The sequence below is a fragment of the Halobellus captivus genome (assembly GCF_007655485.1).
GTDB classification, from domain to species: domain Archaea; phylum Halobacteriota; class Halobacteria; order Halobacteriales; family Haloferacaceae; genus Haloquadratum; species Haloquadratum captivum.
Map to the genome: position 1 here is coordinate 79,217 of NZ_VJXQ01000003.1, position 57,671 is coordinate 136,887.

The following is a 57,671-nucleotide window of genomic DNA, read 5'->3' on the forward strand; positions in this document are numbered from 1 at the left end:
TCGCCCCGACAAGCTCTCGGACGTCAAACAGGGCCTCGCTGAGATCGGTGCGCCGTCGCTGACGGTGACGAACGTCTCGGGACGGGGCTCCCAGCCCGCGAAGAAGGGACAGTGGCGCGGCGAGGAGTACACGGTTGACCTGCACCAGAAGGTCAAAATCGAGTGCGTCGTCGCCGACATTCCGGCCCAGGACGTCGTCGACGCCATCGCCGGGGCGGCCCAGACCGGCGAGAAGGGCGACGGAAAGGTGTTCGTCCTCCCTGTCGACTCCGCGCGCCAGATCCGAACCGGGAAGACCGGCCCGGACGCGGTATAGGCCTTCGATACCTCGTTCTCTGCGCTGTTGAGCGCACCCGTCACCGTGACAGCGATCCAGATCGTCATTCGGAGAGAAAAACCAAAGGCAGCGGCCGGTTCTCTTCCGGTGTGCAACTGACGCCGGTCACCGCTGTCGGGCTGTTCGTCGCGCTCGCGGGGTTCACCCTGCTCGATCGAACGCGACGGGCCCTCGGTTCGGGGGACCGCGATCCGATCGGCCCACGTTCGACGGATCTCCGCGAACACGCCTGGAAATGGGCTGTTCCGACGATCCTGCTCGTTTTCGTCGCCGCGGAAGGCAACTCCCTCGCGTCGATCGGCTGGCGGATCGAATCGGTCGATCGATTCCTCCAGCAGATCGGCCTCGGCTTCCTCGCTCTCACGGGACTGAACGTCCTCACCGCGCCGCTGTGGGCACGCGTCGGCGACGGCGGCGAGAGCCTCGCGGCCGGAATCGGCTCGTTCGCGTCGCTCTCGATACCCGAGCGACTCTTCGTCGCCTTCACCGCGGGTGCGACCGAGGAGACCGCCTTTCACGGCTACGCGCTCGAACGACTGCTCGCCCTCACCGGGAGCGTTCCGTTCGCCGGTGGGGCCACCTTTCTCGCGTTCACGCTGGGTCACGTCGGCGACACGTGGGACCGGCACGCTGCCCTCCGGATCGCACAGCCCGCGCTGGTGACGACGCTTCTGTACCTCTGGTTCCGCTCGCTCCCCGCGCTCATCGCGATTCACGCGCTGAACGACGCGGTGGGGCTGCTCCTCGCGGAGCGGTTCGACGACGGGGCTCGCGCAACTGACGGCGACGTGTCCGAGTCCGACACCGACCGTTCGGAATCCGCCACTGACTCTGCTGAATCCATCACTGACCCTGCTGAGTCCGTGACTGATTCCGCTGAATCCGACTCGGCGGCCCTTTCGTGGCTCCGCTGAGAGTGACCACGCTTCCGACGACACGTCTCGCGGTCCTCGGAAGCGACAAGGATTTTGCACGCCCCCAACGAAGCGGCGCGTATGAGACACGACGAGTCGCGGGCGCTGTACGACAGAGCGCTCTCGGTGATCCCCGGCGGCGTCAACTCCTCGGTGCGGGCGACGCGTCCGTACCCGTTCTTCATCGAGCGGGGCGACGGCGCGCACGTCGTCGACGCCGACGGCAACCGCTACCTCGACTACGTGATGGGCTACGGGCCGCTGCTGTACGGACACGATATGCCCGACCCGGTCCGCGCGGCGGTCCAGTCGTACGCGTCGGAGGGGCCGATGTACGGCGCGCCCACGGAGGTAGAAGTCGACCTCGCGGAGTTCGTCGCGCGGCACGTTCCGAGCGTCGAGATGATCCGGTTCGTGAACTCCGGGACCGAGGCGACCGTCTCGGCGGTTCGACTCGCCCGCGGCTACACCGACCGCGACAAGATCGTCGTGATGCAGGGCGGCTACCACGGCGCGCAGGAGTCGACGCTCGTCGAGGGGAGTTTCGACCACGCCGAGCCGAGTTCGCCCGGTATCCCGTCGTCGTTCGCCGAGCACACGATCCCCGTGCCGTTCAACGACGTCGCGGCCGCAGAACGCGTCTTCGAGGAGCACGGCGACGAGATCGCAGCGGTGCTAACCGAGCCGATCCTCGGCAACACGGGCATCGTGCACCCGGACGACGGCTACCACGAGCGCCTCCGCGAGCTCACCGAGGCTCACGGCTCGCTGCTGATCTTCGACGAGGTCATCACGGGGTTCCGCGTCGGCGGCCTCCAGTGTGCGCAGGGGAAATTCGGCGTGACGCCCGACGTCACGACGTTCGGCAAGATCGTCGGCGGCGGGTTCCCGGTCGGCGCGATCGGCGGGAAGGCGGAGATCCTCGAACAGTTCACGCCCGCGGGCGACGTCTTTCAGTCGGGCACCTTCTCCGGCCATCCGGTGACGATGGCGGCGGGCTACGAATCGCTCACCTACGCCGCCGAGAACGACGTCTACGATCACGTGAACCACCTCGCCGAGCGCCTCCGCGAGGGGATCTCAGACATCGTCGCCGATCAAGCACCCTCCTACACCGTCGTCGGCACCGACTCGATGTTCAAGACGATCTTCACGCGCGAGGGACACGTCGCACCGAGGAACGCTGCCGACGTCGCCGACGCCGAGACCGAGCGCTGGGAGCGGATCTTCTGGCAGGAGATGACAGAGCGGGGGATCTTCCTCACCGCGAACCAGTTCGAATCGCAGTTCGTCTCCTACGCACATACCGACGAGGACATCGAGGAGACGCTCGAAGCGTACAAGGAAGCGCTCTGACAGCGTTCGTTCCGATTTCAACCGCGCCCCTCGATTTTTTGTACGAGAGCGGTAAACGAGAGGGTATGGACAGCCCTCCCCGCGACGATTCGATTGACGACGGCGACGCATCCGGAGACAGCGTCGACCGTGACGAGCCGACTGTCGACAGCGACGATTCAGTCTCCGAGACCGGCAATTCGGTCGACGACAGCAATGATCCAGTCGACAACAGCGACGAGTCGGCCGGGACGCACGACCCCGGAATCGGTCGCCGCGACGCGTCTCGCTCCGAACGCGTCGACCCTCCGAAGAAGGACTTCGACGACCCGATCGGCGATTTACTCCCCCGCGCGAGCGTCGACTCGCGGTGGTGGTACTGGATCGCGGCGATCCCGCTGTACGTCGTCCTCGTCGGCTTCCTCGCCGTGTTGTTCCTCGGCGCGTTCATTTTCGATCTGTTCCTGACCGGCGGTATCGCCACTGTCTTCGGCGCGTTCGTGGTGGTTCCGGTCTTGGGACTGCTCGGACTCGCCCTCTCGGTGATGTATCCGATCGCGACGTACGTCGACGCGCGAGCCATCGCCGAGTCGGACGCGTCGTGGACGCCCGATCCGCTCGTCTGGGGACTCGCCGCGCTCGCGACGGAGGTCCTGAGCGCCTTCACCCTCAGCGTCGTGCTCGCGCTGTACTACCTGTATAAGCGCCACGTCGCCGTCGGGACGCCCTGACTCACTTCCGTCCGTCCCCGGCTACTCAGTCGACGGCGAAATACGCCCGGAACCGCCGCCACGTCCGCGGATGCGCGAGCGCGACGCCGACACCGAGAGCAGCGATCCAGAGCGCGAGAACCGTCAGGAACGCGTGCCACGAACCTCCGGCGTCGGCGACGCGCTGGACTCCGGAAGCGAGGTACAGCGACAGGAACGTCGCCGTCGTCGCCACGCCGACGATGAACCCGCGAACGACGTTCCACGTGGGGTCGTAGTACCGAATAACGCCGACGCCGACCGCCGCGAGGACGGCCGCATACCAGAACCGGGGTTCCAGTGGAAACGGAAGGGTCGAGACGACAGTATCAACGGGATCGAACGCGGGCTTGAGGACGAACCACAACAGCGCGACATGGAGGAACTCGCCGACTTCGTCAACGATGCGGCTAGCGAGGGACACGTCGACGGCGACGCAACCGTTCGGTGAGTGCCTTTCGGAAGCGGCCGCGCGGGTCGCGTCGTTCGCGACGGAAGTGGTGGCCTTTTCACCCGTGGCCGCCGAGGATTTGCTAATGACTACTCGCGGGACACTCCGACTGGCGACGCGGGGTTCGGATCTGGCGCTCCGACAGGCGGCGAGCGTTCGGAAGACACTCGAAGACCGCCGTTTCGATGTGGAACTCGTCGAAGTCGAGACGCGCGGCGATCAGATCAGAGACGAACTCATCCACCGACTCGGTAAGACCGGCGCGTTCGTCCGCGCCCTCGACGAGAAGGTGCTCGACGGCGACGTCGACGCCGCGGTGCACTCGATGAAAGATATGCCGACCGAGAAGATGGGCGACCTCGTCGTCGCCGGGGTCCCGATGCGCGAGTCGGCCGCGGACCTGCTTCTCACGCCCGACGGCACCGAACTGGAGAACCTCCCCGCCGGGTCCGTCGTGGGTACGTCCTCGCTCCGTCGGAAGGCGCAGATCCTCGCCACGCGGCCGGATCTGGAGGTCGAACCGCTGCGCGGGAACGTCGACACGCGGATCGAGAAGCTGCTCGCGCCCGAACTGCAGGCCGAACACGAGCGCCGCGTCGACGCCGATCGCGACGAGAGGGGCAACGCCGCCGACGCGTCCGCGGAGGGAGAGGAGTACGAGCGTGACTTCGAGGAATCGATCGACGAGTGGTTCGACGGCCTCGCGGAGATCGAACGCCGCGCGCTCGAACGCGAACTCGACACCGAGTACGACGCGATCGTCCTCGCCGAGGCGGGGCTCCGTCGCACCGGTCTGCTGCACCACGTCGAGTACGCGCGGTTCGACCCGGGGACGTTCGTCCCCGCGCCCGGGCAGGGCGCTATCGCGGTCACCGCGCGCGCCGACGGCGATGTCGCAGAGGAGATCCGATCGGCGGTCGATCACCCGCGGACCCGCGTCGACACGACCGTCGAGCGGACGGTGCTCGCGGAACTCGGCGGCGGCTGTATCGCCCCGATCGGCGTCCACGCGAAGCTGCAGGGCGAGTACGTTCACGTGACCGCGCGCGTGCTCTCGGCCGACGGCGAAGACGATATCGAGGCGAGCCGCGACCTCCCGGTCGACGACCACGCCAACGCGGCCGCGGACTTCGCCGCCGACCTGGCGGACCGCGGGGCCGACGACCTGATAGCCGAGGCGCGCGAAGCCGCGGAGGAATGACGATGCGCGACGATGAGGCGGACCACGTCGACGAGGTGCGCCCCGACGAGACGGCCCCCTCGAACGCCAGCGGTACCGTTTACCTGATCGGCAGCGGCCCCGGCGACCCGGAACTTCTGACCGTGAAGGCGCGTCGGCTCCTCGACGAGGCCGACGTCGTCCTCCACGACAAACTCCCGGGCCCGGAGATTCTCGGGACGATACCCGAGGCGAAACGAGAGGACGTCGGCAAGCGCGCTGGCGGCGAGTGGACGCCACAGGAGTACACGAACCGCCGACTCGTCGAACTCGCCCGCGAGGGGAGGGACGTGGCCCGCCTGAAGGGCGGCGACCCCTTCGTCTTCGGTCGCGGCGGCGAGGAGATGGAACACCTCGCGAGCGAGGGAATCCCCTTCGAGGTGGTTCCCGGAATCACCTCCGCGATCGCGGGGCCGGGGACGGCTGGCATCCCCGTTACCCACCGCGATCACGCCTCCTCGGTCTCGTTCGTCACGGGCCACGAGGACCCGACGAAGGACGAATCCGCGGTCGATTGGGACGCGCTCGCGGCGACCGGCGGAACGCTCGTCGTCCTGATGGGCGTCGGAAAACTCCCGGACTACGCCGCCGCGCTGCGGGAGGCCGGAATGGTACCCGACACGCCCGTCGCGCTCGTCGAGCGCGCGACGTGGCCGGAGATGCGCGTCGCGACCGGGACGCTCGGAACCATCGTCGACGTTCGCGATGCCGAGGGGATCGAACCGCCCGCGGTCACCGTGATCGGCGAGGTGGCGGCGACCAGAGCGCGCGTCGTCGAGCTCCTCCGCAACCGTACGGGAACCGAGGTGTCGACGGAGTGACCCGCGCGGTCCGCGTGGCGGTCTTCCGCCCGGACGACGAGCGGATGGAGCAGGCGGTCGAACTGTTCGACTCGCTCGGGGCGATTCCCGTCCCCGACCCGATGCTCGCGGTCGACCCGACGGGCGAGATTCCGGGCGAAAAGTCCACCTCGCACAGCGATCCCGACCTCGTCGTGCTGACGAGCAAGACCGGCGTCGAACTCCTCGAGGCGGCCGCTTGGACGCCGGGAGACGCGCAACTCGCCGCTATCGGTCCGCGAACTGCGGCCGCCGCCCGCGACGCCGGATGGGACGTCGATATCGTCCCCGAGGAGTACACCTCCACCGGACTCGTCGCAACTCTCGAAGCCGATGTCGACGGCCTGCGCGTGGAGGTCGCGCGCAGCGACCACGGCAGCGACGTCCTCGTCGACGGACTCCGCGCCGCGGGTGCGGACGTCCACGAGACGGTCCTGTATCGACTCGTGCGGCCCGAGGGCTCCGGACAGTCGACGGTGATGGCCGCGGGCAGTGAACTCGACGCCGTCTGTTTCACCTCCTCGCTCACGGTCGAGAACTTCCTGGCGGCCGCCGCCGAGCGCGACGTTCGCGCGGAGGCGATCGCGGGACTGAACCGCGCGGTCGTCGGCGTCATCGGCGCACCGACGCGGGAGACGGCCGAAAGCCACGGGATCGACGTCGACGTCGTCCCCGAGAACGCGACCTTCGACGAACTCGCGACCGCCGTCGTCGAGGAAGCCGCGCCGACGTACCACGAGTAAGGCCCTACTATCCTCCGTTTCGGTATGGGCGTGGGTTTAAATCCGAGAGCGACTCACGGCCGAGTATGAGCGCGGACACGACGCCGAGCGCCGACGGCCCGGTTCCCGAACTCCGCGAACGGGCCGTCGCCTGCGCGGACCGACTCCGAGCAGCCGATCGCGTCCTCCTGGCCTCGCACATCGACGCCGACGGACTGACGAGCGCCGCCGTCGCCGCTTCGGCACTCGAGCGCGCCGAAATCCCCTTCGAGACCGTGTTCGCCAAACAACTCGACGAACACGAGGTGGCGCGGATCGCCGCGACCGACTACGAGACGGTGTTGTTCACGGACTTCGGGAGTGGCCAGTTGGACGCCATCGCGCCGTACGCGGCCGACGGTTCGTTCACCCCAGTCGTCGCTGACCACCACCAGCCCGCCGAACTTCCGGACGATCACGACGAGCCCGAATATCACCTGAATCCGCTCCTCTTCGGCCTCGACGGCGCGTCGGAACTCTCCGGCGCGGGAGCGAGTTACGTGCTCGCGCGCGCGCTCGAACCGTCGGACGGCGACAACCGCGATCTCGCCGCGCTCGCGGTGGTCGGTGCGATCGGGGATATGCAGGGAACCGACGGCGGCCTCTCCGGCGCGAATCAGGGCATCGTCGACGAGGGCGTCGCCGCCGGTGTCGTCGAGGAGGCCACAGACCTCCTGGTCTACGGACGACAGACGCGACCGCTCCCGAAGTTCCTCGAATACGCGAGCGACGTCCGCATCCCGGGGATCACGAACGACGCGAACGGCGCGGTCGAGTTCCTCTCGGATCTCGAACTCGACCTCAAGGAAGACGGGGAGTGGCGTCGCTGGGTCGATCTCACGATGGCGGAGCGACAGACGGTCGTGAGCGGCCTGTTGAAGCGGGCGATCGCCTCTGGCGTCCCCGCGAACCGAATCGACGCGCTCGTCGGGACGACCTACACGCTGACCGACGAAGCCCCCGGAACCGAACTCAGAGACGTCAGCGAGTTCTCAACGCTCCTGAACGCGACGGCCCGATACGAACGCGCGGACGTCGGACTCGCGGTCTGTCTGGGCGATCGCGCAGACGCGCTCGATCGGGCGCGCGCGTTGCTCCGGAACCACCGCCGAAACCTCTCGGAAGGTCTCCGGTGGGTCCAAAACGAGGGAACGACGGTCGAAGGCAATATCCAGTGGTTCGATTCCGGGACGCGAATCAGAGAGACCATCGTCGGTATCGTCGCCGGAATGGCTGTCGGATCGTCCGGAATCCGCGGCGATATCCCGATTCTCGCCTTCGCGGAGAAATCCGACGAGGAAGTGAAAGTCAGCGCTCGCGGCACGCACGCGCTCGTCCGCAAGGGATTGGACCTCTCCGCGGTGATGCGCGAGGCGTCGCGTTCGGTCGGTGGCGACGGCGGCGGCCACAACGTCGCCGCGGGCGCAACGATCCCGATCGATTCCCGAGACGCGTTCGTCGCCGAAGCGGATCGAATCGTCGGCCAGCAGTTGTCGTAGGCGCTCTGATCGAAGCTCCAGCACACATTCGTATATCGAAATTCAGTTTATCGCTCTAGCCGTCATTGTCTCGCTACACCACCCAGTGGCTGTTCTGTGCCTGTTGATCGCCTGTGAATCCACTGACAGGGATTGCACCGCCGGAAATCTTCGAGTCGCGTGTGTCAGAACGGGCTGGATTCTGGGTGGTCCGAACGGGTCACACCGTCTCGTACTTCACTCACTCTGATCGAGGGCACTCACTGTCGATCGGTCGGGTTTGATACACCAACCGGCGATACACCTCACCCACTGCTGAAATCGGCGCTGATGGCTAGCATTCCATTCGATAGTCGCACCGATGTCTTCGGGATGAACCGAACGAACAGCTTCACGCGCGCCTACGGGTGGCTGTCACCGTGATCACTCATTGGACGTACGAGATATGGGGGATACAGCTCCAGAGACGGATGAAATCGATAGCTGGCATTTTCCGATCAATGCACTCTGTATATCACATACTGCTACATCGATTGATTCGGTGCACCGCTGTCGTCGGCCTTGACGTCGAGCGGATCTTCGATATCCCCCATCACGGCCTCGAAGGCATCTGTCGCGGTCAGGAGTCCCACGACGTCTCCCCCCTCGAGAACGAGCGCGAGTTCCTGCTTTTCGACCTGGAACTGATCGACCGCCTCGCTGATGAGGGTCTCCGTCGATAGCGTCATCGGAGGCGCGGCGATCGCCTCGAACGTCGTCTCTCCCGCTCGGAGTGCGTCGATGTTCGCGACAACTGCGGGCACGTAGATGATGCCGCGGAAGTCCTCCGGGTGCTCGCCAATGAGTGGCAAGCGAGTGTGCGGGTTCGATCCGAGGCACTCGATGTTCTCCTCGACGGAGCGCTCGGTGGAGAGCAACACGACTTCATCGATCGGTGTCATCACCTCGTGGATCGAGTGCTCCCCGATCTCGAGCGCGTTCAGTACTTCCTCACGTCGTTCCTCCGAGAGATCGCCGCGTTCCAGCACCGAGCCGAGTTTGTGCCGGAGGTCCGCCCGCGACTCGATCGCGTCGGTCTCGGCCTCCAGCCACGCACCCGTCATCTCCACGCCGAACAGTTTGAGTGTCCACTTTGCCACCCTGTCGCCGATAGAGATGATCGGTGAAATGAGCTTTGCGAACCAGTACAGCGGCGTCGCGCCGTATCGTGCGACGAACTTCGAGCGCTCGACACCCAGGTAGGTCGGGGTCTGCTCGCCGTGCGTGAGGTGCAGGAGGTTGATAATCAAGAATGCGAGGATGCCGCCAGCACCGACGGAGGCTAGGAACGTCGAGCGTACGTACGGCTCGAAGAGAGCCGCGAGCGCCGGTTCGGCGACGATGCCGACGGCGATGCTCGACGCCGTGATTCCGACCTGACAGCTCGTCAGGTAAATCTCCAGATCGTCGGTCATCTCCCACGCCCTTCTGAGTCCCGGTTCGTCGAACTCCGATTCGGGGTACTGCCGGACCCGCGTGAGCGCGAACTCGATCGCCACGAAAAAGCCGTTGACGAGGATCAACGAGAGACCGGCCAGTAACCGGACTCCGATTTCGAGGCCGTTCATACTGAGGTTCCCGGTCGGACGGACAAATACGTGTGGGCGACTACCACTCAGTGCAACGAACTGTTTTCTAATATGACACTCCCCGGGATCCACGTCCGGACGAAAACCGGTTTGTACCGTCGATGGCCAAGCGGAAGTATGGCCGATTTCGATCCCGAGAAATTTCAGGACAAGTACGTCAACTACTTCCCCGAACTTCAGCGCGCGTACAAGAACGCGTTCGAGACGATGAACGACGAGTACGACTCCGAACTCGTTCACGCTATCGACCAGCAGATCCTCAACGAATCCGAGCCGTTCTACGAGGACGGGGACTTCCGGATTCAGTTGCCCGACGATCCGGCCGAGCGACTGACTGCGGTCCTCGTCGACGACGAGAAACTCTCGGGCGTACTCGACGCGTACGTCGAAGAACTCCGCCGACAGCACCGCCGCGTGTTCGGGCTCGAGGAGTGACTCACCTGGCTCTCGCGGACGGGTGAACCAAAGGCCTAAGCCGGTTGACGCCCAAGCGCTCGGTATGAGCACGGACGCTGCAAGCGGCGACGACGATCTGAAAGAGCGCGTCACGAACTTCCTGCGCCGAAACTTCCCGCAGATCCAGATGCACGGCGGTTCTGCGGCGATCCAGAACCTCGACCGAGAGACCGGCGAGGTCACGATTATGCTCGGCGGCGCGTGTTCGGGCTGTGGCATCTCTCCGATGACGATTCAGGCGATCAAGAGCCGGATGGTCAAGGAGATCCCCGAGATCGAGATGGTCCACGCCGAGACCGGAATGGGCGGCGGCGGCCACGGCGACGGAATGGCTCCGTCCTTCCCCGGCGAGGAGGGCGGCGAGACCAGCGACAGCGACGAAGGCCCGCAGGCCCCGTTCTAATTGGTTTTACCCCCTGTCGTGTCGGGACCGGTGGCTCTTTGACGTCTTCGGCGTGAGGGGCTAGTATGACCACCGAATCACCCGAGAACGTTCTCTTCGTGGTGATGGATACGGTTCGGAAGGACCGCCTAACCCCGTACGGACACAATCGTCAAACGACGCCGAATCTGGAGGCGTTCGCGTCGGAGGCGACGGTATTCGAGCAGGCCGTCGCGCCCGCCCCGTGGACGCTTCCCGTACACGCGTCGCTCTTTACCGGGATGTACCCCTCGCGGCATGGCGCGGATCAGGAGAACCCCTACCTCGAAGGAGTGACGACTCTCGCGGAGACGCTTTCGGCAGCGGGCTACGACACCGCGTGTTACTCCTCGAACGCGTGGATCACGCCGTACACGCACCTCACCGACGGCTTCGACGACCAAGACAACTTCTTCGAGGTGATGCCTGGCGAGTTCCTCTCGGGGCCGCTCGCCCGCGCGTGGAAGACGATGAACGACAACGACGCGCTTCGAGCCGTGGCGGACAAACTCGTCAGCCTTGGCAACACGGCGCACGAGTACTTCGCGGGCGGCGGGAGCGCGGACTCGAAAACGCCCGCCGTGATCGACCGAACGAAGGCGTTCATCGAGGACTCCGAGCGATCGTTCGCGTTCGTCAACCTCATGGACGCACACCTCCCGTATCACCCGCCGGAGGAGTTCGCCGAGGAGTTCGCTCCCGGGGTCGACTCGACGGAGGTGTGTCAGAACTCCAAGGAGTTCAACTCCGGTGCGCGCGACATCGCCGACGACGAGTGGGAGGACATCCGCAACCTTTACGACGCCGAAATCGCCCACATCGACGATCAGCTCGGGCAGCTGTTCGACTGGCTGAAGGCGGAAGGGAAGTGGGACGACACGATGGTCGTCGTCTGTGCGGACCACGGCGAACTGCACGGCGAGCACGACCTCTACGGTCACGAGTTCTGCCTGTACGATCCGCTCGTGAACGTCCCGCTGATGGTGAAACACCCCGCCCTCGACGTCGAGCGCCGCGAGGAGCAGGTCGAGTTGCTGGACCTCTACCACACCGTCCTCGACGCGCTCGACGTCGAGGGGGGAACGCCCGCCGCTCCCGGCGAGGACGTCGTCGGGCTCGATCGAACGCGTTCGCTGCTCTCGGATTCGTATCGCGCGTTCGACGGTCTCGACGACCAGACGCGCGACCCCGGCCAGCGCGGCGGGGGCGAGTACGCCTTCATCGAGTACTCTCGCCCGGTCGTCGAACTGAATCAGTTAGAGGAGAAGGCCGCGTCGGCCGGAATCACGCTTCCCAGCGACTCGCGGTTCTACTCGCGGATGCGGGCCGCGCGCCGCGCCGACGCCAAGTACGTTCGCATCGACCGAATCGACGACGAGGCGTATCTGCTCGAGGAGGATCCCGGCGAGAGCGAGAACGTCGCCGAGGCGGACGACCCCGTCATCGAGGAGACCGACGAGACGCTCGCCGCCTTCGAGTCGGCGGTCGGCGGCGCGTGGACCGACGCACTCGACGACGACGTCTCCGACGACACCGTCGACGAGATGGACGACGAGGCGCAGGAGCGGCTTCGCGACCTCGGGTATCTGGAGTAGGGGCGGAGCAGGTTTTCGGTTGCGACGCCGCCGAGGGATGTCTCTTCGTAATTTGTCCGAAATCCAGTCACTGCGTGGCGTTGCTGGGCTATGTCTACGTAGTGTACGGTCTTGGACTCCCCTGTGTTCCACTGATCTTCGCAGGACTCGCTATTGATCACCTTCCCTGGAATTCGGAGAGCCGGTCAGTTCCCTCAGTACTGCGGACGTGTCCGCAGACTCGCCCTCTGGGGTGATCGATGAACTGCTACACGGTGCTCGTCCTATCGGTTATAAAAAATGTCCGCGCTCTGCTCGGAGAGGACGCGCCTAAAAGTCGTCCTTGAGTCGAACCTCGTCGTCGGTTACTGTGTGTATGCGGTTCCGCTCGAGGGGATAGTCGTCCTGTTCGGCGTCGCCCCAGCCGAGCTTCGAGCGGATGGTGTCAGCGAGGCCCGGGTCCGCATTCACGTACGCCGTACCGGATCTGACCTCCGTGATCATTCCGATTTTTTCCCCGTGAGAGTCGACTACTGCTTTGCCCTCGTCGTCATCTGTTACGTGGTCTCGTTCCATCGCAACTGGGTGTATCTCTCGTGTGAATATTGTTATAAAGCTGATATCTGATGCGGAGGATCGGTAAACCCGCGTTACACTGAACCAGCTATTCACACGCAGACATTCGGATTCAGAGATTCGCATACAACCGGCATCTGCAGGGCTCAGACGTATCTGAGGCAGTCACGAACGGCCGCACTTCTACGGTAGACGGTGGGATGAACGAGGTAATGGTATCGTAGATGGGTATTCGCGTGGACGCCAGTCCCGATTCGATGCCGTCGCAACGACCGTCCGGACGGGCTAGTGATCGCGGACGGCGTCGGTCGAAGTCGGTTCACCCATCGAACTTAGCCGTTCTGCTATCGGGTCGAGGTGGTGGACACCGACCACGGCGACGGTGTCGCCTTCCTCGCGGAGTTGGGAGAGTCGAGCGGCCATCTCTTCCTCTCTGGCAGCGTCTTCGAGCCGTGAGGCCTGGGTCCGACTCGCCGTTCGAAACGCGTTCATAAACGAGTGGGACCGACGAACCTGCATACGCTCGTCCCGTGCCTGGTCGTCGGGTGCGTCCGCCCAGTCGATGTCGTGTGAGACCGGCGAGTCGACTTCCACTCGGACCGATGTGTGTGCTCCCACAGCCGCCGCGGCGCGGCAGGTGACCGCGTGTTTCGTTGTTTTGACGGCGTCCGAGACCACGTTTCGAACCGTCTGTAACGATGGACGTTCCCGAAGCAGGTTCCGCCCCAGCCGTTGGAAGAAGCCACCGGTCGGCCGGTCGATGCCGACGGTAGTGTCCGTGGCCGCGGCCTGAATCGCCGCACTCATCTCACCGCCGAAGACGGGCGGGCATCGGTCCGTGTTCGCGTACTGCTCGAACAGCGGGATCGAAATCGGCGGCAGTTCCAACGCGAGCACTTCCGGATCGAGTTCTTCGACCACCTGCCGGACGCGGTACGTACTCGCCGGATGGTCGTGGACGACGCCGACGAGTGTCACCGTTCCGGCGTCATTCGACACCTGACGTATGTACTCGCCAGTCACGCGCGGGTCCGAGTCGATGTCGACGGCTGATAGGGCGTCCATTAGAACGGGATTACCATCCCTTAGTGTGTGTCTATTTAAACTCATCCACAAGCCATCGGCTGACGTACCAACGCTCGATCAGTAAGCATAGCCAATGCCCCGGCTAATTCATCCTACCTAACCGTGAAACCAATCTAGAAGAGCGGTGTACCTCTCTGTCATTCGTGATCGTACCGCGAGCGAGGCCGAAGGCCGAGCGAGCGGCTTTTTTCGGGCAGATTTTTTGGTCGGGGTCGAGCGCCGACGGAGCCGGCGCGAGGCGCCGGTGAAAAAAGGTGCTACATAAAGTCCGCAAACCCGGACTGTTTGTTTTTGTCGTTCTCGAAAACCGATTCGAGACTCTGTTCGAGCACTTCCAAGCGCTGTTTGGTGTACTCGCGGCAGCCGAACTCCTCGGCGACGTGAATCGCGGTGTCCATGTACTTGTTCACCGACCCCTGATGCACCGTCAGGTTCACGCGGCCGCCGCACTCGCGGCAGTCACCCGTGAGCGGCATTCGCCGGTACTTCTCGCCGCAGTCGAGACACCGCGTCTCCTGTCTCGAAAAGGCGCGCAGGTTCCCGATCAGATCCGGGAGGAAGTGGTACTCGATGACTCGCTCTGCGACGTCGGTCTCGTCGACCGCGCGGAGCTTTCGCGACAGCGCGAGTTGGGCGTCCATCTTGTCCATCATCGAGCCGAGGGTCTTGTACGCCGAGAGGTCCGGTCCGAGCGCGATGTCGGAGGTGTCGTGGGTGTGGTCGAACCCCCGATACTCGTCATCGGTGCCGAGCGTGTCCTCGCCCAACTGGATCAGGTCCTCGACGGCCTCGGGGTCCGTGAGTTCGAGCGTGGCCTCGTAGAACTCGCGGGGATACTGCCGCACGATATCCATATTGTGCGCCTCGTCGTCGATCTCGCTGGGGTCGATGCGCGAGGACATCACGAGGGGAGCGTCCATCTGTCCGCCACGCTTGTCGGGGAGGTACTGCTTCGAGAAGTTCAGGAGGCCGTCCATCAGGAGCATCACGCAATCTTCGTCGCCGTCGCACTGGCCCGTGAAAAGGTCGTTCGCGACGAGCGTATTGGTCTCTTCGACAGTCAGACAGTACGTGTGCTCGACGTCGGACTGAACTGTCTCGACAGACACGACTTCGTCAACCCAGACGTCGCCCCCGTCGCCGAAGAGCCGCTGTGACCGCGTATCGACGTGGTCCAGCACGTCGGTGAGCGTCCCCTCCTTGCGGTCGAGATGGAAACCGATTCGGTCAGCGAATCGAACGGCGTTCTGCGATGTGACCTTGAGAACCCACGTCTCGAACGACTGCTCGTCGTCGTAGAATTCGGCTACGACCCCAGTCTTCGGGGTGCGTTGTTCTCGGTAGACTTTCGTAGCGATGCCGAACCGCTTGAGCGCTGCGGCAAGACCCGACTGCAGGTCGTCGCTCACTGTATGCGCTCGAATTTCTACGCGTTTGCTAGACGTACTCCCGTCTCCCGAAAAGTACGCCGCGAGGAACGTTCGAAGGACAGACTCCGGTGCGGTGAGTATGCAGTGGGGGACGCGCTTCGTTTCCGCACGACTACCGACGTCGAGGACGTCCGAGAACAGCGTCGTGACGAGCCGACTGGAGACAGTAATCTTCCACTCGTTCTCCTCGAATGCCTCGACGTTCAGCACGTCGTCGAAGACGTCGATGATTTCGTGGCGTGGCACGTCGTCCGGCGTGCAGATGGTCGTCTGGTAGAACGACCCGGCTTTCTGTCGAGTGAACCCTTCAGCAGCGTAGTATCCGAGCATTGTGCCGACGGTCTCGTCGACTTCAAACTGACGCGATACCGAAGCGCTGTCCCGACGGATACCGAGTGTCACGTCGTTGGAAACGCGTTCGACGGTGGTGTCGCGGTCGAACAGTTCGATGAGGACACTAGCTGGAATGCTGTCGCGGGACACCCAGTTGTACACTGTCGACTGACTAACATCGAGGAGTTCCGCGACCGGCTTCAGGTAGCTGTCCGCTTCCGTCGCGTCGTCGAGTAGGTCCTTGAGCCCCGATTCGCCGATCCCCCGGATCATCAAGTCGTCGTTCGGAACCGCGTCCGCGTCGAGGAATTCGAGCAGCAAGTCGAACGTCGACGTCTGTCCCTCGACGGGAATCTGCTTCGGGGCAGGAACGGAATCACTCGCCTTCAGTTCTCGGGCTTCGACACGTTCGATGCCGTCCCCGGTCCACCGACGCATAGAGTGATCTGGGGTCACTGTCAGTTCCCGTCCACTCTTCGTCTCGACCTCGACGAGGTGATCTGGGGCGGGGTGTTTGGAGACGGCTTCGATCCGCTGGAGCGTATCTTCGCCGTCTTCGGTCACCGAGGGGACGAACACGTCGCCGTCGAGTTCCTGTACGAGCGTCCCAATATCGTCCTCGTCGGTCGTCTCGGGATCGAGTCGGCCCTCGACCAGCGTCTCGATGCGGTCGTAGTGCCACGTGTCGGCCTCGTCGCAGTACCAGACCTTCGTCTCGGGATGGAAACAGTTCCGGCGTTTTGCGGCGTGAAAGTACGGATGCGCGTAGCCGACGGCGGCGGACGTGAAGCCGACGACGCGGCCGACGACCGCGGCTGACGTGTGCGGGGCCATCCCGAAGACGAGTTCGCCGACGAGGTCCTGCCGTTCCTCGACCTCGTAGAACGCAGGGAGGTCGTAGTACTGCGTTAAGAGGTCGTCGACGAAGTCCGCGGTCTTGAGCATGTGCTCGGCGGCCCCGTCCGAGAGGACGATGTCCTGCACTTTCAGCTCGATCAGCTGATCGTCGAACGCCAGCGGCTCGCCGTCGATATCGGTCTCGTAGCCGAGTTCGCGGAAGTCCGCGGCGGTCACATCGAGTTCCGCGGGCCGGACGGCGGTAACTGGGAGGTCGGTCATATCGTAGCGGACCGTGCCGTCTTTGAACGACGTGACGCCGTTTTTCGCCCGCAGGATTCCCTTCTCCATCGGCTCGGGCGTTTTGTTCGCGGAAGTGAGTCCCTTCACGCCTTTCAGGATCTCGAAGGCCGCTTCGCGCTCGCCGACGGCGTCGAGCGCGCGGCGGAACTCCTCGCCGACGCCGATCGAGAACCAATCGGGGCTCGTGACGTCGCGCTCGCACCGCTCGCAGTGGACGCGTCCCGAGTCGTCGGGCTCGATCACCTGCCCGCACTCCTCACACTCGTAGTACGGTTCGGTGTGCGTGCCGCAGTCGGGGCACGTCGTCCGGTAGGTGTGCGCGTCGCAGTCGGGGCAGGCGCGGTCGCCCACGCGGACGTCGACGACCCCGCGGCGGCCTTGTTCGTCGCGGGCGCGCGCGGCGTCGGCGACGTTACGCTGATTGCCGCCGGATTCGCCGATCGGGAAGAGCGTGTGAACCGCCGGAGAGAGGTCGCGCGATTCGGACTTCTCGGGGCGGCCCATCCGGTTGCCGATGCGCGTCGGCGCGCGCTCGCGGATCTCGAACGGGGCGACTTCGTTGACGGCGTTCACCGCGCTCTCGCCGCCGTCCCACTCGCGCGCCGACGGGGAGAGGTCGTCAGGGCCCCACGTTCGTTCGAGCGTTCGCGACTCCGCGCTCTCGACGAAGCCGAGGGAGCGAACCAACAGCCGCCACTCGGGGATCCGAATCGTCTCCTCGCGCTGGGTGTGCTCGACGAGCAGGTGTTCGAGCGCCTCCGCGATCGGCTCCGCGTTGGCGAGTTCGAGAACAGCGTCGGTGGCGTCCACCGGACCGTTTCCGACCGCGGACTGCCTCTCGTCGTCGGTCCCGGCGGCCAGCCCGCCGTCGGCCTCCGCGCCGACGACGCGCCCGGCGTCGACGGCGTCTGCCAGCTCCTCGAACCGCTCGACCGAGATGTCGTGCCAGAGGTACGTATACTCCGGATGCAGCGGACAGTCGTACTCGGTCGCCCACTTTTCGGCCTCCGTCGGCGTCGGATGTTCGAGGTCGACCGCGGGGTCGTCCGCGAGCGCCCGCACGGGCCCACCGGCGGCCTCGAAGTCCTGCACCCACCACTCGTAGACGTAGGAGGCGGGCGCGAGCGGGTGGTTGTTCTCGACGAACTCGCCGAAGTTGACGAGGTACTCGCCGAGGTCGATGATCTTCTCGACACCGTTTCTGACTTCCAGCGCCTCCGCTGGGTCATCGATCCGGCGGACGTCCCCGTTGGCGAGGCGGACCGTCGGTCCCTCGATGGAATCGACGGGGATGACGCCCGCGGCCTTCCCCGGTCGTTCGGTCTTGATCTGCGTCCCGGTCGCGAGGAAGTCGTCGACGAGGTGCATCGTCGCCGGGTGGACTCCCGCGGTCGCGAACCCGTGATTGCGCGATCGACCGTAGCGGAGCCGAAACCCGCCCTCCTTGCTCGGATGGCCGAAGACCGGCCGTCCGGCGATAAGGTCCCGAAGGAACTTCGTCGATGGGTCGAGGCGAGCGGGCCCGGTCTCTGCGCGCCCTTCCGTCTCGTCTCCTTCGTCGCCGTGTTCGTTCGAGTCGTTGTCCGCCGCCGCCGATCCACCGGTCTCGTCGTCCGCTTCTTTTTCGGCGTCTTCGGCGTCGTCCGCCCCGTCCTTGCCGATCGTTCCGTCGATGAGGTCCTGCAGCCACGGCCAGTCGACCTCGTCGAGGCCGCGGGTGTAGCGCTGGATCTTCGGGGCTTTGAGCGCGATTCCTTCCGCGAGGACGAGACACATCCCGCCGCGGGCGGAGTTGGTGTCGACGCGTTCGAGGTCGCGAAAGCCCGAGACCTCCTCGTCGCCGGTGGCCTCGCCGTCGAGCATAATCGGCATGTGCTCGGCGATGAACTTCGTCTCCTTGTCCTTCGGCGAGTACTGGAGCCCGGTCTCCCTGTCGTAGAGCGCGACTTCCTCGGCGTAGCGTTCGACCTCCTGGGAGCGCGCCTCGTACTCCTCGATCCCGAGCAGCGAGCGCGCGTAGTCGGCGACCAGAACGGAGAGCGCCTGTGCGGTTCCGCCCGCAGAGCGGATCGGCCCCGCGTAGTAGACGTTCACGAACTCCGTGCCGTCGTCGTTTTCGAGGATTTCGACGCGGTCGATCCCCTCGATCGGCGCGGCGACGACGCCCTCGGTGAGCAGCGCGACCGCCGTCCGCACCGCGCCCTCGACTTTCCCCGCGCGGCTGTCGTAGTCGCCGACGGTGCCTTCGACGAAGTCGGTGACGAGTTCGAGAGCGGCCTCCTCGCGAGACATCTGCCCTTCAAGCTCGCGGACCCGTGCGGCGACGCCGTCGATTCCGAGGATGTTTTCCACCCTATCGGCCATATCCTTGGCGACCGGGATCTCGACCTCCGGTTCGGGGTCGTAGCCCATCCCCTTCGCGCGTCGGGCGCGGTCGAACGCCTCGTCGAGCCGGGATTCGATCCGCTCGAAGTACCGCTCGTCGTCCTCGTGCACGGTTACAGCCAGAGGTCCAGATCGGTCACGTCGTCGTGCTCGCGTTCGAGCGGTTCGTCGAACGCGCGGAGGTACACCTCGCCAGCAAAGACGGTCGCCGCGTTGAGATGCCCCGCGAGCGCCTGCCCGCTGGGCCGCGAGAGGACCGCGTGAGTGTGTGCGAAGCGTTCGCCGTCGAGGTCCGCGACGTTACCGACGCAGGTGGCGACCTCCAGCGGCTCGTCGAACGTCACCGATCGGTACTCCTGATCGTCCTGGTCGTAGAACCACACCTCGGCGTCCTGGACCGCGCCCATCGCTTGGAACCACGCGGCGTCGATCCCTTCGAGATCGGCGAACTCCTCGATCTCCGTTCGCCAGTCGGCCCCGGTTTCGAGCCGAAGCAGGAACTCCCGGCTCGCGTCGACCTCGCGGTAGTGCATACCCGGTTGCTCGGGTGTCGCGGACAAAAATCCTCCTGTCGTCGGGCCGCGGCGAGACGGCCGCCAATCGATCGCACGATGTGGTCCGTCGACGACGACCGGACTCGGTCACCGGACGATCGTACGGCACGCTCGTCCTTCGAAAGCACGGCACGATCGGGCAGTGCGGCCGATACATCGGTACAGGGCGGCGGATACAACAATACAGGGCAGCCGCTCCTCGTCGGCATCGAAAAAATAGCCGAACCCGCGTGCTTACGCCCAGTCTCGGAGCGACGGCGCTTCCGATACCCGCATCGAGAGCCACGCATCATCGCGGGAAACGTCCGCGATAATGAACTCCGCCTGAGCGGGAGTGGAGTCCACCGAGGCCATCACCTCGGCGCGCGACGCGTCGGACACAGCCGTCGCATTCGGCGTCATGTTTGTGAGTGTGTCTCATTCATACATAAACCCGTCGGATCGCAGTTGCGTTCGATCTAACGAATGTATATATTTTGCAGCTAGAAACGACACGTCTCTGTATATATTTGATTTCTTCCGATACGTATGGTCGGTATCGACTGGCATATCGTGCGAGTATGTACCAAGTAACACGACACATCTGCACACACGGTACCGGGTTACGTCCCGTCCCACGAATCCGATCGCAACCGCGACCCCGGGGCTTCAAAGAGTACAAGAGGTGTGACGCAGTACAACGCCGTATGAACGTAGCCGACGCGATGACGCCCCGCGAGGACGTGGTCACTGTTGAACTCCCGGGGACCCGCGATGACGTGTTGGAGTACCTCCAAGAGCGCGGTTTCTCCTCGGTCCCGGTCGTCAAGCGAACCGACGGCCGCGAGGAGTACCGCGGGCTCGTCTCCCGCGAAGAGCTGATCGAGAGCCCCGACGAGAATCAGCTCGCGGTGCTGATGCGGGACGTACCGACCGTCACCGCCGACACGAGCGTCGAGGAGGCGGCACACCTGATGCTCGACAGCGGGACGCGCCGCGTTCCGGTCGTCGACGGCGAGCTGGAGGGAATCGTCACTGTCACGGACGTCGTGCGCGCGATCGCCCGCGAGGAGGTCGACGTCGACGCGGCTGCTGGCGACGTCGCGACGAACGACGTCAACACGACGTACCACGCCACGCCGCTGCCGGTCGCCGAGCGCGAGATCTACTACGCGAACGTTCCCTACGCGGTCTGTCTCGACGACGACGGCCGGATGAACGGCATCCTCACCGAGGTCGACATCATCGAGGTCGCCCGCGTCGTCGAGGGCGAGGACGACACCGGCGACTCCTTCGCCGGACAGGACGACGAGTGGATGTGGGAGGGGATCAAGGCGATCGGCAAGCGCTACGTCCCGACCCGGAACGTCGAGATTCCCACCGAACCGGTCTCAAAGTTTATGTCGGATCGCTTGATCACGGTCTCGACGCGCAAATCCGTCGTCGAGGTCGCCCAGGCGATGATCACCGAAGAGATCGAGCAGATCCCGCTCGTCGCCGGTGACGAACTCATCGGCATCGTCCGCGACGTCGACCTGCTGGAGGCGCTGTAATGAGTGCGGACCGAACCGAGGGCGAACGACTCGTCGAACTGGCCAAGCGACGCGGCTACTTCTTCGGCGCGAGCGGCGCGTACGGCGGGGCGTCCGGGTTTTACACGTTCGGTCCGCAGGGAGCGGCACTGAAGTCGAACGTCGAAGACGCCTGGCGCGAACGTTTCACCGTCCAAGAGGGCAACTTCGAGATCGAAGCGCCGACGATAATGCCCGAGCCCGTGTTCGAGGCGTCGGGCCACCTCGACGGCTTCGACGATATGCTCGTCGAATGCCCCGAGTGCGGCACGTCTCACCGAGCCGATCACCTCATCGAGGACAACACCGACATCGAGGACGCGGAGTCGCTGCCGATTTCGGAGGTCGAAGACCTGATCGCCGACCACGACCTCCAGTGTCCGAACTGCGGCGGTCGCCTCTCCGGCGAACCCGTCGAGGACTTCAATCTGATGTTCGAGACGAACATCGGCCCGGGCTCGTCGACGCCGGGGTACCTCCGCCCCGAGACCGCCCAGGGAATCTTCGTGGAGTTCCCGCGCATCAAGGAGTACGCGCGCAACAGCCTCCCGTTCGGCGCGACGCAGATCGGACGCGCCTACCGCAACGAGATCTCTCCCAGGAAAAGCATCGTCCGCACGCGGGAGTTCACGCAGGCGGAGTTAGAGCAGTTCGTCGATCCCGAGCGCGACGAACCCGATCTCGCCGACGTCGCCGACGTCGAGGTGACGCTGTACCCCGCCAGCGAGCAGGCTGACGAAGACGGCTCCTACGTCGAGACGACCGTCGGCGAGGCGGTCGAAGACGGAATTGTCGGCGACGCGTGGATCGGCTACTTCCTCGGCATCGCCCAGGAGTGGTACCAGCGCGTCGGCGTCGATATGGACCGGTTCCGCTTCCGACAGCACCTCGCGGGCGAGCGCGCGCACTACGCCGCGGACTGTTGGGACGCCGAGAGCGAGGTCGACGGCGACTGGATCGAGATCGCCGGATTCGCCTACCGGGGCGACTACGACCTCTCGAAGCACGGCGAGCACAGCGACGACGACTTCACGATCTTCCGACAGTTCGACGAGCCGAAGACGGTCGAGAAGTCCGTCGTCGATCCGGATATGAGCGTTCTCGGCCCCGAGTTCGGTGGAGACGCCGCCGACGTGCAGTCTGCGCTCGAAGAACTGGCCGACCGCGACCCCTCGGCGTTCGAGGGGGAGACGGTGCGCGTCACGGCCGGTGGCGATACCTACGAGGTCGACGTCGACGTGGCCAACTTCCGCGTGGAGGAACAGACGGTTTCCGGCGAGCATATCACCCCGCACGTCATCGAGCCGTCGTTCGGCGTCGACCGGACCGTCTACACGATCCTCGCGCACGCGTACCACGAGGACGAGGTCGACGGCGAGACGCGGTCGTACCTCTCGCTGTCGCCGACGGTCGCGCCGACGGACGTGGGCGTCTTCCCGCTGGTCTCGAACGTCGAGGAACTCACCGCGCGCGCGGGGGACCTCGTCGACGACCTCCGGGAATCGGGCTTCAGCGTCGTCTACGACGACTCCGGTAGCATCGGTCGTCGCTACCGCCGCCAGGACGAGGTCGGCACGCCGTTCTGCGTCACCGTCGACCGCGACGGTCTGGAGGGCGACGGTCCCGACAGCGTCACCGTCCGCGAGCGCGACACCGCCAGACAGGTCCGAATCCCGGTCGAGTCGCTCGTGACGGAGCTGCGAGCCGTCACGAGCGGCGACCGATCGTTCGACGCGCTCGTCGAGACGTACGACCTCGTCGCACCGGGTACGGACGCGTAAGACGGTGTCCTCTGCTCAGTCGGACGTCGGTGTGCTCTCGGAGGTCTCTGAGAGCGAACTCAAACGGCGGCTCGTCCACGCCAGCGGGACCGGACTGCCGCTGTTGTACGTCCTCGGATTCGTCTCCTGGGAGCAGTTCGGCCTCGTGATGCTCCTGGTGAGCGCCGTCGCCGCGATTTTAGAGTTCTTCCGGCTCGTCGTCGGTCTCGACTGGGGCATCTACGACGAGCTCACCCGCTCCTACGAGCAGACGAACGTCGCGGGCTACGCGCTGTATATGTTCAGTATGACCGCCGTCGTCCTCGTGTTCGCCCCGCATATCGCGATCCCCGCGGCGCTGATGCTGACGATCGGCGATCCCGTCTCCGGTCTCCTCGGGACGACGCGGGAGGCCGACGAGTCGAAGCGACTGCGAACGCTCGGGGCGATGTTCGCCGTGTGCTTCGCAGTTTCAGCGCCGTTTCTGGTTCCCGCGGCGGGGCCCGTCGGCTGGGCGGCCGCCGCCGCGGCCGCGCTGGCCGCGACGGCCGCTGACGGGTTCAAACCAGTCATCGCGAGCTACGTCGTCGACGACAACCTCTCGATTCCACCGGCTGCCGCGCTGGCCGCCAGCGCCGTCCTCGCGGCCACGGGCGCTGCACCCCTATTCGGCTGAAACGCCGCCCATCGTCGTCGGCGGCGAGGCACCGCTCGGCGTGCCGCCCGGCTGAGACGTCGCGTTTCCGCGATCTCGTTCGGATACGACAATTTTTGTACGATCACGACCAACCGCGGAGCGTGACGGTCTACGAGAGCGACCTCCCGGGCGTCGGTAAGAAACACGAGATCGACTTGCCAGACGGCACACAGCTCGTCGTCGTAACCCACAACGAGGGTCGGCGCGAGGTATTCCTGCGCCCGGCGCCGGACGGTGATTCGGAGAAGCTGTTCGAGCTCTCCGACGACCTTGCCAGACAGGTCGGGACGATTCTGGAGGGCGCGTACTTCCAGCCCGTCAAGTCTCAGAACATCGAGACGCTTCTCGGCGGCGACACGCTCTTAGAGTGGGTCAGCGTCGACGAAGGCTCGCCGATCGTCGGCCAGACCCTCGGCGAATCCGACCTCCGCGCGGCGACCGGCGCGTCCGTCATCGCCATCGAACGCGGCGAAAACGTGATCCCCTCACCGGGTGCGGAGACGGAAATTCAGCCCGGCGACACGCTCATCGTGGTCGGGACGCGGGAGAACTGTGAGGACTTCGAATCGCGCGTGACTGGTGCATAATGGCCGCGGGGCTCTTCGAACTCGGTCAGGTGTTCGCCGTCCTAGCGGTCGCCGGTGCCATCGCGCTCCGGATCGGACTCTCCGTCATCCCGCTGTACGTGATCGGCGGGATGCTCGCGGGGCCGTTCGTCGCCGGACAGTTCGGACTTCCGCACGTGCCGGACAGCGAGTTACTCACGATACTCGCGGAGGTCGGGATCGTCCTGCTGCTGTTCTTCCTGGGGCTCGAATTCAGCCTCGACCGGCTGTTGGCGGCGCGCTCGCGCATCACTCGCGCGGGCATCATCGACGTCACGATCAACCTGCCGCTCGGCATTGTGATCGGACTCGCGCTCGGTTGGTCGGTCGTCGAGGCGCTGCTGCTCGGCGGCATCGTCTACATCTCCTCGTCGGCGATCATCACGAAGACGCTGATCGATCTCGGATGGATCGCCAACGACGAGGCCGATCCGATCCTCGGGACGCTGGTCTTCGAGGACCTGTTCATCGCGGTCTATCTCGCAATCGTCACCTCGCTCGTCCTCGGCGGCGGCACCGCCGACGTCAATGGCCTCGGGCGGTCGCTGGCGGTCGCCTTCGGCTTCCTCGGCGCGCTGTTGCTCGTAGTCCAGTACGGCACTACGTTCTTCTCGCGTATCCTCGACGTCTCCGACCCGGAGTCGTTCGTCCTCCGCATCTTGGGCATCGTCATCCCGATCGCGGGATTCGCCCTCTCGATCGGCGTGAGCGAGGCCGTCGCGGCGTTCTTCGTCGGGATGGGATTCTCGACCAGCGGGCACCGCGAGCGGATCGAACGCCAGCTCACGTCCGTTCGAGACGTGTTCGCCGCGGTGTTCTTCTTCTGGATCGGCGTCGGAACCGATCCGCGACTCCTCGTCGGCGTCGCCGTGCCGCTCGTCGCCGCCGTCGTGTTGACGACGCCAGCGAAGATGCTCTCGGGCTACCTGGGCGGGCGCGTCTACGACCTCTCCGAGCACCGCGCGATTCGCGTGGGTATCGGGCTGGTGCCCCGAGGCGAGTTCTCGCTCGTCATCGCCGCACTCGCCGCGGGCGGGTCGACGCCGGTGATGCGGGAGACGATTCCCGCGCTCGCGGTGGGTTACGTCCTCGTGATGAGCGTTCTCGGAACGCTGTTGATGCAGCGCTCCGAGGCGGTCGACCGGGCGATTGGTCGAGTGCTCCCCGTCGGGAGCGACGCTTGATCGGTCGTCTCCGGCCCAGCGGCGGGACGGATCCCGAAAGCGTTTAGTGCTCGCATCGGGTTTCGAACTCTCAATGACGCGGCTCTCTCGGAGAAGCGCCCGCGCCCCCCAGAGAGTCGCGACTCCGGTCGTCTCGGCCCGTTTCAGCCCGGTTTCGACCGGGGCGACCGACGCCGCGCGGCGACCGCGACGACGGGCCCCTTAGGCCCACTATTACCTCACTTCATCGCCGTACCGAATCAACTCACAAGCGAGTAGCGTCTCTATAGGCATCTCTGCGGTTTAATTTCCAAACCCCAAACCGTGTAATTTATACGGAAGAGCGTCTGATTCGGAGATATAATGACAAGCGTGGCACTCGCGTTCTCGGGCGGCCTCGACACGACAGTCTGCGTCTCGCTCCTGCAGGAGGAGTACGGCTACGACGAAGTCGTCGGCGTGACCGTCGACGTGGGGCAGCCCGAATCCGAGTTCGAGGAAGCACAGGAGACCGCCGACGCACACGGACTGGATCTGCACGTCGTCGACGCGAAAGACGAGTTCGCGGACCTCTGTTTCGACTCCGTCCGCGCGAACGCGACTTACCAGGGCTACCCGCTCGGCACGGCGCTCGCGCGCCCGGTCATCGCGAACGCGATCCTGGAGGTCGCCGAGGCAGAGGGCTGCGACGCGCTCGCACACGGCTGCACCGGCAAGGGCAACGACCAGCTCCGTTTCGAGGTCATCTGGCGCGCCTCCGACCTGGACGTCATCGCTCCGGTCCGCGAACTGGAACTCACCCGCGAGTGGGAGCAGCAGTACGCCGAAGAGCACGACCTCCCCGTCCAGTCGGGTAACTCCGGCGTCTGGTCGATCGACACGAACCTCTGGAGCCGCTCGATCGAGGGTGGAAACCTCGAAGACCCCGGCTACGTACCCCCGGAAGACATCTACGAGTGGACCGACGACCCCGCGAACGCGACGGAGACCGAACTGGTCGAGATCGCGTTCGAGGACGGATACCCCGTCGCGCTCGACGGCGAGGACCTGTCTCCCGCCGATCTCATCGGCGCGCTGAACGAGCAGGCCGGGAAATACGGTGTCGGCCGCACGGATATGATGGAAGATCGGATGCTCGGGCTGAAGGTCCGCGAGAACTACGAGCACCCGGCGGCGACGACGCTCCTGACCGCTCACGAGGCCCTCGAACAGCTCGTACTCACGAAAGACGAGCGCGACTTCAAGCGCTCTATCGACAACGAGTGGGCCCAGAAGGGCTATGAAGGCCTCGTCGACCACCCGCTCGTCGGCGCGCTCGAAGGCTTCATCGACGAAACGCAGACGCGCGTCACCGGCACGGTGACGATCAAGTTCCAGGGCGGGCAGGCGCGCCCGGTCGCCCGCGAGTCGGAGTACGCCGCCTACTCCGAGGACGCCGCCTCGTTCAACACCTCCGGCGTCGGCGACATCACCCAGCAGGACGCGACGGGCGTCGCGAAGTACCACGGCTTCCAGTCTCGCCTCGCGAACGCCGCGATCGAGGCCGCCGAGGGCGACGACGAAGGCGACTGGGAGTGAAATATGACGGGCGAGGACGATCCATCTCGGGAGGGGGACTCCGGCGTCGTCCGCCGGGACCGCTTCAGCGGCGGCCCAGCGCGCGGATTTATGTCCAGCCTCGCGGCCGACGAGCGCATCTTCGCCGCCGACCTCGCCGTCGACCGCGCGCACGTGGTGATGCTCGCCGAACAGGGCATCGTCGCTGACGGCGTCGCGGGCGAGATCCTCGCCGCGCTCGCCGACGTCAAATCGGCAGGGCACGGGGCGCTCCCCGAGGGTGAAGACGTCCACGAGGCGATCGAGACGGGCGTCGTCGACCGCGTCGGCCCCGACGGTGGCAAGATGCACACCGCGCGCAGCCGCAACGACGAGGTCGCGACCTGCATCCGCTACCGCCTCCGCGAGGATCTGCTGAACTCGATCGGGGCGACGCTCGCGCTCCGCGAGGCCCTCACCGAGGCTGCCGCCGAGCACGTCGACACCGTGATGCCCGGCTACACGCACCTCCAGCCCGCTCAGCCCACGACGGTCGCGCACTTTCTCCTCTCCTATGAGTCGGCGTTCGCCCGCGACACCGCGCGCCTCGTCGACGCCTACGACCGCGTGAACCGCTCGCCGCTCGGCGGGGCCGCGTTCGCGGGGACGCCGTTCGACATCGACCGCGAACGCACGGCCGACCTGCTCGGCTTCGACGGCGTCGTCTCGAACTCGACGGACGCCTCCGCTGGAAGAGACTTCCTCGCGGAGTCGACCGCGGCGCTCGCGACGCACGCGACGACGCTCTCCGGCCTCGCCGAGGATCTCGTGATCTTCGCGAACAAGGGCTTCGTCGACCTCGCCGACGAGTACTCCTCGACGTCATCGATCATGCCGCAGAAGGTGAACCCCGACACCTTAGAGCTCGTCCGCGCGGTCGCTGGCGACGCGATCGGGGGCCTGACCGGTCTCCTGACGACGCTGAAGGGACTGCCGCGCGCGTACAACCGCGACCTTCAGCGCGCGACGCCGCACGCGTGGGAGACGGTTGACGCGGTGTCGGAAGCGACCGCGGTCGTCGCGGGCGCGGTCGCCAGCGCCGAGTGGCCCGAAGAGACGCTCGAAGCGGCGGCCGGAGACGGCTTCTCCACGGCGACCGGCGTCGCCGACGCGCTCGCGATGGCGGGCGTGCCGTTCCGCACGGCCCACGAGGTTCTCGCGGCGGCGGCCGAGCGCGCTGACGGCGAGACGCCCGATCTCGCAACACTTGACGAGGTCGCAGCGAACGTGCTCGGCGACTCCCTATTCGCCTACGTGAGCCGCGAGCGCGTCGAAGCCGCGCTCGATCCGGTCGAGAGCGTCGCGAGCCGCGATTCCCTCGGCGGCCCCGCACCGGCGGCGGTCGCGACCCAGCTCGACGACGCCGAAGCGTCGCTCGCGGCGGATCGCGCGGCCTACGACGACCGCACGAACGCGCTCGACGACGCCGCGGAAACGCTCCGAACGGAGGTCGAGGGCTATGTGTGATTCGGTGCGTCCGCGTCGCCGCGCGCGACAATCGGACCCGCCGTCTCGACTCTGTCGGCGGCCCCGACCGCGACGGGTCCCTCCCGGGACCATTCATATATGAAATCAGACATCGATTTCACACGGACGGATCGTTCGACTGTTTTTCGTCGGTAGTGGTATCTCAGGTCAGTTAATTTATCCGACAACTTCGATGGGTTTAAGTCGGTTCCTCGCCCATCGACTCGTATGGCAGCAACCATCACCGCAGAAGACCCGCTGACCGGAGAAGAGATCGAGATCCCCGCCGACGTCGAGGTCGGCGAAATCGTCGACAGCCCCGCGACGGGCGCGGAGTTGGAGGTCGTCTCGGTCGACCCGATCACACTCGAAGAAGCCCCCGAACTCGAAGAAGACTGGGGCGAATAAGATGAAGGTTGGGCTGCTCTACTCCCGGATTCGGAGGGACGAGAAGCTCCTCCTCACGGAGTTACGCGAGCGCGGCCACGAGGTGGAGAAGATCGACGTCCGGGCCGAGCAGTTCAACATCGCCGAACCGCCGGAATCGATCGACGGGGTCGACCTCGTCGTCGATCGCTGTCTGGCGACGAGCCGCAGCCTCTACACGACGCAGTTCTTGGACGCCTACGACATCCCCGTCGTCAACGGCGCGGAGACGGCCGACATCTGCGCCGACAAGGTGAAAAACAGCCTGGCGCTCGAACGCGCGGGCGTGCCGACGCCGAACACGGAGATCGCCTACACCGTCGACTCGGCGATGGAGACGATCGAGGAGTTCGGCTATCCCTGCGTCCTCAAGCCCGTCGTGGGCTCGTGGGGACGCCTGATGGCGAAGGTCGAGACCCCCTCGGCCGCCGAGGCCATCCTCGAACACAAGGCGACGCTCGGGCACTACCAGCACAAGGTGTTCTACGTCCAGGAGTTCGTCGAGAAGCCCGGCCGCGACATCCGCGTGCTGGCCGTCGACGGCGAACCGATTGCCGCGATGACGCGCTCCTCCGACCACTGGTTGACGAACGCGGCGAAGGGCGGGACAGTCGAGGAGTTCGAGCTCGACGACCGCGCGAGAGAGCTCGTCGCGGCCGCGTCCGACGCGGTCGGCGGCGGCCTGCTCGGCGTCGACCTGATGGAGACGGGATCGGATTACACGGTCCACGAGGTCAACCACACCGTCGAGTTCAAGGCGCTGAACGACGCCGTCGACGTCGACGTTCCCGCGGCGGTCGTCGACTGGCTGGAATCGAAAGCCGAACAAGCCACCGGAACGGAAGCAGCCGTATGAGTACTTCCCCCACGGATGCCGGTGACGACGCAGCCTACACCGCCGCCGTCGTCGGCGGTTCCGGGTTCACCGGCGGCGAACTCCTTCGCCTGCTGTATCAGCACCCCGAGTTCGACGTCGTGCAGGCGACCAGCAGATCAAAGGAGCGCAAGACCGTCGGGCACGTTCACCCGAATCTCCGCGAGATGGACCTCCGGTTCACGTCGCCGGAGGACCTCGAATCGGTCGACGTGCTCTTCGCGGCGACGCCGCACGGCGTCTCGATGGAGCACATCGACGAGTTCCAAGACGCCGCCGACACGGTCGTCGATCTCTCGGCGGACTTCCGCCTCGACACCGAGGAGCAGTACGACGAGTGGTACGACGGGCACGTCTGCCCGGAGTACCTGGAGAAATCGGAATACGCGCTGCCAGAGATCAACCGGGCTAACCTCTCGAACGCGAGCCTCATCGCCTCCGGCGGCTGCAACGCGACCGCAACGATCCTCGGGCTGAAGCCGCTGTTCGACGCCGGAATCTTGGAGGGCGACGAGCAGGCGGTCGTCGACGTGAAGGTCGGCTCCTCGGAGGGCGGCGCTGGCGGCGGCGACGCCTCCAGCCACCCCGAGCGCTCGGGTATCGTCCGCCCGTACGCGCCGACCGGCCACCGTCACGAGGCCGAGATCGAGCAGTTCCTCGGCCTCTCGGTCTCGTTCACCGTTCACGCGGTGGATATGATCCGCGGCGCGAGCGCGACCTGTCACCTCTTCCCGAGCGCGCCCGTCTCGAAGGGCGACCTCTGGAAAGCCTACCGCGACGCCTACGCCGACGAGCCGTTTATGCGGACCGTCGCGGGCGGTGGCGGCGTCTACCGCTACCCCGAGCCGAAGGCGGTCGCCGGGACCAATTACGGAGAAGTCGGCTTCGAGATCGACCCCGGAAACCGCCGGCTCGTCGTCTTCTCCGCGATCGACAATATGATGAAGGGATCGGCCGGACAGGCCGTCCACGCCGCGAACATCGCGCTCGGTATCGAGGAGACCGCCGGTCTGGAGTTCACCGGGCTCCACCCCGTCGGCGCACCCTGAGCACCACGAAGCACACGTATGACACCCGAACCCACCGACAACGACGACACACGCGACGCGCGCCAGACGCAGCAGTTCGAGACCGGAGCGGCGCGACCGCTTCGCGCCGACGGCGGTCGACCGGCCGACAGCGTCGCCGTCGGTGACGCCGCCTTCGGCTGCGACGTCGCGACCGACGGCGGCAGCGACGCGTCCGAGCGCCCGCCGGTCGTCGTCAAGGTCGGCGGCGCGCGCGCGGTCGATCCCGCGGGCGCGGTCGAAGACGTCGCCGAACTCGTCGCAGCCGGGCGGAAGGTCGTCGTCGTTCACGGCGGCTCGACCGCCGTCGACGACACGCTCGAAGCACTCGGCGAGGAACCCACCTACGTCGAGACGCCGGGAGGCGTCGTCGGCCGCTTCACCGACGAGCGCACGATGGAGGTGTTCTCGATGGTGATGCCCGGCAAGCTCAACACCGATCTCACGGTCACGCTCCGCGCTGCTGGCGTCGACGCGCTCGGCCTTTCTGGCGTCGATGGCGGCCTCCTGACCGGCCCGCGCAAGTCGGCCGTGCGGGTGATCGAGGACGGCAAAAAGAAGATCAAGCGCGGCGACCACTCGGGGAAGATCACCGACGTGAACGGCGGCCTGTTGGAGACGCTCCTCGACGGCGGGTACACGCCCGTCGTCACCGTGCCGATGCTCGCAGACGACGGCGTCGCGGTCAACGCCGACGCCGACCGCGCGGCCGCGGCCGTCGCTGGCGCGGTCGGCGGAGAGTTGGTCGTCCTCACGGACGTCTCCGGCGTCTACGCCGACCCCGACGACGCGTCGACCCTGATCGAGGCCGTCGAAACCCCCGCGGATTTCGATGCACTGAACCACGCCGCGGAAGGGTTTATGACGAAGAAAGTGATGGCCGCGAAGGAGGCGCTCGATGGCGGCGCAGTGACCGTCATCGTCGCCGACGCCAATGCGGACGATCCGATCCTCTCGGCGCTCGACGGCGGCGGCACGCACATCCACGCCAGCGCGGTCTCTGATTCGGCGGACGAGACTGACGCGGGCGACGCCGACGAGACGGAGGTGACACAATGAGCGGCGGTTTCGTCTTCTCGGAGAAGCCGATTCAGATCGAATCCGGGGAGGGCGCGTACCTCTATGGGGCCGACGGGACGGAGTACCTCGACTTCGGGGCCTCCTACGCCGTCGCCTCGCTCGGACACTCTCATCCCGCCGTGACCGACGCGGTCCAGGAGCAGGCGGCGAAACTGACCTACGTGCAGGCGTCGTATCCGGTCGACGTCCGCACGGAGTTGTACGACAAACTGGCAACGCTCGCGCCGGGCGACGCCGACAACGTCTGGCTCTGTAACTCCGGGACCGAGGCGAACGAGGCGGCGATGAAGTTCGCCCGTGCGGCGACCGGCCGCTCGAAGATCGTCGCGACCAAGCGCGGCTTCCACGGCCGCACGATGGGCGCGCTCGCGATGACGTGGAAGGACAAGTACAAACAGCCGTTCGAGCCGCTGGCGGGCGGCGTCGAGTTCGTCCCCTACGGAGACGGCGAGGCGCTCGCGGAGGCCGTCGACGAGGATACGGCGGCGCTCTTCTTGGAACCGGTCCAGGGCGAGGGCGGGATTCACCCCGCATCCGCAGAGTACCTCCGGCACGCCCGCGAGGTGACGGAAGCGGCGGGCGCGGCGCTCGTCTTCGACGAGATCCAGACTGGCGTCGGGCGCACGGGCGATCTGTGGGCCTGCGAGGGCGTCGGCGTCGAGCCCGACATCCTCACGTCGGCGAAGGGAATCGCCAACGGCCTCCCGCTGGGTGCGACACTCGTGAAAGACTGGATCGCGGAGAACCCGGGCGATCACGGGTCGACCTTTTCGGGCGGCCCGGTCGTCGCCGCCGCGGCGAACGCCACGCTCGATACGATCGTCGACGAGGACGTGCCCGGAAACGCCGCGCACGTCGGCGAGTACCTCCGGAGCGAGTTGGAGACGGCGGCCGACGAGCGCGACCTGCCCGTCCGCGAGGTGCGCGGCGTCGGCCTGATGATCGGTATTCAAGTCAAGCGCGGCGCGAACCGCGTGCTGAAGAACCTCGCGCTCTCGGAGCAGGTCCTCGCGCTCCCGGCGGGGCGGACGGTCGTCCGCCTGCTCCCCCCGCTCGTGATCGACGAGTCCCACGCCGACCAGTTCGTCGAGTCGTTCGCGGAGGTGCTGGGATGAGCGCCGAACTGGACGACGAGGACGTCGCGGCCGCCGAGGGCGAACCGGGTGCGGCGAGCGAGGGCAACGCCGTCGGCTTCGCGATGAACCACGGCGTCTTCGACGTGCAGGAGAACCTCACCGAGGGCCTGAGCGGGGCGCAGACGCTGCTCGTGGATCTCGTCTCGATCCCGTCACCCTCCGGCGAGGAGGCGGCGGCCGCAGAGCGCCTGAAGGCCTTCTTCGAGGCGCACGACCGCGAGGTGTGGATCGACGACGTCGGCAACGTCCGCGCGCCCGCCGACGACTCGGTCCTTCTCACCTCGCACATCGACACCGTCCCCGGCGACGTGCCGGTGAAGATCGAAAACGGCGTGCTCTGGGGTCGCGGCAGCGTCGACGCTACCGGCCCGCTGGCAGCGATGGCCGTCGCGGCCGTCGAGACCGGCGTCTCCTTCGCAGGCGTGGTCCGCGAGGAGACCGGCTCCAACGGCGCGTGGCACCTCGTCGAGGACCGCGAGCAGCCCGCGGCCGTGATCAACGGCGAGCCCTCCGGGTGGGACGGGATCACGCTGGGATACCGCGGGTTCCTCGCCGGGACGTACGTCTCGACGAGCGAACTCGGGCACTCCTCCCGCCCCGAGGACAACGCGATCCAGTCGGCGGTGAACTGGTGGTCGAGCGTCGCCGAGTTCTTCGACGAGGACGAATCCGACGGCGTCTTCGACACCGTGACGACGAAGCCGGTCCGCTTCGACGGCGGCCCCACGGAGGACGGCCTCGCCGTCGAGGCGACCGTCGACGTGCAGTTCCGCGTCCCCCCGAAGTACACGATCGAAGACATCAGGGAGGTCGCCGAGGGTGAACTCACGCGCGGCGGTGTCCACTGGGAGAAGCCGATTCCGCCGGTGATGACGAGCCCGCGCACTGAGGTCGCCCGCGCGTTCCGCGTTGCGATCCGGCAGGCGGGCGGGGAACCGAGATTACTCAGGAAGACCGGAACCAGCGATATGAACATCTACGCCGGGACGTGGGACTGCCCGATGGCGACGTACGGTCCCGGCGACTCGGACCTGGATCACGCGCCGAACGAACACCTCGACCTCGCGGAGTACGACAGCTCGATCGACGTGCTGGTCGACGTCTGCGAGCGCCTGCAGGAGTGAGATTGGATGCTCGAAACCGACCACTTTCTCGACATCGACGACCTGACGACAGACGAACTGCAGACCGTCCTCGACCGCGCGGCGGCGATCAAATCCGGCGAGGACGACGCGCAACTGCCCGATCAGACGCTGGGGATGCTCTTCGAGAAACCCAGCACCAGAACGCGGATCTCCTTCGAGACCGGGATGACTCAGCTCGGCGGCCACGCCATCTTCCTCGGCCCCGAGGACATCCAACTCGGCCACGGCGAGCCGCTGTCGGACACTTCCCGCGTGCTCTCGCGGTACGTCGACGCCGTGATGGCGCGGCTGTTCGATCACGAGGACCTGCTCGAAATCGCCGAGTACTCGGACGTACCGGTGGTCAACGGCCTCACCGACGACGCCCACCCCTGCCAGACGCTCGCGGACCTGCTGACGATCGACGAGGCCTTCGGCGGCTTCGACGGCGTGCAGGCCGCGTGGGTCGGCGACGGCAACAACGTCGGTCAGTCGTTCGTCATCGGCGCGGCGATGGTCGGGCTCGACCTGACGGTCGCGACGCCAGATACCTACGGGATGGACGACGCCGTCCTCGAACAAGCGGCCGAGCTGGGCCACGAGCCGACGGTCGTCGACGATCCGAAAGACGCCGTCGACGACGCGGACGTCGTCTACACCGACGTCTGGATCTCGATGGGCCAGGAGAACCAGCGCCACGAGAAGCTGGCGGCCTTCGACGGCTACCAGGTGAACGAGCGACTGCTCGCTGACTCCGACGCGAAGGTGATGCACTGTCTGCCCGCCCACCGCGGCGAGGAGATCACCGACGACGTGTTGGAGTCCGATCGCGCGCTCGTGTGGGATCAGGCGGAGAACCGCCTACACGCCCAGAAGGGGCTGCTCGCCGAACTGCTCGACGCCTAAAACGGCCCCGCGGTCGTCGCCGATCCCGCGGCGTGAGCGTGGTCGCGGAGCTGTTTTCCGCCTCGTCGGCCTTCGTCGGCGGCTGACGCCGCCCGCCGAGTTCTCACCCGATCGCGCCGAGCAGGCCGAGCACCCAACGGACGACCTCCGAGCCCGCGAGCAGCCCGCCTTCGAGGCGGGAGAGCGCTCGGCCGGTCCACAACGCGGCGACCAGTACGACCGTGATCGCGACCAGCCACGCCAGCGTTTCGAGCGCGGCGGGGCTCGTTTCGAGGGGACGAACGAGCGCCGCGGCCCCCAGAATACCGGTGACGTTGAGGACGTTGCTCCCGAGGACGTTCCCGACCGAAACGCCGACGCTCCCCCTCGTGACGGCCACGATCGAGACGGCGAACTCCGGGGTCGAGGTCCCCGCCGCGACGATCGTCCCGCCGATGATCCACTCGGAGATGCCAGCGCTGCGGGCCAACTCAGAGGCGGATAAAACCAGGAAATCCCCGCTCACGAGCACGATCGCTAGCCCGACGACGAACGTGATCGCGTCCCGACCGCGAACCGACGCTCGATCAGTTGCGAGCGGAATCGCCTCGCCCGGCTCTCGTGGTCGATTCTCCGCCGCAGACCCGTCCCGCGCCGTCCGAAGCAGATAGCTCGTGTACGCGACGAACGCGAGCGCGAGTACGGCCCCCTCGAGTCTCGTGACCCGCAGGTCGGATATGAGGACCGCGCCGAGGAGCGTGCTCACCAGCAGCGCCGCACCGTCGCGTCGAACGAGTGAGTCGGTGACCGAAAGCACCTCGACCATCGCGAGGGCGCCCAGAATGAACGCCACGTTGTAGATGTTCGATCCGAGGACGTTCCCCACGGCGATGTCGCCCGTCCCTTTGAGCGCGGCGTCGACCGAGACCGCCAGTTCCGGCATCGATGTCCCAAGCGCCACGACCGTCAACCCGACCGTGAGTTCCGAGAGGCCGAAGTGCCGGGCCAAGCGGATACCGGCGTCGGTGAGGAGCCGCGCCCCGATCCACAGCCCCAGCACCGTCAGGAGAATCACGCAGGCCTGTGCGGCGGGGATCCCGCTGATCATCGTTCCGACAGAGCGGCGACTGCACAATCAATGTTCGGTGGCGTCGTCTCGGTCGGCCCTGTGGGCGCGGACCGCGGCTGCGGCCCCGGTCGCGAGGACGCCCGCGATTCCGCTCATCGCCTCGAAGCCAGGTGTGCTGGCATCGGTCCCTCCCCCGACGGACTCAGTGACCGTCACTTTCAGCGGTTCCACAGGCCCGTTCTTGACGCTGAAGGCGTAGATTCCCGGCTCGTCCAAGCGGACGTCGGCTTCGACCGTCGAGGACTCTCCAGCGTCGAGCCGGACCGTTCGCGTCTCGAACGTGGTGCCGTTCCGGGTGAGCGCGAGGTCGGCCTCGCCGGGATAGTCGGCGTCGTTTTCCACGGCCGCCGAGAGTCCGACGGATCCGCCTGCGGGCAGGGTGGTCCGGTTCGCCGTCAGGTTCGAGACTCGCGACGTCGCCGGTTCGCGGACGTCGACGCGGAGGGTCGCCTCGCCGACGGAGAGGGAGTAGACGCCCGTTCGATCGAACGCGTGCTCGAACGTCAGCGTCGCCGACTCGTCGGAGTCGAGTCGTCCCGCCTGCGCCGCCACCGGCTCGTCGTTCACGCGGAGCGTCGCCTCGTAGCCGCCGCTCCCACCGACGTTGGTCGCGACGACGTCGAAACTGAGTCGCTCGCTGGGTACGAGCGTGAGCGCGTCGGCATCGACCGAACGGTTTCGATACGCGCCGGAGACGGACACGGCGTCGGGTTCCGACGAGCGCTCGTACGTGACCCGCGTCGGGACCGACCCGTCGCCGAACGCCTCGCGGTGTTCGTCTGCGCTCCACGTCGTCGGCCGGACCGTCGTGGTCGTGTACCGCTCACCGAGTCGCGCGACGTCGTCGCCGCCGGTCGCTCGGAGGGATGAGCGGAACTCGGCCGCCGTGACGGTTCCGCCGTCCGCGTTCATCCGGCGGAACACCGCTTCCAACGACGTCTCGCCGTCGGTCGCCAGGCGGATCTGGCGGTCGAGTTCGGCCGCGACGAGCGCGCCGACGTAGTAGTTCGCGTTCCGCTGCCACGTGTCCGGTTCGGCCATCACCGAGCCGTCGTAGTCGCCCTCGCCGTATGCCAGCCGCTCGCGGAACGCCTCGTAACCGATCCGTTCTCCTTCGAGCGCGAGAAGCGCGGCGTAGTACACGGCGCTCGCCTCGGTGAACCACCTCGCGTCGTCGGCCGCGACGTACCCCTGTCTGGTGTGGACGTACTCGTGGAGCCAGACGTTGTTCGCCTCGTCGAGACGCTCGAAGTCGCGGACCCACATATCCGACCCGCCGGTGTGCAGGCCGCGGACGCCCCAGGTGAGCCCGTCCGGCGTCGGCGCGGCGACGACGAAGACGGTCTCGTCGCGGTCGCCGACGCGAAGCTGATCGGAGGCATCCGAGAACGCCGCGAACAACTCCTCGGGCGGTTCTTCGAGATCGGCGGCCTCGGGAACGATCAGCCGGAACTCCTGGCCGTGTGCCGTGTGAGTGTATTCCTCGTGAGCTCCGAGAAACGCGATCGTCGTGCCGGTCGCGCCCTCCGCGGCTTCCATCGAACGATCGAGGTCGACGTCTTCCGACCCCGACCACGACCAACTGTGTGACGTTCCCGGTCGGGTGACGAGCGCCCACTCGCCGACATCGACGAACGTCAGTCGGCCGGGGCCGCCGATCGGCCCGGTCTGATCGACGGTGCGGTTCGCCGCCATCCGGTATTCGATCCTCGGTCGCTCGGTCGACCCGTCCCACTCGTACGTCCGCTCCTCTTTCCTGACGAAGCCGGTCGCGGAGACGACAGTCGATTCCGCGGGGAGCCTCACGTCGAGCCCGCGGAGTTGGTCTGGCAGTCGGTACCTGTGCGTGACGCCGTAGACCCCCGGTTGGTCGGGGACGAGCCGCAAGCGCTGGGTGAGTCCGATGTTCGAGCCGCCACTTGCAGCGTTTGCGCCCGCCGTTCCCGGCTGTGAAGCGTCGAAGTCGGCCGACACGAGATTGGTTGCATCGCGGGCCACCTCCGCTGTCGAGTTCTCTATCGTACCGTTCGATACGCCGACATCGGGGCCGTCGGCTCGGACCTCCGTCGCAACCGTCGGAGCGACCCCCGCTCCGAATACCAGCCCGAAAACGCTAACGGTCAGAAGTAGTCTCCGCAGGACCCCACCCATAATCCCGTCGACGGTGGTGAGTGCCATTATCCTGTCGGACGCGACGTTTCGAGAACGCCGTCCGTATGACGTCTTCTCGGCACTTCCATCCGCCAGTACAGAGCGATTCGGAGCCGAAGACAACCAGCCAACCGTATACAACTGGTGGACCACTGCCGAGCACGGCCCCAAGAGACATACTTATGCGTGTCGTCGGACTTGCTCTCCTACGTACGTGAAATGGATTCCGTAGTTCTTCTTTCCGTTATTTTCGGGACTATCGCCGTCTTCTTTTACGCCCTTTCGGCGATCTTTATCCGGGCGGGGATTCGGGATGCGAGTCCGATCGCCGCGATGTTCGTCAGCCTCACGGTGAACCTGGTCGCGCTGTGGGTCGTCGTACTCGCGTTTACTGACTTCCGCGTGGATCTCTGGCGGTGGCGATATTTCATCCTTGCCGGTCTGATGGCACCAGGTCTCGCTCGTCTGTTCAACTACGCCGGGATCGAACGCCTCGGCGTGAACGTGAATGCACCCATCGTCTATGCGAACCCCCTCGTCTCCGTGGCGGGTGCCATCGTCGTACTCGACGAGCGTCTCTCCGCGATCGGTCTCGCTGGCGGCGTTCTCGTCATTTGCGGCGGTGCGTACGTCGGTTCTGCACGGGGTGACGGGGCCACGTCGTTCGACCGACGGCACCTGATATTCCCGGTCGTCGCCGCCCTCGTGTACGGTTTCTCGCACCTCTTCAGGAAGGTCGGCATCGACCTCGTTCAGTCACCGTTGATCGCCGCGGCAGTGACGATCACGACCTCCTGGCTTCTAGCCGCGGGATACGTGTTCGGCACTGGCGTCACTATCGACCTGAACCGTCGGCAATGGCTCTCGTTTTCGCTCTCGGGGCTCTCCAGCAGCGTCGCGATTCCGATGCTTTACCTGGCGTTCGAGGTGGGTCTCGTCGTCGTCGTCTCGCCGCTGATGAACCTGGCGCCACTGTTCGTTATCGCCATCTCCTATTTTGCGTTCCGGCAGGAGGAACTGTTCTCCCACCGCATCGTGCTCGGGACGGTCATCATCGTCTGCGGGATTACCCTTCTCACCGTGTTCGGATCGGCTTCTTAGCTCGTTCGGCAGAATCGGATTGTTGTCCGCGCTATCGGCGCTATCTGCACGGTTCAGCGGCTTGGAGCGTTAGAGGTCCTCTCTATCAGTCACGTAGGGTGCGGATGCGACGGTCGCTCGAATTTCCGTCTCCTTATGGCGTTCGACGCTCGGCTTCGACGACCCCTCCTCGCCCCATACGAGCGTTACTTCGGTCCCGGGATCGCCGTATTCACGGTCGATAACACCCAGCGAGAGCATCTCCCGATGATTGTAGTCGTATCCCGAAAATATCGACGTGCCGACGACCGCGCCGTCCTTCCGTATCTCGTCGAAGTGGCCGAGGTCCCACTGTTGATAAATATCGGGCATCTGAATGAATTTGTCCGTCTCTCCCTCTCGGAAGAGCGAGGCGTAGACGTCGACGATGTCGTCGGCATCCCAGACGAACGTGACCTTCGTTCGCTTGGAATCGTCCATTTTGGCCGCGATGGCTTCCTTGCCGACGAAGTCGTGTTCCATATGGATAAAGCGGTCATAACCGAGTTCGACCGGATCGAGGTAGAAGTCGGTAATGTCGTCGGAGGTGAAGCTTCCGCCGAGCGACCAGTTCGCTTCGATGCAGTCGTCGTCCAGCCACTCTCGGTACCCCTGCATCTCCTCGGAGTCGTAAACCGCCGGGAGGCCCGGCGGAAGCCACCCCGTCGTGAGCGTCGCCGTCTTGTAGGCCTTCGATCCCAACTCGCGGATTCCGTACTCTTCGCCAGCCTCGAGGATCAGGTTCTTGAACTCGTCGTGGTACTCGTACGGCCCGAATATCTCGTACCCCGGTACGCTCGCCATCCCGTGGCCTAACACGTAGAGATCGACTCCCTCGATGGAGAGTTCATCCATCCCGAAGAACGACAGTTCCGGGAACGAGCCGTCGATCACCTCCTCCAGAATCGCCCTCGCGTGGGGACCCTGGATCTCGAACCGGAAGTCTACCGGGGGACTGTCTCCGTACGGACTGTACATATCGCTGAGTGTCGCGTCGTAGTCACCGGTTTCGAGGTTGTAGTGGATCCACTTCTGGGCGTGGCCGCGGTTGCCCGTGACGACGACCTTCTCCGCTCCCAGATAAAACAGGATGGGGTCGCCGATGATGTACCCCTCGGGACTGCAAACCGGGTGTTGCTTGGCTCGGGGGGCATCTTCGGGGTCTAAGTCGTCGAAGCGGTTGATTCCCAGATCCGCGTTCAACCGGAGCGCGTCCGGCCCCTCGATGTAGTAATTAGCGAGGTGATACGACTGGTCCATAAGGATGCAGCTCTCTTTCCAGGCTCGCTGCTCTTCGATCCAGTTCGTGTACTCCTCGTGGTAGGCGTCCATGTGGCTGCCGCCCTTCGAGAGATCCGTCTCTCTGAACGTCTCAATTATGTTGTCAGAAGACCGTAAAACATCCTCGAGACTTCGTGTACTCATAGGTCTATAGTGAAAATACATTATCTTAAGCGTATGGGAGAGAGTCACTCACGCAGCACATTTCGGTCGCTAGCATAATGATGCTTCTCTGATGGTAATTGTTTCAAACGCACCGTGAATCAAATCCCATCCAACGAACACGAATCGACGTGAGTGATTCGAAAACGTCGCTTACCGGACCGCTCCCGGCCTGAGCCACCGCTATTATTATACTCTGCTGATCGAAGGAACCACTATGTCCCAGTCTCTGACTGAGCAACTGGTCACGGCGAACCGGATCGTCGCGAACGAGGGCATCATCAGCGGGTTCGGTCACGTGAGCGTCCGTGACCCGGATTCTGATACCGTTTTGATCTCGCAGTCACGGAGTCCGGCGTTCGTGACGAAAGACGATATTCTCGAGCTCTCCCTCGACGGCGAGGTGCTCCGAGGCGACGACCGCAGTCCGTATCTCGAGAACGTAATCCACCGGGCGATCTACCGGGCGCGGCCGGACGTCAACGCCGTCGTCCACCACCACGCCGCGCCGATCATCCCCTTCGCGGTTACGGACGTCAACATTCGACCGGCGTACCATCTCGGGATGCTGTTCCACGACGGCGTGCCGAAGTTCGACGATTACGATCCCGACTACGGATGGCTCGTCGTCACCGAGGATGAAGGAGCCCGGATGGCTGAAAACCTCGGCGACCACCGTGCGCAACTCCTCGTGGGACACGGCGCAAACAACGTCGGATCGAGCCTTAAGGAGGCGCTCGTCACCACGTATCACTTCGTCACGAACGCGCAGTATCAGCTCTCGGCTATGGGCCTCGGCGAGCTCACGTTCGCGGCCGACGATGAGGAGATGGCTCGCTCGACGGTCGAAGACGTGATGCTCTCGGATTTGGTCGTCGACAGGCTCTGGAACTACCTCCGAGACCGCCTCCCCGACTCGTAGCGTTCTACGCGCTCGACCGCCGGGATTGTGGGTGACGAACTTCCGTCCGGAAACGACCCTCGTCGTTCGCTGGGATGGCCGTCCCCCACCGACGCTGACGTCGGATATACTCCCCGTTTCGACGCCGGGGAAGAGTATATATGCCGGTTTTGCCTTGGTACGCTGTGTCAAAACCAGAAATCGCCCTCGCGTGTGATCTGAACGATCGGACGCGTGATTTAGCAACGGGAGCGGTGGAACCGACCGGGATCGATCTGAATTTTCTTCCGTTCGAGGTGGAGGAGACGTTCTGGCGGATGCTCAAGCACCAGGAGTTCCAGGCGGCAGAGATGTCGATGTCCTCGTATCTGATGGCGAGAGACCAGGGTTGGCCCGAACTCATTGCCATCCCCGCGTTCCCCTCGCGCTTCTTCCGTCACTCGTGCGTTTTCATCAACCCCGATTCGGGGATCGAGGAACCGGCCGACCTCGAAGGGAAGAACGTCGGTGTTCCGGAGTACCAGATGACCGCTTCGCTGATGGTCCGGGGGATGCTCCAGGATCAGTACGGGGTTTGCCCGGAGGATATGGTCTGGTACCATGGCGGCGAGGAGGAGGGCGGTCGCGAGGAGAAGCTTACCCTCGACCTCCCCGAACAGATCGAACTCCACAGCATCCCGGAGGACCGAACGCTGAGCGGAATGCTTGACGCGGGCGACCTTGACGCACTCGTTTCCGCCCGGGCGCCGTCCTCATTTTACGAGGGATCCGTCGAGCGGCTGTTTCCCGATTTCAAACGCGTCGAGAAGGAGTACTATCAGGAGACGGGATTCTTCCCGATAATGCACGCCGTGGTCCTTCGTCAGGACGTGTACGACGAACACCCATGGATCGCAAAGGAACTGTACAAGGCCTTCGAGCGCTCGAAGCAGAACTTCCTCGAGCGGATCGGAAAGATGAACGAACTCCAGGTCGGCCTTCCGTGGCTGATCGACGAACTCGAAGAGACGCGCGACCTGATGGGGTGGGACTATTGGCCATACGGCGTCGAGCAGAACCGAGAGCTGTTGGATACGATGACGAGGTACTCCCACCAGCAGGGGTTGACGAAGGAGAAACTGGATGTCGACGAACTGTTCGCGCCGAACACGTACGCGGATTTCAAAGTTTGATTCGGCACCCGGAAAGGGCGATTTCTACTCCGCTGTCGACTCACCCTCTCCCCGCACAGGACCGAACGAAAAACGTCTTCTACGTTGACCGTCGCGTCTTTGCGAACTTCAGCGTTCAGCGCGTTTCCGCGTGAACAGCCCTTCGTCTCCCTCCTCGATAACGTACGCGACGTCCCACTTCCGGGGGTACCGAACTCCACCGAGAGCCGATCGAGCGCCTGCTCGCCCTAACGGACGCGTTTACGACCCGTAGACTCCCCTTTTTCGTCGGCTAGGGACTGATGCTGCTCAGAACGTTCTCACTTGGACCGCTCCGGAAGTTGCCGGGACAGGTACTCCCACAGTCGCTCCACCACGCCATCCGACAGCTCCGCTTCCTCGACGGTGGTTCGCACCATCGATTCGCTCTCCGGCGCGAACGTGATCTCGCCGAGGCTCTCTCCGTCGAGTTGGTTCCGCGCGTTGAGAACGAAGTTGTACGTCACGCAGATCGCTTCCTTCAACGACCCACCGACGGTGTTCGCGCCGTGGCCAGCAAGCAGTTGCGCGCGGTGGTCACCGAGGTTCTCGGCCATCCGCTCGCCCTCGGCTTCAGTGGCGATGAGGTAGCCGCGCTCCTCGTCGTAATCGTCGAACTTGGGGACGCCGTCGTAGAACATCATCCCCTTGTGCGTGACGGGGCGCATCTCGACGTCGGTAATCGCGAAGGGGATGACCGATTCGGCGTGGTGGTGGACGACGGCGTTGACGTCCGGCCGCGCCCGATAGATCGCCCGGTGGATCACGTTCTCCAAGTAGGTTGTTCGATCATCGTCGAGAACTTCTCCGTCAAGAGTGAGTTCGAGGATGTCGCCTTCGGTGACGAACGCGGGACTTCGCGACTGCGAGATCAGCACCGTCTCCGTCTCGGGGTCTCGAACGCTCACGTGACCGAAGCCTCGGATGATCCCCTCGTTGGCGAGGATCCGATTCGCCGTCACCAGTTGGTCCACGAGTCGGCGTCTCATACTCGTCTGACTTCGGGAGATCAAAAAAGCATACCGGACACTCAACTCCTCGTTGACAATAACTCTCTGAAGAGGTTCGGACGGTAGAGGCTCTAAATCGCGCAAACGCGTGACTTTTTGGGCAACGGATTTATTGACCTCTCCCCTACAGTAGCGGTAGCAGACTATGGACGAGGTATCACGTGACACGGCGGCGAGAGAATACGTCGAACGGATGCGCGAGGAACCGGGGTACATCCATCCCGGGTGGGGCCAGTCCGAGTATACCAACTGGATCGACGAGCAGCTCGCCTGGAAGGAGACCTGCTACATCGGGGACTGGTCGTTCATCTCTGATCTCGAGGTCTCGGGACCCGAGGCGATCGATCTGCTCGCGGACCTTTCGGTGAATTCGTTCGAGAACTTCGCCGTCGGGCGGGGGAAACATATTGTCCAGTGTAACGAGGACGGAAAGGTACTCGCCGAAGGAGTCGTCCGACGGACCAGTGAGGAGGCGTTCATCCTCCACAGCACGCCGAGCTACTGGACGGAGTTCAATCTGCAACGAGGAGACTACGACGCGACCTGCCGCGAGCTCGACCTGTTCAAGTTCCAAGTGCAGGGTCCGACGTCGCTGTCGGTTCTCGAAGCCGTCGCCGACGGGTCGCTTCGAGATATCGAATTCATTCACTTCGGACCGATCGATATCGAGGGCCACGAGGTCACGGCGTTCCGGATGGGAATGGCGGGCGAACTCGGGTTCGAACTGCAGGGGCCCCAAGAACACGCCGACGAAATATGGGACGCGATCGTCGAGGCGGGAGGGGAATTCGGGCTCCGACGTTTGGGAGGCCGGACCGCCACAATAAACCACCTAGAAGCGTGTTTCCCGCCGCGAGGGCGGGTGTTCATCCCGGCCATCGTCGACCCCGAAATGGACGAGTACCAGCAGTGGCTCTTAGAGGATATGGACCGCGTTTCGCGGGACATCCTCAGTTATCCGATCGAGGGGAGTTTCGAGGCCGACGACATCAGCGCGTGGTTCCGAAGCCCGGTCGAGCTCGGGTGGGAGAACCGGATCGCCTTCGATCACGACTTCGTCGGCAGAGAAGCGCTCGAGGCGGAAGTCGAGAACCCTCGTCGGACGATGGTCACGCTCGTGTGGGACGACGCCGATGTCGTCGACGTCTACGCCTCGCTATTCGAGGAAGGGGAGCCGTACAAGTTTATGGAGATGCCAAACAAGCAGCAGTGGAAGATGGAGTCCGACGACGTTCTCGTCGACGAGGAACCCGTCGGCGTCTCGACGTTCCGGGGGTACAGTTACTACTTCCGCGAGATGCTCTCACTGTGCACGATCGAAGTCGAGCACCGGGAACCGGGAACTGAGGTGACGGTGGTGTGGGGCGAACCCGGCGGGCCGCAGAAGGAAATTGCCGCTACTGTCGCTCCCGCTCCGTACAAAACTGACAACCGTTTCGGGAATCTAAATAGTGTCTGAGAGTTGGCGTAACGGTCGACGCCGATACGCGGACTCACGCTCTCGCGGTTAACGGCACGGTCCCACCCTAGACGAATCGTCTCACTCGTCTCCCGACTCTAGCTGCGGGTCTACAAAACCCGCGTAATTGATTGTTCTATTACATACCTTTCGGGGGGTTAAGTTTATATTCACAAACTATGACCAACAACTATGACGATCACACCGGGATCCATAGATCCGATCTTCGAGCGGCTCTCGTCGGTGGACAGCCGCCTCTGGTCGGGAATATTCTTCGGCATTCTGGGTCTCTATACGCTCGCCGTCGTCCTCGAGGCGAGGACGTACAGCAGCGATGCCCGGTTATTTCCGCTTATCGTCGGCGTTCCGTTCCTCGGGTTAGTTGTGTTGAAACTGGTGCTTATGGCGGCATCCGGAAGGCTGTCGCTGGGGTCGTTCGAAGTCATCGACTTGGCTGACGGAATGGGAGAGACGGCCGCTGTCGACGTAACGCCAGCCGTTCGCTATCGACGTGAGTTCGCGATGATTCTCTGGATTGTCGTCTTGTCCGCGTTACTCTGGGCGTTCGGATTCCTATTCGCGCTACTTGTATTCCTATTCTCATTCGTTCTGCTGTACGAACGGAAGCCGATCCGGGCAGCCCTCGTCGGCGTCGGGACCTTCTCTTTCGTGTACGTGTTTTTCATCCGATTGCTCGGCGCGAACATCTACGAGGGGGCGTACCCGATCGCCGTCTTGGGAGCCCTACTATGAGGACGCTGGGAACTACGACCACTCACCGGGTCCGCTGTGACCGCACGACGTCCGCCGCCGAACGGCGAACCCGGTGGGAGAGGCGAGAGCAGGAACCCTCGGAGGTCGTTCGATGACGGAACTATTCACGGCGATCGACCTGTTGCTCCCGCTCCAGCAGACGGGGGATCCGACCGAGGCGATACGGATCGCTATCGACACGGTGCTCACTCCGAGAAACCTCGTCTACATTTTGCTCGCGACGCTCCTCGGATTAGTCGCGGGGATGTTTCCCGGTCTGGGTGGGCCCGTTGCGCTCGCGCTGCTCATTCCGATCACGTACCCGCTCCCGGCGAACGTGGCGCTGATGATCCTCGCGGCTAACCTCGGCGGAACGGCGTTTGGGGGTTCGATCACGGCGATCCTCCTGAACACTCCCGGTGACGCGCCGAACGCGGCCACCGTGTTCGACGGATATCCGCTAACTCGACAGGGGAGGGCTGGCGAAGCCATTGGGGCGAGTGCGACCGCATCCGCCCTCGGCGCTATCCTGGGCGTTATTCTCCTCGTTGCGACGATTCCGTTCATCCGACAGCTGTCGGTTGCGTTCCACTCTGTCGATATTTTCTGGCTCGCTCTCCTCGGTTTGGCGACGATTGCGGTCGTCACCCGGGGGTCGGTGATCTCGGACCTGATCGCTGGCGGGTTTGGGCTGATACTGGCCTTCCACGGGCTCAATCCGGTGACCGGAAGCGCTCGGTTCACGTGGGACTTCGATTACCTCCTGTCAGGGGTGCCGCTCGTCCCGCTGATCATCGGCGTATTCGCGATCGCGGAGATGATCAAGCTGATGGGCGAGCGATCGACCATTTCGCAGGAGGAGCCGGACATCAAAGGTGTCCTCGTCGGCGTCAAATCCGTCTTCAGAAACTGGAAGGTGTTTCTCCGAAGCTCCTCGTTGGGTTGGATCATCGGGACGGTTCCGGGCGCTGGCGGCACTGTGGCGAACTTTTTGGCGTATCTCCAGGCGAAGCAGACCGACCCCGACCCGGACTCGTTCGGAAAGGGTAACATCAACGGCGTCATCGCCAGCGAGGCGGCGAACGACGCCAAAGATGGCGGGTCAATGGTGCCGACGCTGGGGTTAGGAATCCCCGGATCGGCCTCGACAGCGGTTCTCATCGGCGCATTCGTGATCAACGGGGTCAGTCCCGGTCCGCTGCTGTTCCGAGAGAACCTTCAAATCGTGTTCATCATCGTCTTCGCGCTGATTATCTCGAACGTCCTCACGTCGATCGTCGGCCTCGCGTCGGCGAAGTACCTCATCAAGGTGACACAGATCAACGTGACGACGCTGGTTCCGATCGTCGTCATCGTCGGTCTCATCGGATCGTTTGTCATCCGCGGACAGTTCAGTGACGTCCTCCTGACCGTCGGATTCGGCGTGATCGGATTCTTTATGGTGAAGTTCGGCCTCTCCCGGGTCGCGCTGATCGTCGCCCTAGTCCTCGGACCGCTTGCGGAGCAGAACTTCCACCGGGCGTTCCAGATCTCCAGGGGCGACCCTTCGATCCTGTACAACCGACCGCTGTCGCTCCTGCTGATCCTCGGAATCGTCTTAGTTCTCGCCATCCCGCTGTACCGCAGTCGAAGGGCGTCCCGTACCTGAGGCGCTGAAATCAGAGGTCGCGGAGCCTAAACACCCGCTCGCCCGCCGCCCGCTTCGGTAGTCTCCGACCAGAACGGCCCTCTCGCCGCGGTCGTCTTTTCTGCTGGCTCTGCGGGTCAGTCAACGGCTACGCGCTACCGTCGGAGATCTCCGGTGAATCGCCTCGTGAATCCCTCACGTTTCCGTCGCAGGCCGGTCGACTATCCGTCTGCGACCGGTGAAAAACGAGGCGCAGCGAAAGTACCGACTCGAAAAGAGGCGTTGCTACATCAGCTACTGAACGCGTCCCGAATCAGCCCCGCGTACGGCTCCTCAGAGAGGGTATCGAACGTCGTGTCGATCGCCTCACTGACCCGCTCCTCGCCCGCTTCGGGGTCGATGATGGGTCGTGCCGCCTCCCGGGCCTCCTGGACGAACTCCTCGTTCGAGGTGATCGTCTCGAAGGCCCCGACCAGCCGTTGGTGGACGTCGTCCGGGACGCCCGGCGGCGCCGCGATGAACCGCCGGAACACCGTGAGTTCGTTGTACTCGACGATGTTGTCGATGTCGAGATCTGTCGAGTGGTGCATAACCTCGATGCCCTGGTCCTCGAGGTACTCGTTGACGGAGTGGTCCGGCGATTCGAACAGCACAAACATCTCCGCGGCGAGCGCGTTCACCACTTTCGCCGCCGAGGAGGCGGTTCCGACGGTGAAGGCGTTGCCTTCGCCCGACTCCAGGCCGGCAAGCGCCGCGCCTGTCCCTTCGTAGTGCACGAAGTTCGGTGCGTCGACGTCGAACTCGCCGGTCATCCCTCCGAGCAGGACCGTCAACATATGCGCGGACGAACCGCGACCCTGGGTGACGAAGTTCAAGTCCGGCACGGCGTCGATGAACTGATCCCACGTGTCGATGTTCGCCGACTCCATAAGGACGAGTTCGTTCGGGTCCTGCGTGACATATCCGATTTTGGTCCAATCGCGCACGTCGAACTCGACGTCGAGGCCGATCTGTTTGTACGCGGCCTCCTTCGGCGCCCAGATAATCAGCGTATGACCGTCGGGTTCGGCGTTCGCCGCCTGCGTCGCGCCGACGACCCCGCCGCCCCCGGTGACGTTCTGTACGTTCACCGTCGTCCCCAACTCCTCCTCCAGGTACGGTGCCATTAACCGGGCATACGCATCGAATCCACCCCCGGTGGAGTACGGAACGATGAGGTCGATGTTTCCGGACGGGAAGTCCGACCCCGACTCAGTGGTAGTCTGGTCATCTCCCCCGTCCTCACTGCTGTCACCGCCGCTATCGCCACCGCTGTCCCCACCGCTGTCACCGGTGTCCGACCCACCTCCGCCTCCGAGACACCCCGCTACCGTCCCAACGAACGCCGCGCCTCCGGCTGTTTTGAGAAACCGACGTCGGTTCGCTACTGCCCGTTGGTATTTGTCACCGTTTACCATACAGAAATCAAAGCGTCCAGCTTACTTAAACCTGTATTATTATTCATTCCATATCTGATGGCTATGGCGTCCGGTGGTCCGAACTCGCACAGTTATGAACTGAACGTATGCGGACAGTTCACCGTCTGTGCCGTCTCCGGCTCGAAACGGAAACGAACTCTCGTTTCGGGCTCTCTACCGACACTCTCGGAGACCCTTCATTCGGTCGGGTTCGGTTCCGGACCCAGTCTCACCGCGAGCGTCACGGCGTACGCCATCGCAGCGATTGCAGCGAACGCGAACGCACCCTTGAAGCTGACCAGGCCGATGAGAACGCCCATCAGCAGCGGTGCGAGCGTGAGCGCCCCGCTCTTGAAGAACTGTAGGCCGCTCATAATTCCCGCCCGTTGTTCCTCGTCGGCGAACGCGGCGACCGCGTCGTTGACCACCGGATTGAGCACCGCCTCCCCTAGCGCGTAGAATACGGTGGCAACGACCAACATCCAGACATTCGGCGAAAACGGGAGCACCGCGGTGCCGACGATCGCGAGAACAATACCCGCGAGCATCGTGTTTTTTCGCCCCAGTCTGAGGAGCACAGAGCCCGAAATGGGAGAGACGATGACACGAATGCCGCCGTACACGCCGAGGACCGTCCCCGCAACGGTGGCTGGCGATTCGAGCTCCGAGACGACGAACACGGGGAGGAAGGTTGTGAAACTGGCCTTGAGGAAAAACAAGGTGAATCCCCCAGCGATGAAGAGAGCAAGTCGACCGTTCGCCGCGGCCAAGATGGTTCGGACGTACGCGCGGAGTTCCGCGACGACGACTCCGCGTTGGAGATCTGGACCGTCGCAGTCGAGCGGTTCCGGGTAGTACCAGTATACGAGCAACGCGACCGGGAGTGCCAGAGCGAACATGACGAACGGCAGTTGCCACGCGATTATCACGAGAACGCCAGCCACGATGGGTGCGACCGCGCTGGCGAGTCCGTTGATGCCCGATCGTATTCCCTGCGCAGCTGATCCCTCGGCACCGGTGTAGAGGTCTCCGGCAAGCGTGGCAGATAGCGGTAACACGCCCGCGAACGCCGCACCCTGCACGGCGCGTAGCCCCAGTAGCACCGGATAGGTCGTTGCCCAGAGCGTCGCGATTCCTGAGACACCGAACAGGACGAGCGAGGGGATCAATATGGTCCGTCTCCCGTAGATGTCTGCGCCCACGCCGACCAGCGGGACTGCGAGCATCTGCGTGAAAAAGAACATACTCATTACCAAACCGATCTCCGATTCGGTGAGCGCGAACTCGCTTCCGATGTCCGGGAGCGCGACGGGCGCGGCGTTAAGTCCGAGCGCCGCGACGCCACTCGAGAGAAACACCACCAGCAGGGCTGAATCCGTCAACAGCGTCCGGTAGGAAACGCCGGTGGCGTCCGAGGAGGCGGTCATTATCGAACCGGTACTCCCACGGGTCGTATATATGTAGTCCAGGGTGATTCGCGATGACGGTAATGCGGTCCGTCACCCGAGGAGCACAAATTCCCCTTTGACAAGGCATTTCGACGTCGCTCTGCGGACCTACAAATTTATGCTGCAACCTCCCTATTCCTCATCTATGTCCGTTAAAAAATTCCAGCCGGCGGACAGGCCGGAAATCCCGGAAGCGGTCCGCGAGGCGTTCATCGTCGATATCGACGTGCACCTCTCGATCAAAATGCTCGACGACCTCTTCCCGTATATGGACGATCGGATCGTCGACAAACTCGATCGGCCGTGGGGGAAATACCAGTTCGAGGCCATCGACTGGCTCCCCACCTGGGCGAACGACGCTGGCGGGATCGGCGTCGACAGCCACGGAACGGCGAAGACCGGCGAGGATATCTTGGCGATGATGGAGTCGATGGGGACGGACGTCCCAATCGTCACGCCCGGATTTCAGAGCCTCCCGCAGGTCGCGTACCCGCGGATGAAAGAGGAGGTGTGCCGCGCGTACAACGACTACGTGTTAGAACACGTCACTTCGGCTCACGACAACATCCACGCGCAGATCCTCCTCCCGCTCTGGGACCCCGAGCAAGCGGTGGCGGAACTCGACCGCGTTGGCAGCGAGCCCGACTTCGCGGCCGCCTACGGGTGGTTCGGGAAGTTCTGGCGGCTCGGCAATCCGGAGTACGATCAGCTGTACGACAAACTGACTGAACTGGATCTCCCGCTCTCTCTCCACCTCGACGTCGCCTCCTACGCCGACAAGGCGACGCCGGAGGGAGACGCGATCCGGACGTGGATCGAGGCCATCGGCTTCGATCCGGCGACGCACGCGATTATGAACACGGTGAATATGATCGTCACGGGCGTCTTCGACAAGTATCCGGATCTGAACGTGGTGTACCAGGAGGGCGGCGTGCACTGGCTGCCTTTCGTCGCCTACCGGATGGACGAGTTCTATCAGCACACGCCGGAGGACGTCCAACTGGCGGAACGAATGTACGATCAGAACAAGAAGTACCTCGATAAACTCCCCAGTGAGTACCTCTGGGAGAACGTCAAATTCTCCACCCAACCCGTCTGTCTCCCCGACAATCCGAAGCACTACGAGTGGCTGTTGGAGATGGAACATGCGGAAAACACGCTGATGTTCGCTACCGACTGGCCGCACAGCACGAACGACCCGCCGACGTGGATCTTCGAACATCCTCACATCGACGAGCCGATGCGCGAGCGCATACTCCACGAGACTGCGGAGGAGGTCTACCGGCTGTGAAGGGGGAGTAAAGGGATGACAGAACACATCGTGGGGTCCGTCGACGAGGTACCGGACGGCGGCGTGATCGGTGTCGAGGTCGACGGCCTAGAGATCGCGATCTTCAACTGCGACGGAGATTTCTATGCGATGCAGAACCGCTGTATCCACAGGAGAGCGGCGCTCCACCGGATCGACGAGGAGCGGATCGGCGAGGATGACTGCCTGACCGAGGGACCGGGCGACATCGACTGCGAAAAACGGGTCACGGCCTGCCCGTGGCACGGCTGGAAGTTCGAATTGGAGACGGGACAGCACCAGACGACCGAAAAGCGGATGCGAACGTTCCCGGTGATAGTCGACGGCGACGAACTGCGAGTCGACGTATAACTCTGGCCGCGGGATCGCCGTCAAAACGGTCGGTCATTTTCCCTCACTTCGCTTCCGTGCACCGTGAGAGCCGACGCGGTTTCTCAAAAAAACGGGACCGTACCGGCAGTACCGAACGACGAGATCGAGGGTCGACCTCGAAAGGCCGCTTCACGCCTTCCGGAGGTCCTCGGTATACGGTACCGGGGCGACGGTCGCGGAGACTTCCGTCGGCTCGTGATCCTCGACTCGCGGGTTGATCGAGTCGCTTCCCTCTCCCCAGTGGACGGTCACTTCGGTCCCGGGTTCGCTGTATTCCAGATCGACGACGGCGAGCGAGGCGATGCCGCGGATATCTGGTTCGTACGACCGACGGCGGGAAAGGCCGACGAGGCTGCCGTCTTTCGTCACGCTGTCGAACGCCGAGTTCCCCCACCGGGACCGCGGAAGCTCGAAGTACTTATTGGGGGTACCGTCACCGTACAGCGATGCGTACACATCGACCATATCATCGTCGTCCCAGAGCAACGAGACGAACTCTCGCTGCTGATTGTCGAGTTGCTCTCTGAGCGCTTCTTTCCCGACGTAGTCGTGATCGAAGTCGACGAGGCCACCGAAGCCGTACTCCACTGGCGTCATATAGTAGTCCGTGATGTCCTCTGAGTCGTAGCTCCCCTCGATAGAGAACGACGCCTCGCGGCGATCCGTTCCCAGCCACTTCCTGAAGCCCTCCATCTCTTCGCCGTCGTAGACCGGCGGCGGACCCGCACCGATCCATCCGAGTCGGACTGACTGTGAGTTATAAGCTTTCGATCCGAGGTGTCTGATCCCGAACTCCTCGCCTGCCTCGAGAATCGCGCTTTTCACCTCATCGGCGTACTCGAACGGCCCGTGGAACTCGAATCCCGGTTGCGTGGACATCCCGTGACCGAACGCCCGAACCTGCTTGCCCGCTAGGGTGATCTCTCTGAACTTGTAGAAACCAATGTCTTTGATGTCTGCGTCGGTTATTTTCGACAGTGTAGCGTACGCGTCCGGTCCCTGAACTTGGATGATGAAACTCTCGGGATCGCCGCCGTCTTTCTTGGCAGTCGGCGGATCGAAGGATGCCGTCGCGTCGTAGTCGCCGGTTTCGAGTTGATACTCCAGCCAGTTTTCGGCACCCCACGGGACACCCCAGAACTCCTCTTCACCCAATCGAAGCAGCGGTCCGTCACCGATGAGATGACCACGGGCGTTGCAGAGGACGATATGCTTTCCGTCGCCGATCTCGAAGTTCTCGAAGCTGTTGACCGAGAAATCCTTAAAGAACTGGAAGGCATCCGGCCCCTCGGCGTGAATCTCCGTCATATGGTGGGACAGATCGCCGAGTGCAACCGATTCAATGATTGCCCGCTGTTCTTCGATCCAGTTCGTTATCTCGTTCGGGATCGCCGGAAAATGTTCGCCGAGGGTGAACGCGGTGGCGTTTCCCCGCAGCATTTCGACGATATTGTCCGATTCCCGGACTAACTCGTCGACGTTGTTAGCGCACATTGGCACCTGATGATCCTCTCTATTTTGTATTAATATTTCCTACTAAATAATTTATATTATATTACATTTATACGCTCCCCGCCAACTCACCCGCTCACTGGAGGATACAGGCTGATATCTCTGAGACCAGAGATATCGCTCTTTGCTCGATACGTACTACTCCCTCGCCCTCCTCTACAGTGAGTGAAATCATCGTACCGAGAGTGACTCTCGAATCCACGTTTCACAGTCTGTTCCGACCGTCGTTCTCCGACTACTGCCGCCACAACACTGCGTACACACCGCCGAGGACCGCCCCGTAGACAACGTGACCGACGAGACTCATGACGTTCACGTTCGGCAGCGACGGGTTCGCTGGCGAGCCGACGGCCGAGAGCCAAATCGGCATCACCAGAACGGCCAGAACGACCCACAGGACCACGCCGTAGCCGACGCCGTACGCGATGGCTTTCGCGGTCGTCAGGTCGGTCTGCGTCGCCGCGAACGCGGCGAAGACCACACCCAATACGGCACCGTGGGCGACGTGGATGGTGAACCCCGCGGCACCCCCCATCAGGAAGTACATCGACGGGATTGCGACTTCGATGACCGGCCGCATCTGCATCACCATCAACGCGCCCATCACGATGGCCGCGATGGCACCGGCGATGACGCCGTACTGCCACGCGTTGTCTTCCGTCTGTGCTGCCCTCGTCGTGCTGGTTTCAGTCGCCATACCGGACGGTACTCAGTCATCCGGAATAACGGCGTCTCGGCGGGGTGACTCAGGCGCACGAGGCCAGTAGAATTATGTTGGTTGATACCGTCCCTCACTAAGGACTGATTCCGCCCTGTCGACCGTCCGAGCCTTTTACTTCGAGGAGGGCGGAGAGACCACCGTGTCGACGACCGGCGAATATGAGCGGTTCTTCCCGTACGAGGAGCCGTATCCGAATCAGCGCTCGGCGATGGCGGAAATCGCCGACGCGCTCGACGACGAGTGCGACGTCCTCTTAGAGGGTGCGCCGGGCACCGGAAAGACGCTCTCAGCGCTCGTTCCGGCCCTGGAGTACGCCCGACGGACGGACAAGACGGTCGTCATCACCACGAACGTCCATCAGCAGATGCGACAGTTCGTCTCCGACGCCCGCGCGATCACGCGCGAGGAGCCGCTCCGCGCGGTCGTGTTCAAGGGGAAGTCGTCGATGTGCCACATCGACGTCGAGTACCAGGAGTGTCAGACGCTCCGGGACACGACGAGAACGCTCGTCGAGAAGGAGCAGGAGCGGGCGGAACTGACCGATCAGGCCGACGCCCTCCTCGATCGGCTTCGGGAGGGCGAAGACGGTGCGGGCGAGGCCCGGACCGCCGTGACCGACGAGCTCGACGCGGTCGAATCCGAACTCGACGAACTCCGCGACGGGAACGTCTGTGAGCACTACTACAACAACCTCGTCTCGGGCACCGAGGAGTTCTTCGAGTGGCTCTTCGACGACGTGCGAACGCCCGAGGAGATCTACGCGTACGCCGACGAGCGACAGCTCTGCGGGTACGAACTCCTCAAGGAGGGGATGGAAGCCGTGGACCTGGTCGTTTGCAACTACCACCACCTGCTCGATCCGGCGATACGAGAGCAGTTCTTCCGGTGGCTCGGACGCGAACCGGAGGACGTCGTCACCGTCTTCGACGAGGCGCACAACATCGAGTCTGCCGCGCGCGACCACGCCAGCCGGGCGCTCACCGAGAACACGCTCGAAGAGGCGCTCTCGGAACTGGAGGACGTCGACGACTCCCGCGCCGAGTCAGCGACCAACGTCGTTTCGGCGTTTCTCGGCGCGTTGCGCGCGACCTACGACGACGCGCTCGGTTTCGGCGAGCGCGAGCAGGTCGGCGAGGACTGGCACGACCTCACGATCGCCAACAGCGACCGGCGCGACAATCTGACGCTCGCGTTTCTGGACCGGTACGAGGGCCGCGGCATCGACACCGAAGTCGACCTCGCGCTGCAACTCGGCCGGACGCTTGACCGGGAGTACGAGGAGGCGTACCGCGAGGGGCGAACGACGACCCGATCGGAGTGTCAGACGCTCTCGGTCGCGGAGTTCATCGCCGCGTGGATGGCCGACGGCGGAAAGCTCGGGCAACATCCGATGTGTTCGGTGCGTCGCGACGGCGGCACCGACGAGGTGTACGGCCGCGCGGAGTTGTACACCTGCATCCCGCGGGAGGTGACCGAGGCGCTGTTCGCGGAGGTCCACGCGAGCGTGCTGATGTCGGCGACGCTGCGCCCCTTCGACGTCGTTGCGGACGTGCTGGGACTCGACGACCCCGTGACGATGGCCTACGGGCTGGAGTACCCCGAGGAGCGACGTCGGACGCTTGCGGTGGAGGCACCCGCCCTGTTCAGCTCCGAGCGATCCGATCCGGAGACGCAGGCCGCGATCGCGGACGTCCTCACTGACGCGGTGCGCTTCACCCCGGGGAACACGCTGCTCTTTTTCCCCTCGTACGCCGAGGCCGAGCGGTATCACGACCGCCTCCGTAGCCGCGCGGACGTGACGAGCGACCTCCTGCTCGACGGCTCCGACGTCGACACGGAGTCGCTGCGGCAGTCGTTCGTCGGAAGCGGCGACGCGACGCTCTTTACTTCTCTCTGGGGCACGCTCGCGGAGGGTGTGAGTTTCGACGGTGACGACGCGCGAACCGTGGCGGTCGTTGGCGTGCCGTACCCGCACCTCTCCGAGCGGATGGAAGCGATCCAGAACGCCTACGACCGCGCGTACGACGATCGGTCGGAGGCGGGCTGGCGCTACGCGGTGGAAATTCCGACGATCCGGAAGACGCGACAGGCGCTCGGGCGCGTGATCCGCGCGCCGGACGACTACGGCGTCCGGCTCCTCGTGGACAAGCGCTACACCCAGAAGAGCGTCGAGATGGGGAAGTACGGCGTCCGCGAGAGCTTCCCGCGCGAGGAGCGCGCGGAACTCGTCGACGTCGCCCCCGGAAAATTGAAGTTCTCGATGCTGAACTTCTACGCCGATCTCGACGCCTATCCGGGCGAGCCCCCGCGGCCGTAGGTGCGCGCCGGACGCATCGAACGCTCACCGCAGCGGGATCCGCGCGGCGGCCTCGCGGTACCGCGAGTCCCAGACGTGCAGCTCCGTGGCCGTCCACTCGATCGGTTCGAGGCCCCGCCCCGCGACCACCTCGCGCGCATCGTCGATGCGGCCGCCCCGCGCGAGCGTGACGTGCGGGACGTAGTCGTCGCCTTCGATCCCCGCGACCGTCCCGAACGACTCGCAGAGTCTGCGGTGCAGTCGGTGCAGATCCGGGCTCTCGACGGTGAGATAGACGACCGGTCCAGTCCCCCGCGCGGGCGTCTCGAAGTAGTCCAGACCGGTCACTCGGAGGTCGAGACCGCCCGAAACGTGTCGCCGGAGTGACGGCCGCAGCCGCTCGCGAAGCCGCGGTAGCGAGTCCGCGTCGTCGTCGAGGGAGGTGTCGAAGCGCTTCGCGACAAGCGTGTGGCGCTCGCGGATCCGCTCGAAGCGCGTGAGTGCGGGATGAAGCTCCGACGCGACGCGTTTGAGCTCCCCCGGAACGGGGACGTTCAGGCTGAACACGGTCGAGGGTGTGGTTCCAGTGGGCAAGAAGCCGTCGAGACTGTGGGCAAGGGGCCGTCGAGACGTGACCCAGGTCGCCGTGACCGTTATCGGCCGCGCCCGTGATATCAT

The 57,671-nt window shown here is 64.4% G+C and carries 50 protein-coding genes; 34 read left to right on the plus strand and 16 right to left on the minus strand.

From position 1 onward, the window contains the following. The 4 genes from FJT57_RS16655 to FJT57_RS09780 all read left to right on the plus strand — a co-directional run. Window positions 1-316, plus strand: a 316-nt coding sequence (locus FJT57_RS16655) for a P-II family nitrogen regulator (protein ID WP_203229140.1), incomplete at its 5' end; no start/stop codon positions are given. 110 nt (window positions 317-426) lie between these two features. Further along, on the plus strand, window positions 427-1,251 hold the full coding sequence (locus FJT57_RS09770) for a CPBP family glutamic-type intramembrane protease (RefSeq protein ID WP_144904658.1): 825 nt from the start codon (window positions 427-429) through the stop codon (window positions 1,249-1,251). Between the two features lie 81 nt (window positions 1,252-1,332). Beyond that, on the plus strand, window positions 1,333-2,607 hold the full coding sequence (gene hemL / locus FJT57_RS09775; RefSeq protein WP_144904661.1) for a glutamate-1-semialdehyde 2,1-aminomutase: 1,275 nt from the start codon (window positions 1,333-1,335) through the stop codon (window positions 2,605-2,607). 65 nt (window positions 2,608-2,672) lie between these two features. Then, window positions 2,673-3,317 (plus strand): hypothetical protein, encoded by a 645-nt coding sequence (locus tag FJT57_RS09780; RefSeq protein WP_238993964.1) that lies wholly within the window; start codon window positions 2,673-2,675, stop codon window positions 3,315-3,317. Window positions 3,318-3,342: 25 nt separating this feature from the next. Here the strand turns inward: FJT57_RS09780 and FJT57_RS09785 are convergent, their stop codons facing one another. After that, window positions 3,343-3,759 carry a hypothetical protein gene (locus FJT57_RS09785; RefSeq protein WP_144904663.1) on the minus strand — a complete coding sequence of 139 codons (417 nt, stop codon included), beginning with the start codon at window positions 3,757-3,759 and terminating at the stop codon, window positions 3,343-3,345. Window positions 3,760-3,871: 112 nt separating this feature from the next. Between FJT57_RS09785 and hemC the strand changes: the two genes are divergently transcribed. The 4 genes from hemC to FJT57_RS09805 all read left to right on the plus strand — a co-directional run bounded on the left by hemC (window position 3,872) and on the right by FJT57_RS09805 (window position 8,104). Further along, complete coding sequence (gene hemC, locus FJT57_RS09790; RefSeq protein ID WP_144905310.1) at window positions 3,872-4,987, plus strand: hydroxymethylbilane synthase; 1,116 nt, start codon at window positions 3,872-3,874, stop codon at window positions 4,985-4,987. A gap of 2 nt (window positions 4,988-4,989) precedes the next feature. Further along, window positions 4,990-5,826 (plus strand): uroporphyrinogen-III C-methyltransferase, encoded by an 837-nt coding sequence (cobA, locus tag FJT57_RS09795; protein ID WP_144904665.1) that lies wholly within the window; start codon window positions 4,990-4,992, stop codon window positions 5,824-5,826. Then, a complete protein-coding gene (locus FJT57_RS09800) occupies window positions 5,823-6,587 on the plus strand; it encodes a uroporphyrinogen-III synthase (protein WP_144904667.1) in 765 nt (254 codons plus the stop codon). The genes cobA and FJT57_RS09800 overlap by 4 nt, the downstream gene beginning before the upstream one ends. 65 nt (window positions 6,588-6,652) lie before the next feature. Next, on the plus strand, window positions 6,653-8,104 hold the full coding sequence (locus FJT57_RS09805; protein WP_144904669.1) for a DHH family phosphoesterase: 1,452 nt from the start codon (window positions 6,653-6,655) through the stop codon (window positions 8,102-8,104). 503 nt (window positions 8,105-8,607) lie between these two features. On the opposite strand, the gene FJT57_RS09810 is transcribed toward FJT57_RS09805, so the two are convergent. Beyond that, the gene (locus FJT57_RS09810; RefSeq protein ID WP_144904671.1) at window positions 8,608-9,690 is read right to left on the minus strand and encodes a CNNM domain-containing protein; all 1,083 of its coding nucleotides are present in this window, start codon (window positions 9,688-9,690) and stop codon (window positions 8,608-8,610) included. A gap of 138 nt (window positions 9,691-9,828) precedes the next feature. Here FJT57_RS09810 and FJT57_RS09815 point away from each other — a divergent pair, with 138 nt between their 5' ends. From FJT57_RS09815 to FJT57_RS09825, 3 genes are all read left to right on the plus strand, one after another. After that, entirely contained in the window at window positions 9,829-10,146 is a 318-nt protein-coding gene (locus FJT57_RS09815; protein ID WP_144904673.1) for a DUF5783 family protein, read from the plus strand. A 64-nt stretch (window positions 10,147-10,210) separates the two neighbouring features. Next, the gene (locus tag FJT57_RS09820; protein ID WP_144904675.1) at window positions 10,211-10,570 is read left to right on the plus strand and encodes a NifU family protein; all 360 of its coding nucleotides are present in this window, start codon (window positions 10,211-10,213) and stop codon (window positions 10,568-10,570) included. Between the two features lie 65 nt (window positions 10,571-10,635). Then, complete coding sequence (locus tag FJT57_RS09825) at window positions 10,636-12,183, plus strand: sulfatase (protein WP_144904677.1); 1,548 nt, start codon at window positions 10,636-10,638, stop codon at window positions 12,181-12,183. A gap of 309 nt (window positions 12,184-12,492) precedes the next feature. Here the strand turns inward: FJT57_RS09825 and FJT57_RS09830 are convergent, their stop codons facing one another. The 5 genes from FJT57_RS09830 to FJT57_RS16660 form a co-directional block, all read right to left on the minus strand. Then, entirely contained in the window at window positions 12,493-12,738 is a 246-nt protein-coding gene (locus FJT57_RS09830; RefSeq protein ID WP_144904679.1) for a PRC-barrel domain containing protein, read from the minus strand. A 285-nt stretch (window positions 12,739-13,023) separates the two neighbouring features. Next, on the minus strand, window positions 13,024-13,803 hold the full coding sequence (locus tag FJT57_RS09835; RefSeq protein WP_144904681.1) for a hypothetical protein: 780 nt from the start codon (window positions 13,801-13,803) through the stop codon (window positions 13,024-13,026). Window positions 13,804-14,081: 278 nt separating this feature from the next. After that, entirely contained in the window at window positions 14,082-19,223 is a 5,142-nt protein-coding gene (gene polC / locus FJT57_RS09840; protein WP_144904683.1) for a DNA polymerase II large subunit, read from the minus strand. A gap of 2 nt (window positions 19,224-19,225) precedes the next feature. Continuing rightward, entirely contained in the window at window positions 19,226-19,645 is a 420-nt protein-coding gene (locus FJT57_RS09845; RefSeq protein WP_144904685.1) for a PPC domain-containing DNA-binding protein, read from the minus strand. Between the two features lie 255 nt (window positions 19,646-19,900). Next, window positions 19,901-20,068 carry a DUF7556 family protein gene (locus FJT57_RS16660; RefSeq protein WP_203229141.1) on the minus strand — a complete coding sequence of 56 codons (168 nt, stop codon included), beginning with the start codon at window positions 20,066-20,068 and terminating at the stop codon, window positions 19,901-19,903. A gap of 284 nt (window positions 20,069-20,352) precedes the next feature. Here FJT57_RS16660 and FJT57_RS09850 point away from each other — a divergent pair, with 284 nt between their 5' ends. The 14 genes from FJT57_RS09850 to argF all read left to right on the plus strand — a co-directional run bounded on the left by FJT57_RS09850 (window position 20,353) and on the right by argF (window position 35,117). Next, the gene (locus tag FJT57_RS09850; protein WP_144904687.1) at window positions 20,353-21,198 is read left to right on the plus strand and encodes a CBS domain-containing protein; all 846 of its coding nucleotides are present in this window, start codon (window positions 20,353-20,355) and stop codon (window positions 21,196-21,198) included. Further along, window positions 21,198-22,997 carry a glycine--tRNA ligase gene (gene glyS, locus FJT57_RS09855; protein WP_144904689.1) on the plus strand — a complete coding sequence of 600 codons (1,800 nt, stop codon included), beginning with the start codon at window positions 21,198-21,200 and terminating at the stop codon, window positions 22,995-22,997. The genes FJT57_RS09850 and glyS overlap by 1 nt, the downstream gene beginning before the upstream one ends. 4 nt (window positions 22,998-23,001) lie before the next feature. After that, the gene (locus FJT57_RS09860; protein ID WP_238993965.1) at window positions 23,002-23,652 is read left to right on the plus strand and encodes a diacylglycerol/polyprenol kinase family protein; all 651 of its coding nucleotides are present in this window, start codon (window positions 23,002-23,004) and stop codon (window positions 23,650-23,652) included. A 122-nt stretch (window positions 23,653-23,774) separates the two neighbouring features. Further along, a complete protein-coding gene (locus FJT57_RS09865; RefSeq protein ID WP_144904691.1) occupies window positions 23,775-24,260 on the plus strand; it encodes a cation:proton antiporter regulatory subunit in 486 nt (161 codons plus the stop codon). Next, the gene (locus tag FJT57_RS09870) at window positions 24,260-25,462 is read left to right on the plus strand and encodes a cation:proton antiporter (protein WP_144904693.1); all 1,203 of its coding nucleotides are present in this window, start codon (window positions 24,260-24,262) and stop codon (window positions 25,460-25,462) included. The genes FJT57_RS09865 and FJT57_RS09870 overlap by 1 nt, the downstream gene beginning before the upstream one ends. Window positions 25,463-25,804: 342 nt before the next feature. Continuing rightward, complete coding sequence (locus FJT57_RS09875; protein ID WP_144904695.1) at window positions 25,805-27,019, plus strand: argininosuccinate synthase; 1,215 nt, start codon at window positions 25,805-25,807, stop codon at window positions 27,017-27,019. Window positions 27,020-27,022: 3 nt separating this feature from the next. Further along, entirely contained in the window at window positions 27,023-28,504 is a 1,482-nt protein-coding gene (gene argH / locus FJT57_RS09880) for an argininosuccinate lyase (protein WP_144904698.1), read from the plus strand. Between the two features lie 228 nt (window positions 28,505-28,732). Then, window positions 28,733-28,912 carry a lysine biosynthesis protein LysW gene (lysW, locus tag FJT57_RS09885; protein WP_144904700.1) on the plus strand — a complete coding sequence of 60 codons (180 nt, stop codon included), beginning with the start codon at window positions 28,733-28,735 and terminating at the stop codon, window positions 28,910-28,912. Window position 28,913: 1 nt separating this feature from the next. Continuing rightward, entirely contained in the window at window positions 28,914-29,786 is an 873-nt protein-coding gene (lysX, locus tag FJT57_RS09890; RefSeq protein WP_144904702.1) for a lysine biosynthesis protein LysX, read from the plus strand. Beyond that, window positions 29,783-30,853: an N-acetyl-gamma-glutamyl-phosphate reductase gene (gene argC, locus FJT57_RS09895; protein ID WP_144904705.1), complete on the plus strand. Its 1,071-nt coding sequence runs from the start codon at window positions 29,783-29,785 to the stop codon at window positions 30,851-30,853. The genes lysX and argC overlap by 4 nt, the downstream gene beginning before the upstream one ends. Window positions 30,854-30,871: 18 nt before the next feature. Then, on the plus strand, window positions 30,872-31,930 hold the full coding sequence (locus FJT57_RS09900; protein ID WP_144904707.1) for an acetylglutamate/acetylaminoadipate kinase: 1,059 nt from the start codon (window positions 30,872-30,874) through the stop codon (window positions 31,928-31,930). Continuing rightward, window positions 31,927-33,066, plus strand: a complete 1,140-nt coding sequence (locus FJT57_RS09905) for an aspartate aminotransferase family protein (RefSeq protein WP_144904708.1) — start codon at window positions 31,927-31,929, stop codon at window positions 33,064-33,066. Before FJT57_RS09900 ends, FJT57_RS09905 begins: the two co-directional genes overlap by 4 nt. 83 nt (window positions 33,067-33,149) lie before the next feature. Beyond that, window positions 33,150-34,211 carry a [LysW]-lysine hydrolase gene (locus FJT57_RS09910; protein ID WP_394348814.1) on the plus strand — a complete coding sequence of 354 codons (1,062 nt, stop codon included), beginning with the start codon at window positions 33,150-33,152 and terminating at the stop codon, window positions 34,209-34,211. A gap of 6 nt (window positions 34,212-34,217) precedes the next feature. Beyond that, a complete protein-coding gene (gene argF / locus FJT57_RS09915) occupies window positions 34,218-35,117 on the plus strand; it encodes an ornithine carbamoyltransferase (protein WP_144904713.1) in 900 nt (299 codons plus the stop codon). A 103-nt stretch (window positions 35,118-35,220) separates the two neighbouring features. On the opposite strand, the gene FJT57_RS09920 is transcribed toward argF, so the two are convergent. Continuing rightward, a complete protein-coding gene (locus tag FJT57_RS09920; RefSeq protein WP_144904715.1) occupies window positions 35,221-36,204 on the minus strand; it encodes a calcium/sodium antiporter in 984 nt (327 codons plus the stop codon). A gap of 27 nt (window positions 36,205-36,231) precedes the next feature. Beyond that, on the minus strand, window positions 36,232-38,403 hold the full coding sequence (locus FJT57_RS09925) for a M61 metallopeptidase family protein (protein WP_144904717.1): 2,172 nt from the start codon (window positions 38,401-38,403) through the stop codon (window positions 36,232-36,234). Between the two features lie 192 nt (window positions 38,404-38,595). Between FJT57_RS09925 and FJT57_RS09930 the strand changes: the two genes are divergently transcribed. Then, window positions 38,596-39,477: a DMT family transporter gene (locus tag FJT57_RS09930; protein ID WP_144904718.1), complete on the plus strand. Its 882-nt coding sequence runs from the start codon at window positions 38,596-38,598 to the stop codon at window positions 39,475-39,477. Window positions 39,478-39,546: 69 nt separating this feature from the next. Here FJT57_RS09930 and FJT57_RS09935 read toward each other — a convergent pair whose 3' ends face one another. Beyond that, the gene (locus FJT57_RS09935) at window positions 39,547-40,920 is read right to left on the minus strand and encodes an aminomethyl transferase family protein (RefSeq protein WP_162524328.1); all 1,374 of its coding nucleotides are present in this window, start codon (window positions 40,918-40,920) and stop codon (window positions 39,547-39,549) included. Window positions 40,921-41,155: 235 nt separating this feature from the next. Here FJT57_RS09935 and FJT57_RS09940 point away from each other — a divergent pair, with 235 nt between their 5' ends. Together FJT57_RS09940 and FJT57_RS09945 are read left to right on the plus strand one after the other, a co-directional pair. After that, window positions 41,156-41,860 (plus strand): class II aldolase/adducin family protein, encoded by a 705-nt coding sequence (locus tag FJT57_RS09940; protein WP_144904722.1) that lies wholly within the window; start codon window positions 41,156-41,158, stop codon window positions 41,858-41,860. 164 nt (window positions 41,861-42,024) lie between these two features. Next, window positions 42,025-43,011: a PhnD/SsuA/transferrin family substrate-binding protein gene (locus FJT57_RS09945; protein WP_144904724.1), complete on the plus strand. Its 987-nt coding sequence runs from the start codon at window positions 42,025-42,027 to the stop codon at window positions 43,009-43,011. A gap of 299 nt (window positions 43,012-43,310) precedes the next feature. On the opposite strand, the gene FJT57_RS09950 is transcribed toward FJT57_RS09945, so the two are convergent. Next, window positions 43,311-44,018 carry a class II aldolase/adducin family protein gene (locus FJT57_RS09950; protein ID WP_162524329.1) on the minus strand — a complete coding sequence of 236 codons (708 nt, stop codon included), beginning with the start codon at window positions 44,016-44,018 and terminating at the stop codon, window positions 43,311-43,313. A gap of 166 nt (window positions 44,019-44,184) precedes the next feature. On the opposite strand from FJT57_RS09950, the gene FJT57_RS09955 reads away from it, so the two are divergent. The 3 genes from FJT57_RS09955 to FJT57_RS09965 all read left to right on the plus strand — a co-directional run bounded on the left by FJT57_RS09955 (window position 44,185) and on the right by FJT57_RS09965 (window position 47,899). Further along, on the plus strand, window positions 44,185-45,498 hold the full coding sequence (locus tag FJT57_RS09955) for an aminomethyltransferase family protein (RefSeq protein WP_203229142.1): 1,314 nt from the start codon (window positions 44,185-44,187) through the stop codon (window positions 45,496-45,498). Window positions 45,499-45,690: 192 nt separating this feature from the next. Beyond that, window positions 45,691-46,251 (plus strand): tripartite tricarboxylate transporter TctB family protein, encoded by a 561-nt coding sequence (locus FJT57_RS09960; RefSeq protein WP_144904730.1) that lies wholly within the window; start codon window positions 45,691-45,693, stop codon window positions 46,249-46,251. Window positions 46,252-46,363: 112 nt separating this feature from the next. Further along, on the plus strand, window positions 46,364-47,899 hold the full coding sequence (locus FJT57_RS09965; protein WP_144904732.1) for a tripartite tricarboxylate transporter permease: 1,536 nt from the start codon (window positions 46,364-46,366) through the stop codon (window positions 47,897-47,899). Window positions 47,900-48,168: 269 nt separating this feature from the next. Here FJT57_RS09965 and FJT57_RS09970 read toward each other — a convergent pair whose 3' ends face one another. Further along, the gene (locus FJT57_RS09970) at window positions 48,169-49,335 is read right to left on the minus strand and encodes a substrate-binding domain-containing protein (protein ID WP_144904734.1); all 1,167 of its coding nucleotides are present in this window, start codon (window positions 49,333-49,335) and stop codon (window positions 48,169-48,171) included. A gap of 197 nt (window positions 49,336-49,532) precedes the next feature. Beyond that, window positions 49,533-50,762 carry an MFS transporter gene (locus FJT57_RS09975; RefSeq protein ID WP_144904736.1) on the minus strand — a complete coding sequence of 410 codons (1,230 nt, stop codon included), beginning with the start codon at window positions 50,760-50,762 and terminating at the stop codon, window positions 49,533-49,535. Between the two features lie 166 nt (window positions 50,763-50,928). Here FJT57_RS09975 and FJT57_RS09980 point away from each other — a divergent pair, with 166 nt between their 5' ends. Both FJT57_RS09980 and FJT57_RS09985 read left to right on the plus strand, forming a co-directional pair. Then, on the plus strand, window positions 50,929-52,074 hold the full coding sequence (locus FJT57_RS09980) for an amidohydrolase family protein (RefSeq protein WP_162524330.1): 1,146 nt from the start codon (window positions 50,929-50,931) through the stop codon (window positions 52,072-52,074). 15 nt (window positions 52,075-52,089) lie between these two features. Beyond that, window positions 52,090-52,443 (plus strand): Rieske (2Fe-2S) protein, encoded by a 354-nt coding sequence (locus tag FJT57_RS09985; RefSeq protein ID WP_144904740.1) that lies wholly within the window; start codon window positions 52,090-52,092, stop codon window positions 52,441-52,443. A 150-nt stretch (window positions 52,444-52,593) separates the two neighbouring features. Here FJT57_RS09985 and FJT57_RS09990 read toward each other — a convergent pair whose 3' ends face one another. Then, window positions 52,594-53,958, minus strand: a complete 1,365-nt coding sequence (locus tag FJT57_RS09990; protein ID WP_144904742.1) for an aminomethyltransferase family protein — start codon at window positions 53,956-53,958, stop codon at window positions 52,594-52,596. A 253-nt stretch (window positions 53,959-54,211) separates the two neighbouring features. Continuing rightward, on the minus strand, window positions 54,212-54,673 hold the full coding sequence (locus tag FJT57_RS09995) for a DUF6789 family protein (RefSeq protein ID WP_144904744.1): 462 nt from the start codon (window positions 54,671-54,673) through the stop codon (window positions 54,212-54,214). Between the two features lie 163 nt (window positions 54,674-54,836). On the opposite strand from FJT57_RS09995, the gene FJT57_RS10000 reads away from it, so the two are divergent. After that, complete coding sequence (locus FJT57_RS10000) at window positions 54,837-57,014, plus strand: ATP-dependent DNA helicase (protein WP_338035700.1); 2,178 nt, start codon at window positions 54,837-54,839, stop codon at window positions 57,012-57,014. 24 nt (window positions 57,015-57,038) lie between these two features. Here the strand turns inward: FJT57_RS10000 and FJT57_RS10005 are convergent, their stop codons facing one another. Then, window positions 57,039-57,560 carry a 2'-5' RNA ligase family protein gene (locus FJT57_RS10005; protein WP_144904746.1) on the minus strand — a complete coding sequence of 174 codons (522 nt, stop codon included), beginning with the start codon at window positions 57,558-57,560 and terminating at the stop codon, window positions 57,039-57,041. Between the last annotated feature and the right edge of the window lie 111 nt (window positions 57,561-57,671).

Excerpts from the sequence above, each read along its gene's own strand:
- cobA (WP_144904665.1), top strand. The coding sequence starts at position 4,990 with ATGCGCGACGATGAGGCGGACCACGTCGACGAGGTGCGCCCCGACGAG.
- FJT57_RS09920 (WP_144904715.1), bottom strand. The coding sequence starts at position 36,204 with ATGATCAGCGGGATCCCCGCCGCACAGGCCTGCGTGATTCTCCTGACG.
- lysX (WP_144904702.1), top strand. The coding sequence starts at position 28,914 with ATGAAGGTTGGGCTGCTCTACTCCCGGATTCGGAGGGACGAGAAGCTC.
- FJT57_RS09905 (WP_144904708.1), top strand. The coding sequence starts at position 31,927 with ATGAGCGGCGGTTTCGTCTTCTCGGAGAAGCCGATTCAGATCGAATCC.
- FJT57_RS09930 (WP_144904718.1), top strand. The coding sequence starts at position 38,596 with ATGGATTCCGTAGTTCTTCTTTCCGTTATTTTCGGGACTATCGCCGTC.
- FJT57_RS09810 (WP_144904671.1), bottom strand. The coding sequence starts at position 9,690 with ATGAACGGCCTCGAAATCGGAGTCCGGTTACTGGCCGGTCTCTCGTTG.
- FJT57_RS09990 (WP_144904742.1), bottom strand. The coding sequence starts at position 53,958 with ATGTGCGCTAACAACGTCGACGAGTTAGTCCGGGAATCGGACAATATC.
- FJT57_RS09870 (WP_144904693.1), top strand. The coding sequence starts at position 24,260 with ATGGCCGCGGGGCTCTTCGAACTCGGTCAGGTGTTCGCCGTCCTAGCG.
- FJT57_RS09845 (WP_144904685.1), bottom strand. The coding sequence starts at position 19,645 with ATGCACTACCGCGAGGTCGACGCGAGCCGGGAGTTCCTGCTTCGGCTC.
- lysW (WP_144904700.1), top strand. The coding sequence starts at position 28,733 with ATGGCAGCAACCATCACCGCAGAAGACCCGCTGACCGGAGAAGAGATC.
- FJT57_RS09985 (WP_144904740.1), top strand. The coding sequence starts at position 52,090 with ATGACAGAACACATCGTGGGGTCCGTCGACGAGGTACCGGACGGCGGC.
- FJT57_RS09975 (WP_144904736.1), bottom strand. The coding sequence starts at position 50,762 with ATGACCGCCTCCTCGGACGCCACCGGCGTTTCCTACCGGACGCTGTTG.
- FJT57_RS16660 (WP_203229141.1), bottom strand. The coding sequence starts at position 20,068 with ATGACGCCGAATGCGACGGCTGTGTCCGACGCGTCGCGCGCCGAGGTG.
- FJT57_RS09960 (WP_144904730.1), top strand. The coding sequence starts at position 45,691 with ATGACGATCACACCGGGATCCATAGATCCGATCTTCGAGCGGCTCTCG.
- FJT57_RS09910 (WP_394348814.1), top strand. The coding sequence starts at position 33,150 with ATGAACCACGGCGTCTTCGACGTGCAGGAGAACCTCACCGAGGGCCTG.
- FJT57_RS09955 (WP_203229142.1), top strand. The coding sequence starts at position 44,185 with ATGGACGAGGTATCACGTGACACGGCGGCGAGAGAATACGTCGAACGG.
- FJT57_RS09995 (WP_144904744.1), bottom strand. The coding sequence starts at position 54,673 with ATGGCGACTGAAACCAGCACGACGAGGGCAGCACAGACGGAAGACAAC.
- FJT57_RS09970 (WP_144904734.1), bottom strand. The coding sequence starts at position 49,335 with ATGGTAAACGGTGACAAATACCAACGGGCAGTAGCGAACCGACGTCGG.
- FJT57_RS09820 (WP_144904675.1), top strand. The coding sequence starts at position 10,211 with ATGAGCACGGACGCTGCAAGCGGCGACGACGATCTGAAAGAGCGCGTC.
- FJT57_RS09850 (WP_144904687.1), top strand. The coding sequence starts at position 20,353 with ATGAACGTAGCCGACGCGATGACGCCCCGCGAGGACGTGGTCACTGTT.
- FJT57_RS09780 (WP_238993964.1), top strand. The coding sequence starts at position 2,673 with ATGGACAGCCCTCCCCGCGACGATTCGATTGACGACGGCGACGCATCC.
- FJT57_RS09825 (WP_144904677.1), top strand. The coding sequence starts at position 10,636 with ATGACCACCGAATCACCCGAGAACGTTCTCTTCGTGGTGATGGATACG.
- FJT57_RS09980 (WP_162524330.1), top strand. The coding sequence starts at position 50,929 with ATGTCCGTTAAAAAATTCCAGCCGGCGGACAGGCCGGAAATCCCGGAA.
- FJT57_RS09925 (WP_144904717.1), bottom strand. The coding sequence starts at position 38,403 with ATGGCACTCACCACCGTCGACGGGATTATGGGTGGGGTCCTGCGGAGA.
- FJT57_RS09875 (WP_144904695.1), top strand. The coding sequence starts at position 25,805 with ATGACAAGCGTGGCACTCGCGTTCTCGGGCGGCCTCGACACGACAGTC.
- FJT57_RS09950 (WP_162524329.1), bottom strand. The coding sequence starts at position 44,018 with ATGAGACGCCGACTCGTGGACCAACTGGTGACGGCGAATCGGATCCTC.
- argC (WP_144904705.1), top strand. The coding sequence starts at position 29,783 with ATGAGTACTTCCCCCACGGATGCCGGTGACGACGCAGCCTACACCGCC.
- FJT57_RS09965 (WP_144904732.1), top strand. The coding sequence starts at position 46,364 with ATGACGGAACTATTCACGGCGATCGACCTGTTGCTCCCGCTCCAGCAG.
- hemC (WP_144905310.1), top strand. The coding sequence starts at position 3,872 with ATGACTACTCGCGGGACACTCCGACTGGCGACGCGGGGTTCGGATCTG.
- glyS (WP_144904689.1), top strand. The coding sequence starts at position 21,198 with ATGAGTGCGGACCGAACCGAGGGCGAACGACTCGTCGAACTGGCCAAG.
- FJT57_RS09815 (WP_144904673.1), top strand. The coding sequence starts at position 9,829 with ATGGCCGATTTCGATCCCGAGAAATTTCAGGACAAGTACGTCAACTAC.
- hemL (WP_144904661.1), top strand. The coding sequence starts at position 1,333 with ATGAGACACGACGAGTCGCGGGCGCTGTACGACAGAGCGCTCTCGGTG.
- FJT57_RS09835 (WP_144904681.1), bottom strand. The coding sequence starts at position 13,803 with ATGGACGCCCTATCAGCCGTCGACATCGACTCGGACCCGCGCGTGACT.
- argF (WP_144904713.1), top strand. The coding sequence starts at position 34,218 with ATGCTCGAAACCGACCACTTTCTCGACATCGACGACCTGACGACAGAC.
- FJT57_RS09935 (WP_162524328.1), bottom strand. The coding sequence starts at position 40,920 with ATGAGTACACGAAGTCTCGAGGATGTTTTACGGTCTTCTGACAACATA.
- FJT57_RS09940 (WP_144904722.1), top strand. The coding sequence starts at position 41,156 with ATGTCCCAGTCTCTGACTGAGCAACTGGTCACGGCGAACCGGATCGTC.
- FJT57_RS09830 (WP_144904679.1), bottom strand. The coding sequence starts at position 12,738 with ATGGAACGAGACCACGTAACAGATGACGACGAGGGCAAAGCAGTAGTC.
- FJT57_RS09900 (WP_144904707.1), top strand. The coding sequence starts at position 30,872 with ATGACACCCGAACCCACCGACAACGACGACACACGCGACGCGCGCCAG.
- argH (WP_144904698.1), top strand. The coding sequence starts at position 27,023 with ATGACGGGCGAGGACGATCCATCTCGGGAGGGGGACTCCGGCGTCGTC.
- FJT57_RS09805 (WP_144904669.1), top strand. The coding sequence starts at position 6,653 with ATGAGCGCGGACACGACGCCGAGCGCCGACGGCCCGGTTCCCGAACTC.